This is a genomic window from Acinetobacter sp. Swhac1 (assembly GCF_013390985.1).
In the GTDB taxonomy this organism is placed as follows: Bacteria; Pseudomonadota; Gammaproteobacteria; order Pseudomonadales; family Moraxellaceae; genus Acinetobacter; species Acinetobacter towneri.
This window is the reverse complement of record NZ_JACASN010000007.1, coordinates 1-57,671: the sequence shown is the minus strand read 5'-3', so window position 1 is coordinate 57,671 and position 57,671 is coordinate 1. Positions and strand designations below refer to the sequence as shown.

The window sequence follows — 57,671 nt, the reverse complement described above, 5'->3', positions numbered from 1 at the left end:
GGCAAATCTAATTGCTTCAACACGCTTGGGTTTAAAAATGGAATATCAGGCATTATGGCACCTCGCGACATGCGCTAGAACCAATCAAGACATCCCGAATGGTGGCAAGCATTTCATAATTGGCACGGCGGCTATGATCATAGTTTTGTTCACTTGGACGCCATGCAGTCAGTTGAGTCGGCATGGGAGCCTCGACTGGAATCGTTTCAATTCCATTCAAAGCAAATAAACGGCGGGTGCGTGGCATGTGATAACGGTCTGTAATCAAAATCACTGTCGGCGCCCCCCCTTTTTTTTGTAATAATAAAGAACTAAAACGTGAATTTTCACAAGTATTCATGCTGCGATCTTCTAATAATTTTGCTTCGACATCATATTTTTTTAACCAACGCTGCATATAAGGTGCTTCGACACCACTTAATACGATTGGCAATTGATATTGTTTGACAACAGCCAAAGTGGTTTCCAGACGCAAACGTGTGTAATGATTCACCACAATATCTTTGCCATTTTCATCTAAAGTTAAGCCACCACCTAAAACCACAATCGCATAAGGTTTAGAGTTTGCAGGTATTTTTGGAATATTTTGTTGATGAATCAAGGCAATATCTTTAAAGATTTCTTCATCTACAGGCTCACTTTCGGTTTCGGCAATTTTATGAGTGCTTAAAAATGCCAAGTATTGTTCCATCAGTGCCTGATTTTCATGACTATCCAAATTGAGCAAGGCTTTTACATTTTCGGATGGGTCTTCTACAACTGCTTCAGAAGCTGCATTAGACACCAACAATGGGACTTGCGGCAACTCTTGCTCAGATGCTAATTTTTTTTGCGTTTGTTCTTCTAAAATAAGCGCTTGTAAGGCTTTATAACGAGCCTGAATTAAAGTTAAATTTTTCGAATTTTCAGATTGAATCTCTTGCTCCATCAGCTTCAAATAAGCTTGTCGGGCAATCCATAAATCTGAACCGGGTTCCAAGCTGTCTTGATCACTAAAAGCCGCCATTTGCTGACTTTTTGCTGCCACTTGATTCACTTCTACAGGTACCAAAGTGTTCAGCGTTTTGACCACCAAAGTAGAATAAAAAGGTGAATAGATAAAAATCATGAACGCTGCAAACAATACAAATAGCACGGCAGCAATTTGTACCAATCTGAGCATCCAATGATTCTGTTTCATCTTCACTTAACCTACTGGTTGATGTGCACGAATCAAACCTGTTTCATCAAATAACACAGGTTCAGGTTCTAGTGAAATACCAAAACGACTCAAAACATCTTGCTGCACAGCACGATAGGTGTGTTGCACATCTGCCAAAGTGGCATCGGCATAATTGACTAAAACCAACGCTTGTTTATGAAACATACCCACCACACCCAGTTGTTTTCCCTTCCAGCCAGCTTGATCAATCAACCAGCCTGCTGCAATTTTAACTTGCGCATTCGGCTGTGGGTAATGGGGTAAATTTGGAAATTGTGCTGCAATTTGGTCAAATTGCTGAGTCGAAATCACAGGATTTTTAAAGAAACTACCTACATTTGGATATTCTGCAGGATTAGGCAGCTTACTTTGGCGAATTTGAATGACTTGTTGCTGCAGATTTTCAGCAGTTTGCTCATCGCCTACTGCAGCTTTTAAGTCGCCATAATTTAATTTTAACGCCGCCTGTTTTAACAGTTTAAAAGTCACATGGGTAATGATGTAACGGTTGGGATGATCTTTAAAAATACTGTGTCGATAGGCAAACTGACAATCTGCTGCAACAATTGAGCTGAATTGTTGGCATTCACGATCATAAACCTGCACAGCTTCAATAAACTCACCGACTTCAACGCCATAAGCACCAATATTTTGCACAGGTGAAGCGCCGACCAAACCTGGAATTAAAGCCAGATTTTGCAGACCATATAACTTTTGTTCCGTACTCCACAACACAAACTCATGCCAGACTTGTCCTGCCCCAACTTTTAGGGTGACACTTGCATCATCTTCAGCGCATTTTTCGATGCCCTGAATATCCATGTGCATGACCAAGGCATGAATATGTTCAGGCAATAACATATTGCTACCACCCGATAAAATCAGCACATTTAATTGTTCTTTCTGGGCAAATGCCAAAGCATCCTGTACATCTTGAATATTTTCAATTTTGACATAATGCGATGCAGTTGCATCTAAATTTAACGTATTGAACGGTTTGAGTTGCATGTTGTAGTGAATGTGCATGACTTAAACCTTCAATTCAAATTGTTGTTGTAAAACTTTCACCCATGCGCGACTACTCGACTCGCATTGATCGAGCACCCGCTCAAAACCATCGGCTTCGCCATAATATGGATCGGGTAATTCTTGCTGCGTATAATGCGGATCGTGTTCGCTCATTAAGGCTATTTCAGCGCGCAAACTGCCCAGTTCAGCTTCAGCACGGCGCATTAAAGATTGAATATTGCTTAAGTTTTCAAAATCCATCGCCAAAATCAAATCAAACTCGACAAAGTCTTGTATACGTAACTGACGCGCGCGCAATGTAGATAAGTCATAACCACGTTTGAACGCATGTTTTTGGCTGCGTAAATCTGGGGCTTTGCCTGGATGATAATTACTGGTTCCAGCAGAATCTACCAACACATTGAGTTGTTGTTCATCACAAAAATGTCGAAGTACAATTTCTGCCGTTGGAGAGCGGCAAATATTTCCCAAACAAACACATAACACCTTATATGGCGTTTTGGATGACATAAACAACCTCAAAGCTACTTTATTTTTAAGAGTCTTATGTTAAGTTATTTATGATATGAATCCTATATCGTGACCCTACAATAATGTTGAATTAAGTATAAAAATTAGGAATAAAGACGATGCAGCATTTTCAATTTCAAACAGTTGGCAACATTATTTCTGGATTGGGTTCAATTTCTGAACTAAAAACGGTTTTAACCGAAAAAAATTATAAGCGTTTGTTATTGGTCACCGATGCTGGCATTTTACAACAACAATTACATCAACCTATTTTAGAAATTTTAAAGCAACTGCAACTGGACTATGCCATTTACTCGAATGTGCAAGCCGACCCCGCAGAACAGATTGTGTTAGAAGCAGTTGATTTTGCCAAACAGCAAAATATTGATGTTGTATTAGGTTTTGGTGGGGGTAGTGCGATGGATGTCGCCAAAATTATTGCCGTGCTGAGTCATTCCGAACAAACTCAACAACTGTCGGACTTGTACGGTGTTGGCAATGCGAAAGCACCACGTTTACCACTCATTTTAGTTCCCACAACGGCAGGTACAGGTTCAGAAGTCACACCTATTTCCATTGTCACCACAGGTGCAACCAGTAAAACAGGCATTGTTTCTCCTATTTTATATGCCGATGTTGCCATTTTAGATGCCAATTTTACCCGTCATCTACCTGCACAGATTACCGCAGCCACAGGTATAGATGCGATGGTACATGCCATTGAAGCCTATACTTCTAAAATCAAAAAAAATGCGTATTCAGATTTTCTGGCAAAACATGCGCTGCGTTTACTTGATCAAAACTTAAAATTAGTGCTTGAAGATGGCAGCAATATGCAAGCACGGCAAAACATGCTGTTTGGTTCAATGCTGGCAGGACAAGCCTTTGCCAATGCTCCTGTGGCTGCGGTACATGCGCTTGCCTATCCTTTAGGCGGACATTTCCATATTTCACATGGGCATAGCAATGCATTGGTACTAACCGAAGTTTTAAAATTTAATGCGCCTGCAGCCAAACAGTATTATGCAGAACTGATGTGTTGGTTAGACCCACGCAGTAAAGGCTGCACAGATGGATTATGTGATTTGTTTATTGATCATTTACAAAATCATTTAGATCAAAGTGGCTTGGTGTTAAAACTCAATGCCCTAGGCATAGCAGAAAACATGCTGCCACAACTGGCAGAAGATGCGATGCTGCAAAGCCGTTTATTGCAAAACAACCCGAGAGCAATGCAAATGCAGGATGCGTTACAGATTTACCAAGCCATTTATGCCTAACATTTACGCTTAACGTTCTGTATTTAACTTTCTACATTTATTTGGGATGATTTCCACCCATTAAAGCATGACACCACGTCGATAAAAATATAGGTAAACTTGTGAAACCTGACACCAAAACCCGTGAGCAATACGCTTTTTTCTTTCCCATCCAAACTCGCTGGGCAGACAACGATATGTATGGACATGTCAATAATGTCACTTATTACAGCTATTTTGACAGCGCAGCCAATGCCCTACTGATGCAAAAAGCAGGCTTTGAACCCAAACGATCACCCTGTATTGGTTTAGTGGTCAATTCCACCTGTCATTTTTTGCAGGAATTGTCCTATCCTGAAATGATTGAAGTAGGTGTTGCTATTCAAAAAATTGGAAACTCATCCTTAATTTATGATTTGGCAATTTTTAAAAACAATCAAAATCTTGCCGCTGCACAAGGACAAGTGGTGCATGTATTTGTAGATCGAATTACACGCCAAAACTGCCCGATTCCTGACTCCATCCGCGAAGCATTACAGCCATATAAAAGCACAGATTCAGCTTGCGCTTAGCAAAAAATAAGGCTGGTTTGACCCAGCCTTAAAATTCTGCAAACAAAAGCTAACAACAGGTTATTTCAACTGAATGTTATGTAATTCGCCATCAAAGTTTTGCAAAATATCTTTCACAATCGGTTCTTGATGCAATAAATTTTCAGCCCGTTGATAAGCGCGTTGTTTGCGCTGTTGCTGCAAAATGTACGGTGTCGTGTCATCCACATTTTCATATTGCACTTTAAACAGAGTTTTACTCCACTGTTCTTTTAAAGCACTTTCTAAAGCATGTTGCAGTTGAGTCAATAACTGCTGATATTGCTCAGGAATATGAAAAACCGATTCAGCATTAATCTGCCCCGTCATTACGCCATGCTGCGCCAATTCTTGCACGGCAGGTGACAACTCGCTGTGTCTAAACCAATATTCCCACTTGTCTAAAGTCCACTCACCTTCTAAAACTTGCGGCTGTAAACGCAGAATATCCTGCGGCATTAATTGATCATCGGCATTAGATGCTATGGTTTGCTGCGGTTGTGCTGTCGCACTGGCAACATTCGGTTCGACTTCAGTCGCTGCTAAATCAAATAAAGCGGTTTCTGCATTACTTACATTTTGTGTAATTGACGGTGAAGCATTATTCGATTGTAGTGTAGATGAAACTAGCGATGTTTCGGCTGATGCAGCAAGATCACCTAACGGTGCAACGGCATCAAAACTTTCCAGTAAAAAATCATCATGACTTTGCACATCAGATGTAGTGCTTACCGATGAGGCATCTTCATCTAAACCAAACAATTGTGCATCTGCATTTGGATCAAACACGATAGATTCAGATTGCTTATCCTCAGCCTGTATTGCAGTTTCTTCATTCACTGCAGGTTCTGACATAGATTCTGGTGAAATCGCAGCTGTTGAGTGTAGCGCTTGCGGAGTCGATTGTTGCGCTTGAATCAACTGTTGATCTTGATGTGTTAAAGCTTCAGGCTCATCCTCATCTAAAAAATCATCTGAAGAAGGTTCTGCAACACTGGTTTGTGTCGTGGTGTGATCTGAATAATCGTCATCCTCATAGTCAAATCCATCAAGATCAGGTGTTGCAACCGCATCTAATTCAGTTACATGCTGTTCCGCTTGTGCTGTATTTTGAGTTGCCACAGCTTGTGGAGTTTGCTCCATTTGAGCAACTGGCTGGGAAGCCGCTGTTTGTGCAGTATTTTGTGGCGCAGCAACCAACACTTCATTGGCTTGCAAAGGTCGAAATGCCAGTAAACGCAGTACACACATTTCAAAGCCTTGTTCTTGGGTTACGGCAATTTGTAAATCGGCGCGTCCTTTACAAGCAATTTGATAATACAACTGTAAATCTTGTGCAGAGATCAGACCCGCAAGCTGCTGAATTTTTTGATTAATTTCAGCACTGTATTTTAGGTTTAAATCTGGCAGATATTGCATGATTGCCAATTCATGCAGTGTCGAAATTAACTGATCCAACACCAAAGACACATCTAAAGCTTGCTGTCTAAATTGTAATAACAACTGACTCACACGCTGCTGTTGGTTTTGATGAATCGCTAAAATCAAATCATAGATAATGGTGCGATCAATCAAGCCCAGCATGTCTTTGACATCTTGATGATGAATTTCACCCTGACCATAAGCAATGGCTTGGTCTGTCAAAGACATCGCATCACGCAAAGAACCTTGCGCAGATTCAGCAATCTGCCAAATTGCATCTTGCTCTGCAACAATCTGTTCTTTGGCTAAAATATCCGTTAAATGACTGGTAATTTCATCGACCTGCAATGGACGCAAAGTAAATTGCAAACAGCGCGAAATCACAGTAATAGGGAGTTTTTGTGGGTCTGTGGTCGCAAACAGAAACTTCACATGCTCAGGCGGTTCTTCCAAAGTTTTTAGCAAAGCATTGAACGAATGCGTAGACAGCATGTGCACTTCGTCAATCAGATAAACCTTAAAACGCCCCTGAGTCGGTGCATAAGGTACGTTATCAAGCAACTCACGTGTGTCTTCAACCTTAGTACGTGACGCCGCATCAATTTCGATTAAATCAATAAAACGACCTTCATTGACCGCAGTACAGGTCGGACACACTTCACATGGGGTAGATGTCACGCCTGTTTCACAGTTCAGGCATTTGGCCAAAATACGCGCAATGGTAGTTTTACCTACACCACGTGTTCCCGTAAAAAGATAAGCATGGTGCAAACGCCCACGTTCCAAAGCACTGGTCAATGCCCGTGATACATGGTTTTGTCCCACCAATTCATTAAAATTACGAGGACGATATTTACGCGCAAGTACCTGATACATGAATGCTCCTTTTTACAGGTCTAAGCATACTGTTTTTTTGGCAAAGAGTGAACGTACAATCACGCCTAAAACCAGCCTTTACGCCCTTGCAATTGCCGATCTGCACAGCGAATGGCTTCCTGACTCAGTCCCCAAAGTCGATAATCACCAATTAAAGAACCTGCAGCAAAATTATGGGTATAGGCAAAACTGAGTTGACGGTCAGGATCACACCACGCGCCTGAACCATTAAAACCCATGTGTCCAAAACCGTGAGAGCGCTTACCCAAACTTAATACACGGTGATAGCCTAATCGCCAATGCATCGGGATAGGCATGACCCGATCACGCTGTACATATTGTACTTGGCTCAATTGCTGAAAAACTTCAGGCTGAATCAATTGCTGACCTTGCCATGATCCACCCTGCGCCAACATGGCATAAATACGTGCCAAACTTTGGGCAGTAAATACACCATTGGCAGCAGGAATCACGGCTTGTAAGCCTGTATCACTAAAAAAACTAAAATTTTTCATGCCTTTGGGAATCATGCCATCCTGAAAGTCTTGCGGATTTTGCCCACTCCATGCAATGACTTTATCGAATATTGATACAGGACGTTTGCTCGATTTAGCTTGGTTTTTAACTTTAGCTGTCTGTTTATTTGTAGATGATGCATCTGTTTGCGCTGATGTCACAGCAGTTTTAAATGGTCGTGCGACACGGGAAAGCTCAGACGCAGGCACACCAAAATACGCCCCATCCAAAGCCAAAGATTCAACCAAGTATTGCTGCATCAATTCAGCCAATGTTTGACCTGTAGCTTTTTCTAAAATCCCACCGACCAGCCAGCCAAAAGTTAAAGGTTGATACGCTGCCTCACTTGCTACATCAAAACGTGGCTTGGCTTGAGCCAACACATCCAGCATGTGCGACCAATCTGCCATTTCAGTCGCATCGGCAATGATATTACGGATGTCATATAAACCACTTTGATGACTCAGCACATGCCTTAAGGTCATCAATGCTTTGCCATTTTGGGCGAATTCAGGCCAGTATATATAAATGGGAGTATCGTAATCGACCAGTCCTTGACTGACCAAAATATGTGCCAGTGTCGCTAATACACCTTTGCCTGTGGAATAACATACCGATAACGTATCGGCTTGCCAGTCTTCATCTGGCGACTTTTTACCTGTGTAAATATCGACGACTTTCTGACCTTGAAAGTACACCGCTAAAGCAGCTCCGCCCTGTTGGCTACGTGCATTTTGCAAACGGCTAAATTGCATCGCTAAATCATGAAACTCAGGTGCAACCCATCCACGATAATTTTCAGTTTCAGCAAAAATATAATCCTTTAAATGTTGCATCGTCCTGTCTATCTCGTTTTTATTATTAATAAAAAGCTAGCGCAAATAAAAAGCCTAAATCCAAAGGATTTAGGCTTTCGATCACTGAATTAAAGCGCGGTGACAACACCTGTCACGTGCGGTTTTTGGTTTTTACTGTTTCGAATTAAAAAGTCTGTATTTTTAGCGTCCGTTGCAGTTAAAAACTCAACTTTAGATGGCAAATACATAGGTAACTTAAACCACACATCGACTTCATAAGCATCTGGCAAAGTTAAACTAGATAAGGCTTTGGCTTTGCTCCACATGCCGTGCGCAATCGCTTGTTTAAAGCCAAATGCTTTTGCAGTAATCGCGTGGATATGAATTAAGTTAAAATCGCCAGACGTTAAAGCATAACGGCGACCTGTATTTTCAGAAATATCCCATTCAGCTTGAACGGCATAGTTTAGCGCTTTGCTTTCTGCAGATTTTGCAGCTGCTTTAGTGGTGGTTTTTTGACGTGCTAAATACGTGGTTAAACCTTCAATCACCACCTCATTGCCTACTTTAACAGTGGTAATAAAATCAAACTGTACGCCTTTATCATGTGGTTGCAATTCACCAAATTTACACGACAAGGTCAGTTGTTCATTCAATCCAACTTTACGGCTTTGTTTGACTTGGTTGCGAATATGCACCAAGCCCAAAATTGCAAATGGAAATGCTTCTTGGGTCATCATGTGCATTTGCAGACTTTGTGACAATACAGCCAAATAAATTGCAGGAATATAGCCGTTATTTTTAAAACCTGTCACTGCATTATAGGCTTTTAAGTGCTTTTGATCGACCTTGAATGAATCCACCACATATTCAACTTGCGGCAGAACTTTTTCACCTTTTGGCTTTTTAAAAATTAAGCCCTGAATCACTTTTGGATAGGCTAAATAGGGTTTTGGAAGTTGACTAAAATGGCGAGTATTCATACTGAACCTTTGAGAAGTTTTTCTAATTTATTTAATGGAGTTCTTTCTCCCGCTGGGAGAAAGCTAGAGAGAAGGGTTAATAATCTATCCCCTTATCTCCCTCTCCTAAATCCTCTCCCCAAGGGAGAGAACTTTGAAGGTGTTAAGCCCCTAACAAGCTTTGACCACAAACACGTACCACGTTACCATTAATACCTGTCGATGCCGATGAAGCAAAGTAAGCAATGGTTTCTGCAACGTCTACAGGTAAACCACCTTGGCTCATAGAGTTCATACGACGACCTGCTTCACGAATAGCAAAAGGAATTGCCGCGGTCATTTGCGTTTCAATAAAGCCAGGTGCAACGGCATTAATGGTGATGCCGTTGTTTAAAACAGGTGCGGTGAATTTCACGACACCAATCACACCAGCTTTAGATGCTGCATAGTTGGTTTGACCCAAGTTGCCTGCAATACCTGAAATTGAAGATACGCAAACAATACGACCATTGGCATTTAAACCATCATTTGCCAATAAGTAATCGTTCACACGCTCAATTGCAGACAAGTTGATGTTAATGACTAAATCCCAAAGCTCTGGTTTCATATTTGCCAAAGTTTTGTCACGGGTAATCCCCGCATTATGCACAATAATATCCAAACCACCTTGCGCAGCGGCAGCTGTTTTAATTTGCTCGCCTGCATCTGCAGCAGTAATGTCAATTGCTAGCGTTGAACCACCAATTTCAGCAGCAACACGGTCTAAATCTGCTTGTTGTTGTGGAACGTCTAGGCAAATAACGTGTGCACCATCACGTGCCAACACATGCGCAATCGCTTCACCAATACCACGGCTTGCACCTGTCACTACAGCAGTTTTACCTGCCAATGGTTTTGCCCAATCTACCTCTACAGTTGCAGCATTCGACACACGGATCACCTGACCTGACACATAAGCTGAACGTGGTGAAATGGCAAAACGTAACGTAGATTCTAAGTTTGCTGCAGCACCTTGATCGACATAAATTAAGTTAGCCGCAATGCCTTTTTTAAATTCTTTGCCTACCGATTTTACAAAACCTTCCAAAGCGCGTTGTGCAATGGCTTTTTTCACACTGCCTGCAGTTTCTGGTGTAGTACCAATCACCACCACGCGACCAGAAGCCTGAATTTGACGTGCGATTGGGTTAAAGAACTCATAAAGCGCTTTTAATTGTTCAGAGTTTTCAATACCTGAAGCATCAAACACCACCACTTTAAATTTAGATTCTTTATCGCCTGGATTGAATGCACCTAAATTTAAGCCCACTTTTGCCGCAGCTTGTTGCAATTCTGCATTGTTACCTGCATAACTGTTGGCATGTACATTAGCTAAAACTTGTGCAATTGATGCAGACAAATCACTTGCAGGGGCTGCACCTAAAAGTACTGCACCTTTTACCACTGGTGTTGCAGACTCAAAACGATCTAAAAAAGTTGGGGATGGTAAACCCAAATTTTTAATGACAAATTTACCAATAGGAGATTTTGCAAATGTTTGATATTGATCAGTCATGATTATTATCTCTCATAAATTCATTTTTTGATGGATTACACGATATCTTTTAACATCAATATGATGCCAAATGCCCACATTTCAATAGCGTTACCCGTTTGTGCTAAATCATACTTGAGTTAATTATCAGATGTCTTGACCTGAATGCATTCTGCAATGTCATTGTAGTCAATTCAGCTGTCATACTATTGTGCTAATGTACGCATCAAGTAGACCCTTAACATGCTTGGAAAAGCCTTATGAGCAAAACAACTCAAGAAAATCCAGCAGTGGAAAATTCTGCAACGGATTCTGTGTCAAATACATCAACTGCTAAACGTACAAGCAAAAGTAGCAACACTGCAACCCGTTCCAACACGAGTACGACAAAAACTACACGTACCCGCACGACTAGCCGTGCTAAAACAACTGCTTCAACGCAAACAAAAGCACCATCTAATACCAATACCTCTGTTCAACAGGATAAAATTATGAGCCAAAACACTGTTCGCCGCGTTGCTATTATCGGTGGTAACCGTATTCCATTCGCACGTTCTAATGGCGCTTACTTTACTGCATCTAATACAGATATGTTTACAGCAGCATTAAATGGTCTTGTTGAACGATTCAACTTACAAGGTCAGCGTTTGGGTGAAGTTGTTGCAGGTGCAGTGCTCAAACACAGCCGTGACTTTAACATGACTCGTGAGTGCGTACTCAATACTGCCCTTGCTCCTGAAACACCTGCTTACGATATACAACAAGCATGTGGTACTGGCTTGCAGGCTGCTTTTTTAGTTGCGAATAAAATTGCACTGGGTCAAATCGAGGTTGGTGTTGCAGGCGGTGTAGATACGACTTCTGACGCGCCAATCGCATTTGGCGATGGTTTGCGTAAAGCATTGCTTGAATTGAACATTGCAAAAACAGGTAAAGACCGCTTAAAAGCATTAACCAAAATCAACATTAAAGATTTAATGGATGCGCCACGTAACGGTGAACCACGCACAGGTTTATCAATGGGCGACCACCAAGCCATTACTACGTTGGAATGGGGCATCTCTCGTGAAGCGCAGGATGAGTTAGCAGCTTCATCTCACCAAAAAATGGCAGCTGCCTATGACGAAGGTTTCTTTGATGATCTCATCACGCCATTTTTAGGTTTAGAACGTGACAATAACTTACGTGCAGATTCTACTGTAGAAAAACTAGCGAAGTTAAAACCTGCTTTTGGTAAAGGCGACGCGCGCACTATGACGGCGGGTAACTCGACTCCACTAACCGATGGTGCATCTTGCGTATTACTTGCCTCTGAAGAATGGGCAAAAGCCAATGGTCATGAAGTCTTGGCATATTTGACTTTCCAAGAAACTGCCGCAGTTGATTTTGTAGGTAAAAAAGAAGGTTTGTTGATGGCGCCTGCATACGCTGTCCCACGTATGCTTGAACGTGCTGGTTTAACATTACAAGACTTCGACTATTACGAAATTCACGAAGCATTTGCTTCACAAGTCTTGTCGACCTTAAAAGCATGGGAAGATCCGAACTTCTGTAAAGAGCGTTTAGGTTTAGATGCACCTTTAGGATCAATTGATCGTAGCAAGCTGAACGTCAAAGGTTCATCTTTGGCAGCAGGTCACCCATTTGCAGCAACAGGCGGACGTATTCTTGCCACTGCGGCGAAACTTCTGAATCAAAAAGGTTCAGGTCGCGTATTGGTGTCAATCTGTGCAGCAGGCGGTCAAGGTGTAACAGCCATTATTGAAAAATAATTCTGCCTAGTTCCAATTTAGATAACAATAAAAGCCACTTGATTCGCTCAGGTGGCTTTTTTATAGCGCTTAATTTATAGCAGCTCACTTTTAATTAGCCACTAGCGTTTTATCTGACTGAATGTTGCGGAGCATAACCCAATTTCGCTTCGATATGGTCATAACAATATTGAAAAATAAAGGTATAGAGCAAAATACTGAGCGTCATCAATAAATCAATCAAAATTGCCTGCAGCATGGATATTTCTAGTGCATACGCCACCATGGGAATAGTGGCGAGCATTAAGCCACCTTCAAAACCAATTGCGTGTAAAACGCGTATTTTAAAAGTTCTGTGTAGCTGGTGTTGCGCTTCAAACTTTTCAAAATAGTGATTGAAAAACATATTCCACAGCACCGATGTCACCGCCATCGCAATGCCTAGACCACCTGTCACTTGCATTGGCATTTCAAACACATAACTTAATGCCAAAGCAATGATGACCAATAAAATCACTTCATAACTCAGGGCATGTACCCATCTTCTTTTGGAAATCAACATCTGCTTACTCAAATACTTATCCTTCCCCGCTTATTTTATTTTCATTTAATTGACCAATCGAGTTAGAATCCATCAATAATATTGAAAAGTAAAACGAATGCTCAGCCATGAATATCAATCAAGATCAGCTGATTATTTTTATCACCGTCATGGAAACGGGTTCTTTTTCTGCAGCTGCACGCCAATTGGGCAAGGTGCCTTCGGCAATTAGTATGTCCATTGCTAATTTAGAAATTGATTTAGACCTAAAACTGTTTGAACGGATTGGGCGTGAACCTTTGCCTACCCCACAAGCGCAGAGTCTTTACGAAAAAAGCAAACAACTGCTCATAGAAATGAAGCAATGGAAACAACATGCTTTTGCGCTCAGTTCTGGGCTGGAAGCACACTTAAATATTGTGGTGGTGTCTGAATTACTACACACTCGCTGGACAGATTATATTGTGTTACTAGAACAGCAATTTCCTGAATTGCAGATCAATATTTTCTCTGCGCCACAAGAAGATGCACTGCATTTACTCATGACTCAAGCAGCGGACTTGGCCTTTATGTTTGAACGCGAACAATTACAAAGCAGTGAACAATTTGTGGAATTAAAACGTGAAATTTTAGTGCCTGTCGCTGCCCGACATTCACCGCTGGCTGAATCTGATCAAGTCAGTTTTGAACAGATTTTACAAAATCGGCAAATTGTAGTGGCGAGCCGTGATCGGCAGATTAAACCCGAGTTGTTATTTTCTAAGCACTATTGGCGTACCGATAATCATCATTCTGCCTGCAGTATGATTAAGCAGGGTTTAGGCTGGGGTGTCTTGCCCTTGGAAATGCTGAATGAACATCCTGAACTACAACACGAATTAAAAATTTTACAGCTGCTAGATTTCACCCCAAAATTTGAATATTTTGTCGATTTGGTCTGGAGCCGAGAACATCAATTGGGCGCTGCTGCTCATTTTTTGATTAATCACGTCCGAAATCTGAGAAAAACTGGTAAATAATCCACAAACCCTCTTACTTGGTACTTGGGTTAAAAGCTGTTTGTGATATAACTGAATGTATAAGCAATAACCTAAGAACTAGATCTCGAATGACACAGACAGCCTTAAATCAACTAAAAAACTTAACCACCATTGTTGCAGATAGTAGTGACTTGGCTGCGATTGAAAAGTTTCGTCCTTTGGATGCGACCACCAACCCATCACTCATTACGGCGGCTGCAAATCAACCTGAAAATAAAGCGTTGATTGAAGCTGCATTTGAGCAAGCCAAAGCTGAAGGTTATACAAATGATCTATTGGTTGAGCGCAGCATTGATATTTTAACGGTCAAATTTGGTGTAGAAATTTTAAAGCTGATTGAAGGTCGTGTTTCGACTGAGGTGGATGCTTCTTTGTCTTATGACACTGATGCGACCATTGCCAAAGCCAAAGAACTTTTAGCACTGTACCAAGCTTATGGTGTTCATTCAGACCGCATTTTGATTAAGATTGCATCGACATGGGAAGGCATTCAAGCGGCGAAAGTGTTGGAAGCCGAAGGCATTCACACCAATTTAACCTTATTGTTTGGTTTACATCAGGCACATGCTTGTGCAGATGCCAAAGTGACGTTGATTTCACCATTTGTGGGTCGTATTTTAGATTGGTATAAAAAAGCTGAAAATGTCATGTACTACCCTATTGAAAAAGATCCGGGTGTACTTTCGGTGAAGAAAATTTATCAATTCTATAAACAGCATCAAGTACAAACTGAAATTATGGGCGCGAGTTTCCGTAGTATTGATCAGGTTTTGGCTTTAGCTGGTTGTGATTTATTGACCGTTGCACCAAATTTATTGGCAGAACTTGAAGCTGATGAACGAGAAGTCGCTGCAGCGTTATCGACCAATGGCATTCAAGTTCAAGCTGAACCACTGGCAGCAATTGAAAAGGAACAATTCAAAGCGCAACTTGAGGCAGATTTGATGGCGTTCCAATTGTTACAAGGCGGCATTGATGGCTTTATTAAAGCGCGTGAGCAACTTGCCACCCTATTACGCCAGTCTTTCGGCTTAGATGCAGAGATTAAAGCTTAAGCTTTAACCTATCCCAGTAAAATTCCAAAATTTTTACTAAGCCACAAAACCGATGTTGTTATACTGCAACATCGGTTTTTATTTAGGTGAGTTTGCGTGTTTGGTATTAGTGACCTCAGCACTTTTATAATTGGCACAACCTTAACTGTGCTCTTGCCTGGCCCAAACTCACTCTATGTCATGTCAGTGGCTTCACGCTTTGGGATACGCACAGGCTATGCAGCTGCTTTCGGTGTATTTACGGGTGATCTGATTTTAATTGTGTGCACCATTTTAGGGGCAGCCTCATTATTGCATGCTTTTCCATGGCTATTCACCTTATTAAAAGTAGTTGGTGCGCTCTACTTAGGCTATTTAGGTATTAAACTACTGATTGCAGCCTATAAAACATGGTTTCCACAAACCAGAACTTCGCACGCCAATCTTTCTACAACAGCAACGAGCAATACAACTGAACGGGTTCATCCCTACCGAACTGCTTTAATGATTAGCGTTATTAACCCAAAAGCAATTTTGTTTTATTTGTCTTTTTTTGTGCAATTCGTCAATCCTGATTACACCTACCCGATGCTGAGCTTTGCTGTTTTAGCCATCGTCCTACAAATCATTAGCATGGGTTATTTATCTATCTTGATTTTTTCAGGAGTCAAATTAGCCAGTTATTTCAATCAACGCTATAAAATTGCAGCCATTTGCGTTGCAAGCATTGGTATTTTGTTCTGCGGTTTTGGCTTTAGACTGGCAAGCTCAACGCTATAAAAAAAGTATAAAAAACACTTTTGACTATTTGTTCAAATGTGTATGATCTGTTCATCAATTATAGAAAATATGTCTAAGAAAGCATGCAAAAACTTTTAAATGACTTCTCTGTGCCTGCAGTATTTGCAGGTTTTATTACCTTCTTGGTCGGTATTAGTGTTTCCGCGGTTTTAGTCATTCAGGCAGCACAAATTTTAGGCGCAAGTGCTGAGCAAATCAGCTCTTGGTTTTGGGCGTTGGGTTTAGGTATTGGTCTAAGCGGGCTGATTTTATCTTGGAAATTTAAATATCCTGTGGCGACCTCATGGTCTACCGCAGGCTTGGCACTGATTATCGCCACGGGCAGCGGTTATAGCTTACACGAAGCAATTGGCGCATTTTTGTTTTGTGGCGTACTCACAGCAGTGCTTGGCTTTTTGGGTATTTTTGAAAAGGTACTGACTTATATTCCACAAAGCTTAACCAGCGCCATGTTGGCAGGTGTGCTGCTTAAATTTGGGATTGCCCTATTTACCAGTCTGCAAGAAGCATGGGCATTTATTTTGTCTTTATTGGCAGCCTATGTATTGGCAAAACGATTTAGCCCGCGTTATAGCATTGTTTTAACTGTATTGATTGGGGTCGCACTATGCCCAATCTTCTTGCAATTTCAAATGCCGAGTGTGCAATGGAGTATTGCACAACCAGTTTGGATGCAACCTGAATTAAGTTGGTCTGCTATTTTAGGTTTAGCCCTGCCTTTGTTTGTCATTAATATGGCATCGCAATATTTACCCGGTCTTGCCATGATCAAAAGCTATGGTTTTAACCCAAATGTACGTCACTTAATTGGTTGGACAGGCACAGCACAAGCGATTTTCGCGCCATTTGGATGTTTTAGTGTCAATATCGCATCCATCAGTGCTGCGATTAGCTTAGATGATCAATCGCATCCCGATGCCAGTAAGCGCTATATTGCGGGAATTAGCTGCGGTTTGTTTTATATCTTGATGGGGATCTTTGCTGCAACGCTCACCAGTTTGTTGATGTCATTCCCAGCTGTTTTTATTACTGCTTTGGCAGGAATTGCACTGCTTGGCACTATTGGACACAACATCGCCCTCGCCTTTCAGCACGTTGCAGAGCGTGAAGCCGCTTTATTGACCTTTTTATTTAGTGCTTCTGGGGTGCAGTTTTTTGGTATTGGTTCTGCATTTTGGGGACTGATTTTTGGTTGTGTGGTTTTGGCAGTTTTAAAGTTTAAACAAAGCAAAAGCTAAATAACTTAAGCAGTTAAAAAACACTTTTTCTGAAGCATCGTATTGATTTATTGTATGCGCGATACATTAGGGTCTGCTGTGCTTCGGATAAATTCTACTGTTTTAGCAAAAGTTTGCTGGCTTTCTTTTTGGTGCATAAAAAATTGATATTCGTGAATTAACCATGCTTTTGTATCTGGATAAAATGCTGTCGTCACAGGAATCTGCTGTTGCTGTAAAGCATGCAGCATCGGCATAGATTGAGTTTCTGTTAAAAAGTCTTTGTTACCACCACTGATAAATACCGCAGGATAGTTTGCCGTTAAATGTTGAATAGGCGAAATATTCTTCAGAAATTCACTGTCCTGTTTCCGATCTCCCGTGTAAGCCTGCACCAAATTATAAACACCCCACTCTACGATATTCATTTCATCTGGCGCAGTTTCAACAAACGCTTTTAGATCATAAATCCCGCAGTGCAAAATCAGCCCTTTAAGTTGTTTGTGCTGAATAGTCGGCTGTAAATTAGACTGCTGTGCAAATGCAGGATTACTCAATAATGCGGCATAATGGCTAGCTAAATTCGCCCCTGCAGAATCGCCTGCTAAATATAATTGTTGTGGATTAAGCTGATATTTTTCTGCATGTTGCGTGATGTAATTTAAAGCCTGATCAATTTGTTGCAACTGAGTAGGATAAGTTGCATGCGGGGCAAATTGATATTGTACGGCAATTACATTAAAGCCCTGCGCGGCTAATAATTTAAAATAGCCACGTGCGTGGGCTTTTGAACCTGCAATCCAGCCACCACCATGAATCCAGACAATTGTCGGGCGTGCAGCTAAATCTTGCAATTGACTGTCTTGATACAAGTCAAAACTCAAATTGGGCTGCGTGGCATACACAATATCATGTTGCACTTGTATGTTTTTGGGTGCATAGCGATCCATGATTTTTTGCTGCAAGCCTGTGGTGAGATTAAATGCACCAGCAATGATTCGACTGTTCTGCTGCGTGGTTTGACAAGCACTTAACAATATAAAACACAGCAACATCCAAAATAATTTCAAACCACAATTCCCTCAAGATTCATAGGCACAATTCAAACCCAAGTTATTCAAAATATTAGGATCCAGGGTCTGTTGATACTTCGTCTATGTTTGCGACGATGCATATTTTTTAGCTGATATAAGGCATGAGGCAGGAAATTTAGTCATTCTAAATGACTGACTCATAACGCAATAGCAGCAAAAAACATGCTTGTCCTGAAAGGCTGTGGCTAAAACTTTCTCAGATTGCGTTATGAAACTTGGCAATAGTCTCGCTATTCCCTGCGTTTCATGCCTGATCTGCTCAGTTTTAGCCTACAGCACAAACCATTTATGAAATATCAACAGACCCTATTTATTTTTGCAAATTTAGCAGCTTATTTTATCGTATAGCCTTGCCGTTGAGTTGAGCAATTTCATCATCTTCAGCTTATCTTTTATTTCAGCAAATTTGGCGGGTAATTAAATGAATTATCAATCTTTTTTTAGATTTTAAATTGAACCTGTATAGACTATATGCTATCAATAAAGTGTAAGGCACATAATCATAATTTCTGGAGTTACCCGCATGTCGTACCAAAATATTTTAGTCCCTGTAGATGGTTCACAAATTTCTTTTTCAGCGGTCAAACATGCAGCTGAAATTGCCAAAGTATTTAACAGCAAACTCACCTTAATTAGCCTTGTTGCGGAAGACCCATTTACCGATTCGGACTTTTACTATAACTATTCATCTGCCATTATGAAAGAATACTTTGTGCAAGCGACAGCCAATGCACAAAAAGCATTAAAAGAAGCAGATGAAATTGCGCAAGCGGTGGGTGTAAACGCAGAAACTCGTGTGGTTGAGGGTTTGGTATCTGCTGAAGGTGTAATTAAAACAGCGAAAGACTTAAATGCCGATGTGATTGTGATGGGTTCACATGGTCGTAAAGGTTTCCAAAAATTATTATTGGGTAGCTTTGCCACAGACGTATTACGTCATACAGAATTACCTGTGCTTGTAGTTAAAGCTTAATCACTATTTTAAGCCATATTTTCATCATAAATTTTTAATAAGGATTTGCCATGACAACTTATAAACACTTACTTGTTCCAGTAGATGAGTCACCTATGTCTTATGCTGCAGCCGAACAAGCACTTTCATTGGCAAAAGATCTAAATTGCCCTGTTACTATTATGAGTGTAATTGCAGTTGATCCTTTTGTAGGCGTGGACTTCTACAAAGTTGCACCAGCAATTACCGATTATTTCATGCAGGCTGAACAAAATGCACAAAATCGTTTGGCTGAAATTCAGCAATCCTTTAGCCGTGAAGGTATTTCGGTAGATACTAAAATTATCCGCGGTGTTGCAGCCTCTGAAGGGATTGTACAAATTGCCAATGAAATTGGTGCTGACCTGATTATTATGGGTTCGCATGGCCGTACTGGCGTGAAAAAGATGATGCTCGGTAGCGTTGCCCAAAACGTACTGACTCAGTCTCCTGTTCCTGTTTTGATTGTTAAGGTTTAATTCATTACCAACTGTGCTCTGCCACAGTAAAAGATAAAATAAAAAAATCCCGTTCGCCAATGAACGGGATTTTTCTGGATAAAACTTTTAAAAGCTTTTCTAAATTACATATTATGCAATCCAGTTTAGCTAGGTTGAATATTCATTTCAGACCAAAACTTAATTAACCCGATGCGGTAAACGGAACATTTCATGCGTATCGGTATAAAAACTGCGACCATCTAAATTCAGTTCAATTTCCTGACCACATTCCAACAACACATGTTTTCCGACTTCGACCCATTTAAAACCATCACGGGTATTTTGCTTTTTCTTTGATGCCACCAAAGACACCATAATTTCGCGACCATTCACTGCTTTCGCAAGCATTGTTTGCATTTTTTTCAATATTTACACCAATTCATTTATAACTTACAAATCAAGCTCAAATTAAAATTTTGAGCATAGTTTTTAATACAACAACATTCATCACACTTAATTTGCAGTGCATAGAAAATAAATGCAGCACAGCATGATGATGAATAACTACGAGAGAATAGAGATATTTTTATTGTACAAGTTATATTATAACATAGATTTAAAGTCTTTGCAGCATCGGCTACAAATTTGTAAAGATAAACTTAATAAAACAAAAATTTCTTAATCAAACCTTAATCATTTTCGTGAGATAATCTACCCCAGACACAATGGATGGTGTTTGATCGCACAAGCCCACTTCGGTGGGTTTCTTATTAGGCTAACTAAATAACGATAACAAACTTTATCTTTCTGACGTTTATCTTCTGATTTTTTATCTACAAATTTCAAAAATAAAAAAGAGTATGGATTTTTTTAACCCATACTCTTTGTGTGCGACTACGCTACTCCATTAGCGCATAGTCACAAATTCTTCTGCAGCAGTTGGATGAATTGCGACAGTATTGTCAAAATCTTGCTTGGTCGCGCCCATTTTGACCGCGACTGCAAAACCTTGCAAAATTTCATCCATGCCATAGCCAATACCATGCACGCCCACGACTTTGTGTTCATCACCAACGCAGACCAATTTCATTTTAGACACTTGACGATGCTGAGTTACAGCCGTGTACATTGAGGTAAAAGAAGATTGATAGACTTTGACCTGATCTTGCCCAAACTGTTCAATGGCTTGCGCTTCACTTAAACCCACCGTACCAATAGGCGGATGACTAAAGACCACCGTGGCAACATTTTGATAATCTAAATATTCATTTGGTTTGTGATTGAATAAACGTTCAGACAATTTACGTCCTGCGGCAACAGCAACGGGTGTCAGCTCAATTTTTCCAATAATATCGCCCACCGCATAAATACCTGCTTGGCTGGTATTTTGGAATTGATCTACTGCGATATATCCTTTTTCATCAATCTGCACATTTGCAGCAGCCAAGTTCAATGCTTGTGTATTTGGTTTACGTCCAACTGCCCAAATCAGACAATCGACCTCATGCTGTGAACCATCTTCAAGATGTAATAACAAAGACTGATCCGCTTGGCGAGTGACTTTCTTTGGAATGGCTTGCGTATGCACTTGGATATGTTCATCACGCATACATTCAAGTAATGTTTCACCTAAAAATTGATCTAAACTACGCAGCGGCAATTGTTTACGAATAAACAATCCAACTTCTGAACCCAACCCATTTAAAACACCTGCTAACTCTACGGCAATATAACCCGAACCGACAATTGCCGTGCGTTTTGGTAATTGTTGCAATTCAAAGAAACCGTTTGAATCAATTCCTAGCTCTGCCCCTTCAATATCTGGACGTGTTGGCTCAGTTCCTGTGGCTATTAAAATGTGATCTGCAGTGTATTGCTGCTGATTTACTTCAACTGTTTTTTCATTTACAAAACGAGCAAAGCCCTGAATCACATCAACATTGTTTTTAGCTAAACCTGATTGATACGATGCATGGATACGCTGAATATAAGCTTGACGATTTTGAATTAACGTATTCCAATCATGCGATTTTAATTCAGTATTAAAACCATAATCTGGGCCGTATTTTTGAATAGCATCGGCGATTTGCGCAGAATACCACATCACTTTTTTAGGCACACACCCCACATTGACACAAGTCCCGCCCAAATCTGCAACTTCAATTAATGCACATTTTTTACCATATTGCGCCGCGCGATTGGCCGAAGCAATACCACCACTTCCTGCCCCAATTACCAAATAGTCATAATGTTTAGCCATTTCATGCCTCAATTTTTCGTGATTTTTTAGATACTCATCTGCAGAAATTCAGCGCAGAAAAACATTCATTTTCATCAAAACTAACACATAAAACTGCATTTCCCAAGTCAGCCATATTGTCTAAATACACAAAATCGACACACTGTCATTCAATTGATTTCACTGCCAATAAAACTGACTATTCACTTAAATTTTACGCTTTTAAGGCTATAATATAAATTTGATTTTTTATCATTGGGGTCAATGTGAAGCAGTGGGTTTACGTTCTGATATGTAGCTTTATCACTTTCGGCTGTTCCCCATCCCAACCGTCAGATCAAGCCCCAAGCATGTTTGATGAACTCGATCTCATCAATACCAAAATGAATGAAATCTTGCTTCGCGATTTAGATAACTATTCTGCAGATGAGCGCAAACATATTATTTGTGAAGAATATACGCAGATTTACAAACATGAATATATGCCAATTGTACTTAAAAATTCTAAACCTGAAGATCGGCAATATAACGAGAAAAAATTACTTGCTGAATTAAATGAAACTTATACCAACTATAAAAATGAATATCAAATTCGCTGTGACTAAGCTAGATTATTTTTAATATATTCCAGCCACAAAAAAGCCATTTCAACGAATTGATGAAATGGCTTTTAGTTTTTTAACTTAAACCTCTAACATACTATTTAGGGTTTCAACCACGTTTTTAGATTTCACCACAGACTGCAAATTTAGCAACGCTGCTTGCACTTGGCTACGTTGTGGCTCTGCCAAAGTGTACCAACGCGACAACACCTGCAATAAACGCGAACCTACAATTGGGTTTTTCTCATCTAAATACTTGGCTAAGTCAATAAAATGCTGAACACCAAAACTCCATGTATTCACAGGGTTGCTATTTAAACCACCACTGACTGAACGAATACGGTTAGGTGTACCCAAATCATAATCAGGATGTGCAGTTAAAGCCTGAATGTTTTCAGCTGTCGCTTTTGGATGTGAAGCTTGAACCATAAACCATTGATCAAGTGCTAAAGCTTCATCTTTAAAACGTGTATAAAAATCTTCCAAAGCAGCTTTGGCTTGCGGTGCATCATTCCACACCAAGACACGCAATGCCCCTAAACGCTCAGACATATTTCGAGTTGTTTGGTATTGCTGCTTTGCCAGCTCAAACGCTTCGGCATCGCCCTGACGTGCCATTAACGCCAACATGATATTCTTTAAAGCACGTACACCCATTGCCTGAGAGAAATCTTGCTGCATGTCTGGATCAAGGCTTAAATAGGTTTCTTTGCAGAATGCACCAAGTTCGCGCGCCAATGTATCTAACAGCGCATTGCGTTGTTGCTGAATTTTTTCAGGTTGATAATTTTGATCAATACGGCTGCCCAAATAGCCTTCAGAAGGTACATCAAAAATACGTGATGCCAACAAAGGATCTTTTTCAATTAAAGCAGGTACTGTATTTTTCATGGCTTGCAAATAAGTATCTGCTGCATGTTCTTCCAATAAAATACGTTCCAATAGAGTCTGAGTCGCCTGCCACTGGTTAAAGCCATTGGTTTCGTGCTGCATTAAAAATGCCAATTCATCATTAGAATAGTTAAATTCTAAATTCACAGGTGCAGAAAAATTACGCAATAAAGAAACAACGGGATGCGCAGTTATACCGCTAAATTCAATACTTGCTTGTGCCTGATCAAACAAATACACACCATCTTTTACTGAGTTTTCAACCAAAGCTTCAGACTGCAAAATATATTGCTCGCCTGTTTCTGCATTGAACAATGCCAATGCAACAGGAATAGGCAATGCTTTTAAGTTTGGATATTTGGCATTGCTTTTCAGACTTTGTTTTAAATTTAAACGATAAACCTGCGCAGCCGCATCGTATTCGCCCTGCACTTCAAGCTTTGGTGTGCCTGGTTGATTGTACCAAGTCAGGAAATTAGATAAATCAACACCTGAACCTGCGCTTAAAGCATTGACCCAATCTTCAACCGTGACTGCTTGTCCATCATGACGACGGAAATATTCATCACTACCTTTACGGAATTTTTCTTTACCGAGTAAAGTCGACATCATGCGGTTAATTTCCGCACCTTTTTCATAGACTGTTGCGGTATAGAAGTTATTAATTTCTACAAAATGATCTGGACGTGGCGGGTGCGATAACGGGCCAGAATCTTCGGGGAATTGATGTGCTTTGAGCACCGCCACATCATCAATACGCTGTACTGCGGCAGACTGTAAATCTTCAGAGAAAGATTGGTCACGGAACACCGTTAAACCTTCTTTTAAACACAACTGGAACCAATCGCGGCAAGTAATACGGTTACCTGTCCAGTTATGAAAATATTCATGCGCAATCACGGACTGTACGCGCATAATTGCGGCATCTGTGGTGTATTCTTCATCGGCCAATACACATGACGTATTGAAAATATTCAGACCTTTATTTTCCATTGCGCCCATATTGAAGGCACTGGTCGCCACAATCATATAATTATCTAAATCATACGGCAGACCATAGTGTTCTTCATCCCAACGCATCGAATGTTTTAACGCTTGCATAGCAATTTTGCATTTTGGAATGTCTTTTTCTTCTGCATAAATTTCCAGTGCAACATTACGCCCTTCAGATGTCACATAATGGTCTTTCATGACTGCCAAATCGCCAATCACACAAGCAAATAAATAGCTTGGCTTTTTGGTCGGGTCTTGCCAAATCGCATAATGACGACCTTCGCCTGCTTCACCTGTTTCTAACAAGTTGCCGTTTGCCAATAACACAGGATATTTTTTATCGGCTTCAACACGTGTGGTAAATACCGACAATACGTCTGGGCGGTCAGGATAGAAGGTAATTTTACGGAAACCTTCAGGCTCGTTTTGGGTAACAAATAAATCAGAACTTGCCTGATATAAGCCTTCAAGTTGCGTATTGCTTTCAGGATGAATGATCACGATGGTTTCTAACGTGACTTGATCAGGTGCATTTGCAATGCGAAGCTGCTCACTATCTAATTGATAGTCACTTTCCGATAATTCCGTGCCATTCAAAATAATAGATTTCAATTCTAAATCACGGCCCAATAACACCAAATCGCCTGCAGTCTGACGCTGCATTTTCAAAGTTGCACCCACTTGGGTGTAATCTGCATAGACTTGAATATCTAGCTCTACAGCATCTACCAAGAATGAAGGTTTTTGATAGTCTTTTAAATAGATAGTTTGGCTGGCTTCAACCATAGGATTTGCTGCAATATTCATCTTGTCCTCATTCTTTGTGGCGATGCGCTTGTTTTTGTAAAGTTGCAATGATCATACGACAACTTTCAACATCTGTCTGCGCACAATCTATTTCAGTCTTGTTCAACAATGCTGATTTATATGGGCGCTCAACCCAAGCTTTTCAATCCTATCTGGATTAATCCTGTACAAGTAACATAAAAGCAGACTGTTTAAATCAATACCTGTATTGCTATTACGCGTAAATTTAATATTTTGATATGCAACTTCACTTCAAATACGACCAACACAGGCTAATTTTGATGATGATCAAAAGCACAGAAGCTTCCACCTTTCAGTACACAAGCCATGTATAATGACATATCACGATTTACTTGAGCTTCTATTTCACAATGCTACAAATTCTGCAAAAACAATTAGATGAAAGCACATTATGCCCTTTGTGTCAGGCATCTATGTATTGGGTAGAAGCAGAACAATATGAGCAGGAATTAAATTTTCACCAATGTAGTCATTGTGAACATCGCATCTTTCAAAATAGCCAACAACAAAACTGTCATTGCGCAAGCTGTACCCAACAACGCAAAAAAATCATGGCGGAAACCCGCTTGCAAGAACAACAAAAATTCAAAAAACAGGATGCACCTGAACGCGAATTAAATCAGCTGCGTTTTATAGATAAATTATTTTTATTGAGTATTTTAGATCAGCATGCACAGGAACATATTCCACATGAAGAATTTATAGATTGGGAAAAAATCAAGTATTTAAATATTACCCCCAACTATTTTTTCCAGCACGGCATGATCAAACATTTGCTAAAAGAGCAAATATTAATTGCCAAAGATTTTGCGGAAAATGCGCAGCAATATTATATCAATGTCCGTTTAGATGGTTATTCTGAACCAAGCTTATTCAGCATTGCACAACAATTACGTTATTGGTTTTATGAAAATCTGAGTATGGGCACACCGTTCAAAACAGCAGATGAAGTCAAAGATGCGCTGTATTTATTGCTGTATCAAGAGATTGTGCAGTTTATGCAATTTTATTGTCGGACTTGGGGAATACAAATTGCGGGCAACCATAGTTTTCAGAGCTTTTGCTACCGACTTTTAGATGTCTTGGCGGTTGGGCAAATTTATTACTTGGTGCAAACTGCTTTGGAATTTTTATACCAACAAAAAGCACTCAAACCGCGTAATGAAAACTTTATTAATACCAATTTACTGAAAAAGACTGTGCAGCAATACCGAGAACGGTCAGTGGCTGAAAAATGGGAGACCTCTACCCTGCCACGCCCGCCTAATTTGCCTTTCAGCTATATGAGCGAAATTTTATTCTTCCGCTTTTTGGGTTATGACGAAAGGATTTTCTTTCAACCTGTGTGGCGTTCTTGGCGAAAAATTGAAGCACGACTTAAATTTTATTCACTTAAACGCTGTATGCACTGCGGATCGGATGAACTGACTGTCGATTATGACGCAGAAAATTATGTGTCCTTATTTTGTCGCAACTGCAAACATCAAGATCATTATTTCACTCAATAAAACTTTGGTGAAGATGATGGTTACACCCCATCACTGCCCAAATTCATCATCTACTGCAGTATAGAGTCAACAGGATACGTACAGAGGATTACAGTTTTTCGATGTGATAAGCACCTAATCCACTTTTCTGTTTAGTGCTAAATTGAGTGCCGTTTCAGATAAAGTTTTACCGTCTAATTTACAAATACACATAATGCCCCAACCATCAAAATAATCAGGCGCGTGCTGCAAAAAGAAATTGGAATGTACATCTTGCGGAATTCTCAAATGCATCAGTTGCTCAAAACTTCGTGCTGGAGAATGAGTTTCATGCACATATACGCCTTCACCGCGCTTTTGAATTTCAGGATACCGTGCCGCCATAAGCTGCAAAACTTCATGATATTCCTTAGGCATAGTTTTCCCGACTCTTGGGAAAAAACTTTTAGAACGCGAAGCAAACAAAGAATAAATCTTCGGTTGATTAATGCTAATCACAAACCACAATGGAATAAATGGATTTTTTAAGCGTCGATTCAACATGGCTTTGACTGCACTTGGAATCGTCAAATTTTGTTTTTGATATTCAGACAAAAAACCCGCTCGTGAATTGACCACATGCATAGGCTGTTCATTATAATGAATCAAAATAAAAGGAATAACATTTTGCCCAACCACTTGATCTCGATCATGATATTGAATAACCGTGACTGCGATTGCATCGGGGTCATAAACAAAGGCTTTAAATTCTTCTAAACTAGAATTTGGAAAGATTTTTTGATCGAATTGATAAATTTTTTCAAAAAAATACGATTGCTGCTGCATTGAAAGCGCTTTAAAGTCAAAAACTGTTTCTATTAAATTCATAAAAACAACCCAGTTTCATATTTAAAGAGAGACGCAAAATTTTTTTAATTGGTCAATGCATTAATAATATGACACATTTTAATTACATAATTTTACAATCATTATAGTAAGTTATTAAAAAATATCCAATTTCATTAAAATTAAAACTAAGCAGTTCATTTCAATAAAGTTTTTACCAAAAATTATAATTAAAATTGAATACCAGCATTAATCCATTATATTTTGTGACGCAGTTTACATTATTTTATAACGAACGGTATTGATAGGCAAATTTATATTGTTTTAATAAGTTAAATCCTAATTTATTTCATAGCTTACGCCCCTATTTTTAAAATCAGCTAGGCAAGCTGAAATATCACAATCTATGCTGTTTTAAATGTCATTCATTATTAGATTGAAATTTTACGCATAAAAATAAGGGCTGAATAATCAGCCCTTATTTGATCTTGCTTATCGCTCAACACTCGAACAAATCATAGATTTGCTCTTGCGTTTGCTTTTCCTAACTTAGGTCAACTGAGCAGCAGCAATTTTCTTAGTGTCTACATTCGCAGCAGCGTCTGTGTAGCTTTCCATCTGGTCAAAGTTCAAGTACTTGTAGATGTCAGCAGACATGCTGTCGATTTGAGAAGCGTACTGTTGGTATTCTTCTGGTGTTGGTAACTTACCAAGTACCGCTGCAACAGATGCAAGCTCAGCAGAAGCTAAGTAAACGTTTGCACCTTGACCTAAACGGTTCGGGAAGTTACGTGTAGAAGTAGATACTACAGTTGTGTTCGGTGCTACACGTGCTTGGTTACCCATACATAATGAACAACCTGGCATTTCTGTACGCGCACCCGCTTTACCATAAGTGTTGTAGAAGCCTTCTTCCATAAGTTGACGCTCGTCCATACGAGTTGGAGGCGCTAACCATAGACGAGTAGATAAAGAACCACCAGGAACTTTGTCTAATAACTTACCAGCAGCACGGAAGTGGCCGATGTTTGTCATACAAGAACCGATGAACACTTCATCAATTTTGTCACCTTGAACGTCAGAAAGAAGTTTTGCATCATCTGGGTCGTTCGGGCAGCAAAGGATTGGTTCTTTGATGTCTGCAAGGTCAATTTCATACACTTTAGTGTATTCTGCGTCAGCATCAGCTTTAAGAAGTGATGGGTTCGCTAACCATTTTTCCATGTTCTCAACACGGCGAGCCATAGTACGCGCATCGCCATAACCTTCAGAAATCATCCACTTAAGCATGGTGATGTTTGAACGAAGGTATTCAGCAACTTTCTCTTCAGAAAGTGTGATAGAACAACCTGCAGCTGAACGCTCAGCAGAAGCATCAGACAATTCAAATGCTTGTTCAACTGTTAAGTCAGTTTCCATTTCTGTTAAGTCGATTTCTAAGATACGACCAGAGAAGATGTTTTTCTTACCTTTCTTCTCTACAGTTAAGTCACCTTCTTTAATTGCGTAGTAAGGAATCGCATGTACAAGGTCACGTAAAGTGATACCAGGCTGCATTTTACCTTTGAACTTCACAAGTACAGACTCAGGCATGTCAAGTGGCATAACACCAGTTGCTGCAGCGAACGCTACAAGACCAGAACCCGCTGGGAAAGAAATACCAATTGGGAAACGAGTATGCGAGTCACCACCAGTACCTACTGTATCTGGAAGAAGCATACGGTTTAACCAAGAGTGGATAATACCGTCACCTGGACGTAAAGAAACACCACCACGGTTCATGATGAAGTCAGGAAGCGTGTGTTGCATTTGAACGTCAACTGGTTTTGGATACGCAGCTGTGTGACAGAAAGATTGCATTACTAAGTCTGCAGAGAAACCTAAGCAAGCTAAATCTTTTAATTCGTCACGTGTCATTGGACCTGTTGTATCTTGAGAACCAACAGTAGTCATCTTAGGTTCGCAGTAAGTACCTGGACGAACACCTTGACCTTCTGGAAGACCACAAGCGCGACCTACCATTTTTTGAGCTTGAGTGAAGCCTTTGCCTGTGTTTTCAGGTTGTACTGGAGTACGGAACAAAGTAGATGGTGCAAGACCTAAAGCTTCACGCGCTTTAGCTGTCAAACCACGACCAACGATCAAGTTAATACGACCGCCTGCACGTACTTCGTCTAGAAGCACTGGAGTTTTAAGTTCAGATTCAGCGATTTGTGCGCCGTCTTTGAACGCTGTTACTTTAGCAGCAGCATGGTCGATTTTAAGCGTGATTTCATCACCCATGTTCATATTAGAAACGTCGATTTCTACTGGTAAAGCACCCGCATCTTCCATTGTGTTAAAGAAGATTGGCGCAATTTTACCACCTAAGCAGTAGCCGCCATCTTTTTTGTTTGGAATGTGCGCGATTTCATCACCGAAGAACCAAAGTACAGAGTTAGTTGCAGACTTACGAGAAGAACCTGTACCAACAACGTCACCCACGTAAGCAACTTGGTTGCCTTTCGCGATAAGGTCTTTGATTTGGTTTAATGGACCAACTTCACCAGGAACTTCTGGGTTGATGCCATCACGTACGTTTTTCAACATTGCATTTGCGTGCAATGGAATGTCTGGACGACTCCATGCGTCTTGTGCAGGTGACAAGTCGTCAGTGTTGGTTTCGCCAGTAACTTTAAACACTGTAAGTTTGATTTCTTCAGGTACATCTTTACGGCTAGTGAACCATTCAGCATCAGCCCAAGATTGTAAAACTGCTTTCGCGTTTTCGTTACCTGCTTTTGCTTTGTCTGCTACGTCATGGAACGCATCAAATACAAGCAAAGTGTTTTTCAATGCTTCAGCTGCTAAGCCAGCCAATTCAGCATTGTCTAAAAGCTCTACTAAAGGTGCTACGTTATAACCACCAAGCATTGTGCCTAGTAAGTAAACTGCACGTTCTTTAGAAACGAGTGGAGAGGTTGCTTCACCTTTTGCTACAGCAGCTAAGAAAGCAGCTTTAACGTATGCCGCTTGGTCAACACCTGCAGGTACACGGTTTTCAATCAAATCAACCAAGTAAGCTTCTTCGCCTGCTGGTGGATTTTTTAATAATTCAACTAATGCAGCTGTTTGCACATCATCAAGTGGCTTCGGTGGGACTCCGAGTGCGGCACGTTCTTCAACGTGTTGGCGGTAAGCTTCTAGCACGGTGTTATTCCTCTTTTTTAAAAAATTATTTGTGAATTCCTGCTTTTAAAGCATCACAAACAATATGGACTGCAAAATTTTACTAAACTTCAGGTTAAAAGTTAATGCAACTAGAGTGTTTCTTTGTGATGCCCATTATTTTATAACTAAATGATGCGCATATTGTTCAATTTACAGGCAAAACACGACTTAATTTTAACTTTGTCTGTATGTACACTAGCTTTTCGCCTAAAGTTTAACTCGTAAAAAAGGCAACGCTCATGTTGCCTGTTCTAATGAATGAATGATATTCCACCTTAGTGTACTGTCGTAGCTTGAAGATAGTGCTGTAATTGTTCACGACTACCTTCAAACTTGAGTTGAATTTCATCTTCATGCAGCATGCAATGTTCTGCACTGGTAAACGAAATTTGAACTTGATATATCTTTGCAGGTGCATCAATTTGCTGACGTAAATACACCCGATCACCTAAACTTAAAACATAATGACTGCCGCCAATCACTGCGACACCTTGTTCATCTTCTAAGAGCAAATCTGCATTATGCAGATAAGCAACCACTTCCATTATGCGCTCCTACTGTTTTTGTTATCTTTTTAATTATTCATGAAAAAGATAAGCTTTGCCAGTTTTAAGATTTAGAACTTGTCACAATTTATTTGTTATTTATTTTAGTTTTAGACGTTTGATTCACTTAGGCTATTTTTGATAAAAGATATAGAGGTACAAAACATATTTCAATTTTAATTTATAAAAAAACCGTTCTTTTAGAACGGTTTGTAATCAGGCATTTTATCATGCGGGGTCGCGATACATTTTTCAGTAAATTGCGTACGGACTTTTTCACGTGCCGCATCAACATCACCATTAATTTCTTCAAGTGGCAATGCATATACTTGCTCAATAATCTCTGAGATAAAATTACGGGTAATGTCATCTTCAATTTTATTGGCATGCTCAATGGCACGTTCTTTTTCAATCGCATTTTGACGATCTAGCATGATGGTACGCGCAGCATTGCCAACACTTCGGCAATAGCCTTGCCATTGTTCTTCAGGGGTTAAGGGTTTCTTTTCTGCACAACCCATTAATACAAGCACTGCAGTCACCACCAAAATCTTTTTCATTGAAGCTCTCCTGTTGTGCTTATGATAATCAAAAGTTGACATAAATACGAAACTATCCATGCACAAGCTTAAAAAATGCGCTCTGATAGAACGCATTTTTAAGTGAGGTTGCCGTTAGAAGCGCCAGTTATAGAAAATATCCACTGCGCGTTCTAAAGCTTGACTAGCTTCCAAATACAGTCGTTTATTCATTTGATAACGCAAAGTCAACTTATTGACAGGTGTGAAAACCCCCACGCCATAACGAATAAACAAGTCTGGGGTGATATAACCCGTCAAACTGACTTGGGTATCATCGCCTGTACCTTGGGCATCAAGTGCCAAACCACTTAAACCGAATGTACGTCCAATTTGATTGGTCAAGGCACGTGTACCACCCAATCCCATACTAATACCTGCCGCTGCAATAGTATTGTTGACGTCTGACTTAAAGCTTTCGGTCTGACTCAAACCACTGGTACCTTCATTGATACGACCTGTGATCAAAGCATTTAATGCTTCTTGTTCAGATAAGCCTGCATCGTTATACACTTGAATGTTCGGACTGCTGGCTGTGCCTGTAACTCTAAAGCCGACCATGCTGCCCTGTACATTTTTATTGGCATCCATATCTAAAGTTGGGTTAGAAATTGGGCCATTAAAACGCGCAATGGCACGGTTCAAATCCAGACTTTGTCCATAGGCTTCAATTTTCACACGCTGGCTGACCCCAATCGCACCATTGGCACGCATCGCAGTTTCTAAACCACGTTGAGATAAATACAAACGTCCAATCAGTGGAATACGGCTATTAAAACCTTGGAAAATGACCCGATCACCCAAATTCAATTCAAGATCGGCACGAATATCCCATGGACGAGCTGAACGTAATAATGCCAGTTGATCTTGTCCTTCATGTACCACACGCACATCCGAAGACACGTTAACCACAGGTGCAGACACTTCAGGCATAGAAATTAAAGCCCGAGGTACATCTACACGTCCTTTTAAACTCAGTTTTTTCTGGAAAGGTAAAACATCTAAGGATACATCTGGCGTAATCATTGCAGTAATTAGCGGTGCTTGACGAATTAATAAGTCTTTACCGTTTAAATTTAACTGAATACGCGGATCATTTTTCCAATCCACACTGCCCGTTAAACGCCCTACACCACCACCGCTGTTAAATGCGCCATTAATGCTGGCTTGATCTTGGCGGATAGAGGAATAGACCTGCACATTGGTCAGATTTACAGGTAACGAAATCATGCTGATCGCACCATCTTTCAGGCGCATTTCACCTGTGAGTAATGGTGAAGTTAAAGTCCCATTGATCTTGCCAGCAAAGGACAAAATGCCTGCCATTGAGCGCACATCGGCAATAAACGGTTTAAAAACTTTAAGTTGTACCTGATCAAAGGCAATTTCACCGCGCATTGGCATGTTTTTAGTGTAAGGATCAATCAGTACATTGGCATAACCTGTACCAATTTCAGGTGTTTTCACATCTATGCGTAATTTCAAGCCTTCGGCAATGCTTTTTGCGACCACAGCCACTTGTTCATAGCGCAAGGTTGAGCCTATATCTTGTGGATCGTCCGCAGCAAGTCCAATGACGCCATCACGCGTGACCAAATGTGCATCAATTTTTGGCTTCTGTCCTTTTGCCCACGCCGCTTTGGCATACCCATTAACCTTGCCTGTAATCGCCAAACCTTCAGGCATAAATGCAGAAAAGTCATTTAAGTCTAAGTTTTGAGTCACAAATGATGCATTGGCTTTGGTTTTACTCACACGAATAGGTTGATCAAAACACAATTGGCTTTGCTGACTCATCCAACAATGCGCACCAACATACAACTCACTGGTTCTATGTTGATAAATCACGGCTGCGTTTTGGCGCTGTGCCAAGTGGGTTCTTAAGGAGTCAAAATCTCCTTTCTGAATTTGTCCCATCCAATCATTTTGTGCATTTAAACCACCCGCCAATTGTACATAAAACTTACTCAGCTTATTTTCGGCTTCTAGTTTTAAAATATGTGCCTGACGTGTACCTGCTAAAGAAATCTGCCCTTGCTCGATGCCACGGTTGCCACTGCGTAAATTTTCCATGGATGCCGTCATCAGCGTTGGCGTATTTTCAGAGGTTGGCAATTCACCTTGTAGGCGCAATTTACGCACGCTGAAAATATTATTTACACTGAACTGATCAACAGCGAAATTGGCAGTGGCTTGTAAGCGTGGCTGCGACTGCACATTGATATAGCCATACGCACGTCCACGTAAACCTGAATAGATTTCGTATAAAGCAGGCGCATTGACTTTAATACGCAGATTTTGTGCATTCCCCGTTGCTTGTAACTGATTTTTGGCATAAGACAAAAATAGATTATTGGCTTCAAACTGTTGTGGTAAAAAGCCTTTTTGATTAGCATCAATCAACATGGCTAAATTCCCCGTACCACGTACAGGTTTATTATTCAGCATGCCTGCCAAATTCAGACGTTCAATGTTGATCCGTTTTTGAGTGTCTGACCAAATACCTTGAGTGCGAATATTGCCCGATAATTCACCACGTACACTGGACACAAAATAGTGCGGCTTAAAGCGAATTAAAGAAGCGTTTAAATTCCAGCTCACCCCCTGATTCAAATGCAGCAAACCATCCGCCACAATTTGCCCTGCAACACCATTATGGCGTAAGTCGCTAATTTTAATTAGTTCCTGCGTACCCGATAATTTTAGTTTTAAATGTCCTTCACTGCCTTGAATGGCACTGGCATTTAACCCACCATCATAATTCACGGCAAAACTTTTAAAGCCACCACCAGCTTTCACATCATGGAACAATAAAGCGATGGTGCTTTGCCCAGTTAAATGTACGTTTTCATTTTGATTGACCAAACGCCCTGTCAAATTAATATCTTTCAAATGAATAATTTGCTGATTCGGCAATGCAAAACCATTGGCTTTAAACTGCCCATTTAACACATTAACAGGTGCTGCGGTGCTGATACTTTGCGGATTAAAGTTTTTCGCAGCCAATACCGCATTCCATTTCAACTGACGTTTATCAGTTGGTAAATCAATGACGGCGCTGCCTGCCAAATGACTATCTGCAGTATCAAATTTAAAATTAGGAATATTTAAACGATTATTCTTTAAATTCAATTTGGCTTGGTACATGCCCGCAGGTAACATGGTTTTTTCATGTGTGCTGACTTTACTCGCCACAAAAATATCTTGCTGACCTTCTACCAAGGCCAATTGCACATCACCCGATTCACTTTTCAACCAACCCACATACGGCACAGCACGGTCTATGTTGTTCCAGCGCACATCAAGCAACATCGGATTTGCCGCTTTGCCCTGCGCAGGTTTTTGATCGAGTTTTAAATTCCAAGTTTCATATTGGTCAAAATCGACTTGTGCAGTTAAGTGTGTGCCTTTTTCCAAATGACCTTTAGATGCTAAATTGGCATCTAAACTTGGCGGTAAAAAGTCTTTGACCACTTGAGGAATTAGTGGATCTTTAGGATTAATTTTATCCAGACGTCCTGTTAAATCCCAATTGACTTTTTTATCCCAACTGACAATGCCCGCTACATTGGCAGCACCTTGCATAAGTTGTGCATTTAAATTACTGATATTCAGTTGATGAACTAAATCGGTATACATCAGACCTGTATATTGACCTTTAGGGATGTGTTTACCGCTCAAATCCGTATTGACATCAATATCTAAACGCTTGATATCGCCTTTAAATTTAGCTGCACCTGCTTGGGTAAAAAGTTCCTGCTCGGTCAAAATAGGCCAACGGTAGTCTTTAAATTGTAACTCACCAAACATTGGCACTTGTTTGCGCATAGGGTGCAACACTACCCATCCAGTGAGCAAGTCAGGCGTATTTGTTGCAACACCTGCCTGAACTGTATCGAGCGTGCCTTTGCCAACTACCTTAATATCGTGAATATTTAAACTGTTATGTAAAGATGGAATATTTAAAACACCCACCACATTAAGCGGATATTTACCTTCAAACTTCATATTGCCTGTGGCATTTCGTACATTCAAATACTCCATATCCATCTTGGAGTCTTCAAATTTAAGCTCTGTGCCTGACCATAAGGCATTGTTTAAATGAATATCGTAAAAATCGACCTGAGTTCCAGAAGCGGTTTGAATCAATAAATGATCGACATCGGCAGTATCTAAACGCAAAACAAAGGGTAAACGGATTTCATTGAATTTGAATGGATCATCACTCGGTGGACCTTTTGGATAAATCTGCAGATTACGCACATCGGCACGGTTAAGATGGATTTCCTTATCTAAAATGGCACGCCAACCAAGAATGACATCGGCACGGTCAATTTTGACATCAACAGGTTTTAAGCTGACGATGATATTGCGCAAAATAATCCCGCGCCATAAATTACCGCCTTCATATTCATAATGAATAATTTGTTGGCGCTGCAATACACTATCTAATAAGAACTTTGAGCCACGGTCTGTTGAGAACATCAACACCAAAGCGGACACCAATAACACCAGCATCAACAGCAGTGACAATAAAACACTCCTGAGTATTCGACGCTTTTTAGGTGGCGTTACTGGAGTTTCTGGTTGCTGTTCAACTTCAGCCATAATGTTCTCTAAGTCTTAAATTTATAGTTGAGAGCCAATAAAGAAATGTAAACGGATTGGATGGTTATCATCTGAAATACCAGAAGCCACATCAATCCGAATTGGGCCAATTGGTGATGCCCAACGTACCCCCAAACCTACGCTATATTCGGTGTCGTTGCTAAAGTCTTTATCGTAAGCATTACCAAAATCACTAAATACTGCTGCGCGCCACCCCTCTTTAAATTGATAGTTATATTCTAATGAACCAACCGCCAAAGCCTGACCTCCAATTTTAAAGCCTTCAATTTGTGGTGTTAAAGACTTGTAGTCAAAGCCACGTAAAGACTGGTCACCACCAGTAAAATAACGCAAATTATAAGGCACTTTATTAAAATCTTCGGTGTAGATATAACCTAAGTCACTGCGTCCGACAAACTGATGATCGTCATTTTCACCCAATGAATAAATAAAACGCCAACCTGCATTTAGAATGGCTAAATCTGCATCGCTGAGCAGTGATTCACTCCCCAGTTCTATTTTATAAATTTGGCGGAAACCTTTGCTTGGGTTAACACGACGGTTACTGTCGGTACGTGAAACTTCATAGCCAAGCAATAACGATTGTTGCTCGACATCACCATTGGCAATAAAGGCATCAGGCACTTTTTCCAAAAATACAGTGCCATCTTCAGTTAAGCGATCCAGTCGATAACGCAAGCCAAAAGTATGTTGCCAACTGCCCATTGGGTTTTTAATCACACGGTCTACACCTGCAACCGCAGATTCAATCATCAAGCCGCCACCTTGTGCAACATCGTCACGTTCTTCACGCTCATAACCGCCAACCAACGCGACATAATCATTCAAGGGATGGTTATAAGGAATATTATAGCGTCCATCAATGGCTTGACGAATTTGCGAAAGCTCTAAGTTGGCATCGAAAGAGTGACCACGTTTATTGACAATGGCACGGCGATATTGCCCACGCAAACGCACACCTGTGTCAGTTCCGTAACCTGCACCGACTTCGGCACTATTTAAGCGGTCTGCATTTAAAGACACAATCACAGGAATTTTTTTGTCTATGCGTGCTTGCTGTTTTAAGCGTTCTTCTTCTGATTGTTTGTCTTCTTGCTGTGCTTGTAGCATGCGCAGCTTATCGTTGCTCGCACCTTCTTCTGTGCCTGCAAACTCAGCTTCATTCACCACAGATTGCGTCACTTCCTGAGATGACACCACCCGTTTTTGATCGACGACTGTGGCATCGTAAACAGAGAGTTTTTGTTGATCGACCAAAGCCTGAATATCAGGCGGTAATTCCAAAGGATACTCGACAGGATCAGGACGGATCGTATCAACTAAGGTGTAGTTGAAATAACGCGAGTTGGTGAGGTTATTGGCCAAACCATTTACACGCCAAAAAGTATAGTCAGCATTGTCCTGCCAAGTGACCATACTTTGCAGAATATCCATATCCAAAGGGAATTCTTGATTTGGATCGCTCATACGAAATTCAACATTTCCGAGTTTATAACGCTCGCCTGTTTCATAACGTAAATTGATATCGGCTGTATTTTGAGGTTGAGCGACTTTAACGTCATGCAAACGCCAGTAACTGTCAAAATAACCGTTATCTGAAGCGGCATCGGTAATTCGTTTTTTGGTTTGCTCATACAAACCATGATTAAACACATCATCTACTTCTTGATCAGGCAAGACACCAATAACCTGAAATTGTGCCTCGTATTGTCCTTCACCTGTAAATTCAATATTTTGCTGTTTAATCGCCACAGGTGGATTTGGCACAACCTGCACACGCACACGGCTATCACTGAGTTTTTCAAACTTAAACTCGGCATTATAAAAACCCACCGCCTGCGCAGCCTGATTTGACAACGTACGCAGTTGCGGCAATGCCGATGGAAAATCTGCAAAAGACTCCTGGGTAAAACTGGACAGTTTGGCCTTAATATTGGCACTTAACTGATCTACCGCTGTACGATAAGCATCGGGCGATACCTCTCCAATTGAGTTTTGTGTACCATTGGCGCCTTTTGCGGTAATGACTACATCTGCACTAATACGCGGCACTTTGGCTGTATTTAGCTCACGCGGTGGACGGACTTTATACAGTAAACGTCTGAAAAAACCGAGTTTATCGGCATTTTCGACCTGCGTCATCCAGCCCAATTCAGTCATTAAGGTATCGTTAGGATTGGCTTCCACTACAAAATTACTGTCTGCCTGAATATTGGTTATGAGCTGATCGACATTTACAGGCGCTTGATCAATTTGCAGTAGCTCCTGCTGTGTTGCGTCTTGAACCAACGTTTCTGGCACTTGACCATTGCGGTCTAGCATCGCTTCTTGTTTGGCTTGTTCTGCCACCTGAAAAATTTCATTGGCAAGCCCCTGATCTACAGGTGCAATGGGTAAATCTTCTAAGTCTTCAAATTCGATAGGCTGAAATTCAGCAAAAGATGCCCCTGCCTGTTGTTGCTGTTGCAGCATTTCTAGACTATTAAATTCAGGTGTTTGCGCTTGCTCTAAAGCTTCTTCTATTTTTTGTAGATCTTGGGCACTGTCTTTACCTTGTGCTGCTGCCAGTTGTTTAATTTCTGCAGCTAAATTTTGTGCTTCTTCTGCAGTTGGAGTCTGTAGCGGTGCAGGATTTTCAGCAAGCTGAGCGTTTGAATTGGGTACAGTAAGACTTTCTGCAAAACTTGAAGATGCAACTAAACCTAAAAACAGACTTAGTCCGAGCTTTTTCGGCATATTCCAGCATAAAATTGCATGCATACTGGAACACAGTACTGATTTTTTAAAGTTTGTATTTACAAGCATAAAAAACTCTAAACTGATTTAATTTTTATGGAAAAACCCCAATGAACCCGCGTACAAACACCAATTTATTTGATTTTTTCATCAGTGAAAAGACTTGAAACATCATACATGATTTTCTGTACTATTATATCAAGCGGTCACATTTCTTAATAAAACTAAACGAAGTTAATCACGCATGGAAAAAAATGAACATTTGTTGAGGAGTCGTCGCTTTTTGCCGACGTTTCTCACTCAATTTTTTGGCGCACTCAATGATAACGTGTATAAACAAGCGCTGCTTTTAGTCTTTACCTATGGTCTGATTAGCCAGCAATCTGCAAATGTCAGCACCTTGAATAATTTAGCAGCCTTGTTGTTTATTTTGCCGTATTTTATTTTTTCTGCCACCGCAGGACAATTAGCAGACAAGTATGAACGTGCCCAATTGGTGCGTGCCATCAAACTGCTTGAAATTGTCATCATGCTGATTGGTACCGTTGGTTTTATTTTAGGAAATTTGTGGCTATTGCTGATTGCCTTATTTTTAATGGGCGCACAATCGACCTTTTTTGGCCCAATCAAATATGCCATTTTGCCTGAAGTACTCAAACCGCATGAACTGATGTCGGGCAATGCAATTTTCCAGTCAGGTACATCCATTGCAATTTTATTGGGGATGATTTTAGGCGGTGCAGTGATTTCGGTATCTGCAGGCAATTTAGTCTGGATTAGCTTAACTGTGGTGATTATTGCACTAATTGGTTATGCCTCAAGTCGTTTTGTGCTGACGCAGCGCGTCACGGCACCCGACATTCAAATTGACTGGAATTTTTTCCGCACCAGTTTCCAGACTTTAAAATATGCCAAAAGCCTGCCGATGATTTTTCTAATATTATTGGGCAATTCTTGGTATTGGTTTTATGGGGCAACGTATTTAACCCAAATTCCACAGCTCACTCAACAAAACTTGCATGCTTCTGAAAATGTGGTGAGTTTATTACTGACACTCTTTTCTGTCGGTATTGGCGTAGGTTCTTTGCTCTGCCGTAAAATAGGCGGTACCGAGGTCAATATTAAAATGGTGCCTATTGGCGCAGTCGGTTTAACCGTCTTTGCTTTTTATTTGGCAGGCGCATTGGCTTTTGTACCAGAAAAAACAGGTGCGCTATTGGGCTTAGCCGAAGTCTTTCAGCAAGACTGGAGTTATTATCATGTCATGTGCGCAATCACTTTACTCGGCATTAGTGGCGGTTTTTACATTGTACCCTTATATGCCATGATGCAAGCCTATTCCCCTCGCTCGCACCGCGCACGTGTGGTCGCAGCCAACAATATTTTAAATGCGGTATTTATGGTGTCATCTGCCATTTTTTCGATTTTAATTTTAAGCATTTTAAAAATTGATTTAAAAATTTTATTTAGTATTACGGCTGTTTTAAGTGCTGTTTTCACCTTTTGGCTCTTGTTAAAGCTCAAGCCAATGTTAGATACTGCACAGGACTCTTTGGAGGATTAATTTCATGCGTCATTACACAGGCATCGACAAGTTTATTCATTCATTTGACCAAGCCTTACGTAGTTTAGTACCTGGCACAACTTCGGCTCAACGTGAAAACCCGGGCAATACGGTTGAAACCAAATTGGCTGTGAGTGAAGCACGTCATGTTGCAGGCTTAATGCGAGTAAACCATAGTGGTGAAGTCTGTGCACAAGCCTTATATCACGGTCAGGCTTTAACTGCGAAATTGCCCAATGTACGTCGTGAAATGGAACAGGCTGCAATTGAAGAACAAGACCATTTGGCGTGGTGCGAAGACCGCTTAAAAGAGTTAGACAGTCACACCAGTTTGCTTAATCCTGTATGGTATGGCTTGTCTTTTGGGATGGGTGCAATTGCAGGTATTGCGGGCGATAAATACAGTTTGGGTTTTGTGGCAGAAACTGAACGTCAAGTCAGCTTGCATTTAGAACATCATATTAGCCAATTGCCTGAACAAGATGATCGTTCACGTAAAATTCTAGTCCAAATGAATGAAGATGAATTGCATCATCGCGATACGGCGCTCAAAGCAGGTGGTGTAGATTTGCCTGTACCTGTACGTTTGACCATGACTGCGATTTCCAAGCTCATGACCAAGACCAGTTATTATATTTAATGAATTGATAACACTTAAACGCTCACAATTGTGGGCGTTTTTTTATGTCATTGGAATAGAAAACATCTCGATTAAAACGATCAAAAAATAACAGAGAAAGAGCCGATTTTGAGTTATCCCAAGATTTATCCGCAGATTTTGTGGATATTTTTTAAGTGCAAAGCCGTATAAATACAGAAAAATATTGTTTTTGATGGTTTTTCATACAAATATATCAGAAAGATATGACACGGTGATGTTAACCGAAACGAGATCACAGATCACAGATCACAGCCAAAATTTAAAGATGTGTAGTACGAATCTACCCCTTTTATTGGCTGATTTATTCTTCACAACTCACAATTGGGTAGTCATGCTCTGGATGCACAAAAGCCTCATCTTGCCAAATATCCCACATTGGAATTTTAACATCTAAAGCCAGTGGCAGTTTTTTCGGATTGAATTGCATTTGAGCTAAATTTTCACCCCACGCAATAATATCAATATCCAGCGGAATGTCATGCGATGGGCGCACACGCCCTGCTGCAACTTCCAATTCCTTAAGGATGACGTTTAGATGCTCAAAGCTTAAACGGCTTTTTAGCAAACAAGCAGAATTCCAATAGTCTGCACCAATTCCATCACGGCATGGAATCAGATAAATGTGCGAAAAATGCACTTCACCCAATGCAGCAATTTGCTGATAGGCATTTTTAAACTGACGCGGTGCTTCGCAGTTACTCGCCAGAGCGAGGGCAAAAATCGTTTCGGTGGCGTTCAAGACGAATTCCTACAGAATTGGCTTCTGGAATAATGGCAGGTTTGCGAATGGTGATGGTAATGGATTCAATGGCGGCAAAAGTCGTAAAAAGTGCATCCAATACCAATTGTGCGGCATGCTCAATCAATTTGGGCGCAGCCTGCTGAATCACTTGCGCTGAAATGCTGCAAATTTCTGCATAATTGAGCGTGTCTTGCAACTCATCTGAAGCTGCAGCTTGGCTTAAATTGGTGGCAATAATCAAATCCAACATAAGCGGTTGTTGAATCTGACGCTCCCATGCAAAACAGCCGACGACTGTTTCTACCTTTAAGCCTTCAATGATAATTGCATCCATGACCACACTCTATATTTCATTTTAAATCCTTCTATCTCTGTCTATTGAAAGGGATATTTGCCGTATTTTAAAGCCACACTGAACTCATAAAACAAAAGATCAGTGGCTTTAAAATATGCAACCAGAAGGCTTGATTCGCCCAATATGGATAATTAATGCTTTAACAACAAATTCGGATCAATACTTTGTACCATCTGCAGTCGTTGATCGGCATAAATATCGGTATAAGGTGCTAAAACGCGCATGAAACGGTCAAAGTACAACATTTGCTTGAACAGTAAAGCAAAGTCACGTGGGAAACGAATCCCATGACGCTCACCCACAGCAACCATATCAAGCATGATGTCATTTAAATCTGCAGGGTTAGAAGTCAGCAATTCTTGAGGATCAGCCAGCAATACGCCACTAAATAAACGCTCTAAATCTGCTGCCAAAACCTGAGTATCAATTTGCGTGTCAGTCATGCCCATTTTGAGCATATTTTCCGCCATAAGCGTGTAGTTGGTATTTTGCAAGGCATCCATAAAGGCCATACAAGCAGTCCACACTTCAGGATTTAGCTGTCCGACAATACCAAAATCAATAAAGCCGACACGCCCATCTTCAAGCAACATCAGGTTGCCTGCGTGTAAATCGGCATGGAAACTGTTACACATCATCAAACTACCGAACCATGTATTCATGGCAGTAATCAATACTTGCGATGGGTCGTTAGATACTTGTTTCACCACGTCAAAATCGGTCAAAGGTACGCCATACAAACGCTGCATGGTCAATACGCGACGGGTGGAATATTGATGATAGACCTTAGGTGCAGTGGCTTTTTTGTTTTGGGTCAAATTCAGATAATTAATAAAATCATCTAGGTTACGCGCTTCTTCAATAAAGTCGACTTCACGCACCATACGAGTTTTGATTTCTTCGACAATATCGGCCAATGACGCAAATTTGACTTTAGGTACTGCTTTTTCGAGCAGTTTAGTCGCCCAGTGCAAGACGTTTAAATCGGTATAGAGAATAGTTTCTACACCCGGTTTTTGCACTTTAATCACCACATCTTCGCCACTCACCAATTTTGCAGCGTGTACTTGTGCAATAGATGCTGAAGCTAGAGGCTTTTCATCTATTGAGGCAAATATTTCATCTAAATTGCGCCCTGCAAATTCAGATGCCAATACTTGCTGCACATAGCTAAACGGTAAAGTTGGGGTTTGGTCTAAACAACCTTGAAATTCTTCTACATATTCACGTGGGAACAATGACGGCGTACTGGCAATAAACTGCCCAAGTTTAATGTAGGTTGAACCTAAAGATTCAAATGTTTCGCGCATGAGTTTGGCATTACTTGGCTTTTCAGTGGCATATTTAATGCCTGCTTTGGCTGCCACTACGGCAGTTTCACCCATGCGAGCAACTGAACGTAAACCATCTAACCAGATATTATTTTTCATCATGTCTGAGTCATATTAAAGTAGTGTGAGTTTATCAAAAAATTGCCAAGTAAAAAGGCTATCTTGCCTGACAAACTAGACAGTTGTGGTCTTGATCAAACGACAATAAGCGTTGTTTCATGCTTAAACCATCCCAAAGTAATAGCTTTTGTTTCAGCGCGGTGTTGCCTAAACCCAAGTACAATAAGGCATGATGCGCTTGTAAACTGGCCATGACGTTGGGAGTGGTTGCCAATACGCCACTGTCAGCGCAGCGCAAACTTTCATTGGCATGTTGTTCTTTCGGGAACAGACATTCATAGCAAGCAGAGTCACCTTCAACCATAAACATTTGCCCTTGAAAACCAATGGCAGAGGCACTGAGTAAAGGTACATTCAATTGTCGGCAATATTGATTGACCAAATATCGGGTACTGAAATTATCACAACCATCTAAAACTAGGTCTTGTTGGGCAACTAAAGTGCCTGCATTTTGCGCATCTAACAGCGTGGTTAAACAAACAATCTCGATATAAGGATTAATTTGCATTAATCTTTTTGCGAGAATTTCGGCCTTATAAAAGCCTAAATCTGCGGGGGTATAGGCGATTTGTCGTTGCAAATTACTGGTTTCAATCACATCAGCATCAATCAGAGTGATTTTTCCCACGCCTGCACGTGCAAGTAATTCTGCGCTTAAACAGCCAATCCCGCCACACCCCACAACAAGTACGTTGGCCAGTTTTAATTTTTCTTGGGCTTCAATATCCCAGCCATCCAATAAAATTTGTCGGCTATATAGATGCATTTCTGCATCGCTCAATTCCAACTGAGTATCGAATATGCTTTCCAAGAAAATGCCCTATTCTGCAAAACCAAAACGCCAAGTATAACGGGTATTCAAAGCAAACCGCCATGACGGCGGTTGAATTGTTGCGTATTTGAACAGATGGAGATGTGCAACGACTTGCTTAAAAGTGCATCCGCATGCCTACGTTATAAGTAACGCCATCGGCATCGCCTATATATTCATTATAATAGGCAATTCCACCATTCCAGTAACATGCCGTATTCCCGACTTTGTCTGAGGTTGTCCCATCTTTACAGGTGGTATTCGAGGTGCTGTCATATAACCATTTATAACCGGCAGTGGCGTAAATCGAGAAATCAGGAACAAAGTTCAAACCGACTTCTACGCCCACAGGTAAAGTGACAAAATTGACATCATTGGCAAGCAGCTTTGAACTTGCGCCGCTATAACCTAGACCTGCGTATGTATTGAAATAAAAACCATGATAGCTGATCAGGTTTAAATTCCCGCCCATATTGAATTCATAATAATCCAAATCGTATTCATTGTTTTTTAAGAATTCCAATCTGCCATAAAAACCTGAGCGATGTGGCGTGGTGGAAACACCCAAAGCAAAACCATCTAGTTCTACTGTATCGCCACTGTCAAAATCTGCTTCAAAATTGGCGTATTCGGCAAAGACTGCATAATTTTTTTGTGGCGTTTTTGCTGCTGGATAGCTGGAATAGGCTGTACTTTCAGCAGTTGGCGCTGGGTTCCAGTTTTGTGCATAACTGCCAGAGGCACACAACAGTAAAGCTGCGCCCATCCATATCGACTTCGTAAATATCCGCTTTGACGGCTGCGTGAAATTTAAATGAGCTGTTACCATGATGTTCTCCCCCAATATGTATTGCGCTGCCTACATGCTTTTATCGTAATCGAAGTACATGCAGCCTTGTTCATTGTGTCAGCATAAAGTTGAAAATATCACATCACCAATATGATGCACACATTTTCTATCGATTGAGTTCGTGCTTGCATAATCGGGTGGTTTAAATAAAGAATACAGATTTAAAAAAACGCCAATCTGTATGAATGGCGTTTTTCTTATGGCGCAATAATTAACAGGGCCTATTGGCTGAATTTAGCTCACTTTTTTAAAAGCATTTTGTTTTGCAATTTCTTGTTGCTTCAATAAATTACGCTGAATTTTTCCACTGGATGTTTTAGGCAAACTGCTGACAAATTCAATTTCTTTAGGATAGGCATGTTTCGATAAGCGTGAACGCACATACTGTTGCAGCTTTTCCTGCAATGCAGTGCTTGGTTGATATTGATTTTTTAACACCACAAAGGCTTTTACCACTTCTGTACGCTCTGGGTCTGGCTTACCAATTACTGCGGATTCAAGCACTTCCTCACATTCAAGCAAAGTACTTTCTACATCAAAAGGCCCGACACGATAACCCGAAGTTGTAATGACATCGTCTGCACGACCAATAAAATCAATCCCACCAAATTCATTTAAACGTACCGTATCACCCGTTAAATAATACTGTCCCACAAATGATTTACGGTCATCCCCATCGTAACCTTTGAACCACATTAAAGGCGATTGTGATTCATCCAGTGCAAGTGTGCCAATTTCGCCGTGAGCGACTTCCTGATGCTGTGCATTTAAAACCGCGAAACGATGTCCGGGAATAGCATAACCCGCAGAACCTACTTTTTTCTGATGTTCCAGTGCATGATGATTGGCAATCACCATCCCCAATTCGGTTTGTCCATATTGATCATAAATATTGACTTGTAAATCATGCTTAAACCAATGAATCACTTCTGGTGTGAGCGGCTCGCCTGCACTGCTAACCACACGCAGATGTCGTTGAATATCACCATCAAACTTTTCTTTAAAACCAAAGAACATTCTAAATGCGGTTGGTGAACCTGTTAAATTACTCACCTGATATTTACGGATAATTTCCAGTGCATGATCAACACTAAATGGACGTTCATCCATAATAATGCTATGCCCCAAACTCAGTGGCCCTGTAATACCGTAATACAAGCCATAAGCCCAACCAGGGTCGGCTAAATTCCAAAATGAATCTTCTGCTCTTAAATCGACTGCATGCTGCATATAACCTTTAAATGCCACAATGGCTTTTAAAGGCACAGGTACAGATTTAGCTAAACCCGTAGTGCCTGATGTAAACATCATCAGAAAATCATCTTCAAAACTGCGATACACGGTTTCAAAGTAAGTGTCTTGAGTGCTTAGAACTTGCCAAAAATCTGTATCATGGTTTTGAGCTTGATTTGCTGCGTCCACAGTTAAAATTTTCACATTAGACAAGGCATTTAGTTTTGGACGCTGCTCAGTATTGGTCACAATGAGCTGCGCCTTTGCAGTTTGAATACGGTGCTCAATCGCTTTAGATTCAAAGGCTGTAAATAAAGGCTGATACACTGCCCCAATGCGCCATGTGGCAAAAACCGTAATTAACAATTCAGGCGTACGCGGCAATAATCCTGCAATACAATCACCTGCTTTTAAGCCCAGTTGAGTAAAATAATTTGCCAATTTTCCAGATGCTTCTGCCAGTTGATCAAATGTCCACGATGCAGTTTGACCGTGTTTGCCTTCCCAAATTAAGGCAGTTTGTTGAGTACCCGTATAGCGTCCGCAACATTCTTCATAGGCATTAAGTGCCGTTGGCGTTCCTGCCAATTGGGTTTGAATGAGCCGCTCTAGGTCAAAAGCCTGATATGCATCTTGCAAAGTTTTCATTCTTTTAAGCTCCGTCTTAAACTGATGACACTGCAATTCATTTGCAGCAATATGCGTTATTGTTTTAACCGTTTTTACAAGTTAGGATTGAATCGCTCTTTAAAATTTAAATTAGGTTTGCTGTGTTGAAGTCGATCATGCAACGCAATCACGACATGATCTTCGCGTATTTTTCAATCAAGTTAGCTAAACATGATTTGAACATTTTCTCAATTTCCATATCCTGCAATAACCTTGCAAGCTTTGGACACCGACTAAAGTTTTAGATACTCAGCTTTAACGCTTAGTCACTTCACGTGCAATCACCAAACGCTGAATATCGGATGCACCTTCATAAATTTGGCTAACGCGCACATCGCGGTAAATACGTTCAACTGGGAAATCAGATACATAGCCATAGCCCCCATGTATTTGAATCGCATCTGAACACACACGCTCTGCCATGGTTGAAGCAAAAAGCTTGGCCATAGATGCTTCTTTTAAACACGGTAAGCCTGCATCTTTGAGGCTTGCGGCATGTAGAATAAGCTGTCGTGCAGCTTCAATCTGTGTTGCCATATCTGCCAAGCGAAACGCGACTGCCTGATGTTGCACAATTTCAACTCCAAAAGCTTTACGCTCATTGGCATAGTCCACGGCTGCATCTAAAGCTGCTCGCGCCATACCCACCGATTGCGCGGCAATACCAATACGCCCCGACTCTAAATTAGAGAGTGCAATTTTGTAGCCTTCACCTTCTTGCCCCAATAGGTTTTCTGCAGGAATACGGCAGTTTTCCAACACGATGGTGGCGGTATCGGAACAGTGCTGTCCCATTTTGTCTTCTAAACGTGCCACGATATAACCTGGTGTGTTCGTCGGGACTAAAAAGCAGGAAATGCCTTTTTTACCCGCAGTTTTGTCCGTTACAGCAAAAACTAAAGCAACATCTGCATATTTGCCTGTGGTGATAAACTGCTTGGTGCCATTTAAAACCCAATCCTCGCCATCTTTTTCAGCTTTACATTCAATCGCGCTGGCATCAGAGCCGACTTGTGGTTCAGTTAAACAAAAGCAGCCTAACCATTCGCCTGTTGCCAGTTTAGTTAAATATTTTTGTTTTTGCGCCTCTGTGCCGTAGCGTTGTGTAATTCCGCATGGCAATGAGTTTTGCACACTCACAATCGTTGAAACTGCACCATCACCCGCAGCAATTTCTTCTAAGGCTAAAACGAGAGATACATAATCTAAACCTGCACCGCCCCATTCTTCTGCAACGGTCATGCCCAAAGCACCTAGCTCACCTAGTTCCTTTAACTCCTTTGCAGGGAATTCAGCAGTTTTATCACGTGCTGCTGCAGTTGGCTTAAGCTTTTCCTGTGCATAACTGCGCAGCATATCCTGAATCATTTTTTGTTCATGGCTTAAAATCATGGTGACCCTCTGTGTATATGGTAGATGTTGTTTTTGTCAGAAATGCGCGCAACATCCTTGTGCTGTATTGCAACGATTTTTTAGTATCCAGTTTTTCAATACTTGAATTTTTGCTTAGGCTATTTTATGGAGATAGCATCGTCATAACTTATTTCGGTTGCATACGAATTGCGCCATCCAAACGAATCACTTCACCGTTTAAATAACCATTTTCAAAAATATGACCCACCAATTGCGCAAATTCTTCAGGCTTTGCCAAACGTGGTGGAAATGGCACCATTTGCCCTAAAGCATCTTGCACATGCTGTGGAAATGCTTTCAGCATCGGGGTTTCCATAATACCAGGGGCAATCGTCATCACCCGAATGGCTTCACGTGCCAATTCACGTGCCAAAGGCAGCGTCATCCCCACAATTGCACCTTTCGATGCAGAATACGCACTTTGTCCAATCTGCCCATCAAATGCTGCAACCGAAGCAGTATTCACAATCACGCCACGTTCTTCTTCATTGGCGGCTAAGTCATATTTCACCATCAGTTGTGCCGCAAAACGAATCATATTAAAACTGCCCGTGACATTAATATTCAGCACTTTTTGGAACATCGCCAAATCATGCAAACCATCACGTCCCAAGACTTTGGCAGACGGTGCGATGCCTGCACAATTCACCAAACCATTTAACTGTCCGTATTTTTGCTCAATATGGTTAAAAAGCTGCTGTACTTGGTTTTCATCGGTCACGTCTACAGCTACGAAGTCTGCATTTTCGCCCAATTGCTGTTGAAGCTGCTGCCCAAGTTCTTGATTCATATCAACCAAAATAACTTTTGCACCTTGCGCAACTAAATGTTGTGCAGTCGCAGCGCCTAAACCCGATGCACCACCCGTGACCACACAGACTTTTCCTTGAATTTTCATTTTATTTTCCTTATAAATTTTCAGGTTGATACAACTTAAGAAACAGATTAATCACACTCAAGCTAGAGTACAATTACCAAACCCTGCATCGACTATGATGTATTTGAACACTCAACTTGTAAATGGAATACCACGCCATCCCATGAATGCAACTCAGCTCACTTACAGCAAAGGTACAATTTCAATTGCTTTAGTCCATGAAGCTTTGCATACTGCACAGCAACGCGGTATGGATACGCATGCGATTTTGCAGACGGCGGGTATTCCTGCAGAGCTGTTACATTCCAACAAAGCGAGGGTGTCAATTCTGCAATATGGTCAATTGTGGATTGCACTGGCAGATGCCATGAACGATGAATTTTTTGGCATGGACAGCCATGCTATGCGTCGTGGCAGTTATCAACTCTTGTCTAAATGGGTGTACCAAGCAGAGCATTTAAAGGCCGCATTACAGGACATTTTAAATTTCTTTAATTTAATACTGGATGATTTTTCAGGTGAATTAAACGTAGATGGTGAATATGCAATCTTAACCATTCACGATAAAGATCAAGTGAAACCGATGTTTAGTTATGCCACTTATTTAATGCTGATTCATGGCTTGATGTGCTGGCTGACAGGACAACGTATCGCTATTTTAAACATGCAACTCAAATGTGCTGCTCCGCAGGATGATGCTGATTATCGTGTCCGTTTCTGTGACCAAATTGAATATGCGTGTACAACGCATAAGATTTATTTTGAGGCAAAACATCTTGATTTAAACATCAAGCAGGATAAAAAAAGCTGGAAACGCTTTTTAAAACAAACGCCTTTTAATCTTTTAGTGCGTTATAAAAACCCACATGCGCTGAGTCATAAAATTCGTAAACAATTAATGCGATTGCCGCCGAGTGAATGGTTAGAGCTGAACGAATTAACCCAGCATTTCAATATGTCTGAAGCGACGTTCCAACGGCGTTTAAAGCAGGAAGGCACTAGCTATCAGCAATTAAAAAATGAAATCCGTCGAGATACGGCAATCGAATTGTTGAGCAAAACCCAACAATCACTTCAAGAGATTAGCGATCAATTAAATTTCCATGATCCTAGTGCTTTTCATCGTGCCTTTAAAAAATGGACAGGGGTCAATCCTGGGGCATATCGACAATATACTGAAAGCACATAACTGAACGCTCATAATTGCGTGACTTATCACCTACTACTCAGCCACTATCTTGTATATTTTACAAACAACTTAATTATAAAAGAAAACTCAAAGCTGTGATTTCAAGGTTTAGCAGTGAACTGGTCGTTCATCGGCACAGCATTGTCAAAGTATTAAATTTAGTTTACTTTTCAATCAATTTAAAGCATAAATTTTATGCAATTCGGCTGTCATACTCCCCCTGTAATATTAAATGTACGAGCATCTTTGGAGGTTTCCCCATGCTTAAGATGATGGATGTACTTGAACACAATCTAGTTCAAAATTTCTCTCACTCCCTCAACCAAGCTTCTGACCAATTAGATGAATTACTCAATCAAAGTATTCTAAATACCTCAGAAGAGCAGTTACGTAATGTCATGTCTGCGTTTTTCAAACGTGAAGATGCACTTGAAGCAGCGCAAGCCCTAGATATTTGCCAAGAAGATTTACAATCTTTGCAAGCGGGTTTGGCTCTCAAAGATGAACACCTGTGCGATACCGCTAAAATTGTTGCGCTATGTTTGGCTTTAGAAACAGACAGTTTGGCACAAGTTGAAATTCCTGACTGTTTGCAAGATTACCCGATGTAAACTAAAACTTCGGGTATTCATTTGCTGAAAGTATTTAAAAAGTGATGTCTTCATGGCATCACTTTTTTATTGGCTGTTGCAATAATAAATAAGAAAAATTGACTTTAAGCCGCTTGCTGCTTTTTGAATCAAAAGCTAGCTATCATCTTGCCAAGCGTTGTTTGTCTATGAAACACTAAGGACAGCTTCAAGGATGCATCAAGATGATTATTCGCAATAAAAACAACAGTTTTACCCTACTGTTTGCATGGTATGGGACAATTTTACCCACGGTCTTACCTGCACTTGCAATTGTGGTCTTCCTTTCTACGGTCTTAGTGTATTTGTCTTCTCACCACTTTTTTCAAGTGCCGAGCGTACCAGCCATTGGCTTTACCATTTTCGGTATTATTTTGTCTATTTTCCTCAGTTTTAGAAATAACGCCAGTTATGAACGTTGGTGGGAAGGTCGAAAATTGTGGGGGACGTTAATTGCAACATCACGGCATATTTCACGTGACTCATACGTACTGCCAGATCAACAGCGTCGGGTCTTGATGTATCGGGTCATGTTGTTTAGTAATTTATTGCGTAACCGTTTACGCAATCAAAACCAACCTATCGATTTTTATCAAAACAAAGTCAACCTCACATCTGCAGATTATGAAGCATTATTTCCGCATATTAATGCCGCACAGTTTATTTTAGAAAGCATTCAAAAAGAGTTAGTCAGCGCACTGAAAACAGGTGAAATTTCCGATATTATTTATCAAGGCTTGAATCAACATATTGTTGAATTGGGTAATGTGCAAGCAGGTTGCGATCGAATTCTCAGCACACCCTTGCCTTTTTCTTATTCAGTCTTGTTGCACCGCACTGTGTATTGCTTCTGCTTTATTCTGCCTTTTAGTTTAGAAGCAAGTTTAGGAATCTGGACACCAATTTTGGTGGGTTTAATTGCCTATTTATTCTTAGGTTTAGATGCTCTCAGCGAACAACTTGAAGAACCTTTTGGCCTGCAAGACAATGATTTACCGCTCAACTCCATGGTGCGATTAATTGAACGGGAAATGCTGAGTTCACTTGGCGAAGAACTGCCACCTGCAATTTTGGCAGTGAAAGGCAACCTAAGCTGACATCAGTTGAGTTGAGGCTCATAAATTGGTCTTGCACTTAAACTTTGCTAATCATTCGTCTATGTTTGCAAGCTGATAAATAGATCTCACAAGATTTTTAACTGATATAACACATCAGCCAGCAAGCCATTGTGCTAAAGTCACCCGATCATTGCCTGCATAATCTTTGACTGTACGAATGTCAGAAAAACCGTGTTCTGCAAAAATCGCTTGCACTGCTAAAGCTTGGTCATAGCCATGCTCTAGTGCAATCCATCCATTTGCTTTCAGCCAGTGCTTACCCTGCGAAATAATCTGCAGAATATCTGCCAAACCCTGATCTGCTGCCACCAATGCACGTTCAGGCTCTGCTGCCAAAGCAGACATGTGTGCATCATTAGCATCTATATACGGCGGATTAGATACAATTAAATCAAAACGTGGCTCGGCTGCTGAACCCAATGCCTCAAACCATGCACCACAGGCAAATTGCACCTGATTTAAAGCATGCTTGCTTGCATTTTCTTGAGCAACTGCAAGTGTTGGCAGGTAAATATCGGTTGCGGTTACCTGCCAATCTGGACGTTCAGATGCTAAAGCCAAAGCAATCGCCCCTGTACCTGTGCCTAAATCGACAATTACAGCATCACGTTGTAATGACAAAGCCAACACAGTTTCGACCAAAACCTCGGTATCAGGACGTGGCACCAAAGTATCGTGCGTGACTTTTAAATCCAGTGTCCAAAATGGCTGTGAACCTGTGATATACGCCAAAGGCTCGCCTGCTGCTATACGTGCCAAAGCCTGCACATACATCTGCTCTTGCGCGGCACTCAATTCCTGATCTGCACGATATTTTAATTCAAGCGCACTGAGTCCTAAAAAATGCTCTAACAACCAAATATTTTCTTGACGCTCATAGCTATCGACTTCACCACGTAGCGCCAAGGCTTGTGCAATATTCATTAACCACCGTTTTGCTGAGCAAGCATCGCCAACTGATCTGCCTGATATTCACGATGCAGACTATCTAGTAGTTCAGTTAAATCACCTTCCATCACCGCATCCAACTTATATAAAGTCAGGTTAATACGATGATCTGTCATACGTCCTTGCGGATAGTTATAGGTACGAATACGCTCAGAACGGTCACCCGAACCCACCAAATCACGACGCATTTCTGAAGTTGCTGCATCTGCTGCAGCACGTTTGGCATTTTCCAAACGTGATGCCAACAACGCCATCGCTTTCGCTTTGTTTTTATGCTGTGAACGCTCTTCCTGACATTCCACCACAGTACCCGTCGGAATGTGGGTTATACGCACGGCAGAGTCGGTTTTGTTAACGTGCTGACCACCCGCACCCGAAGCACGATAGGTATCGATACGCAAATCGGCAGGGTTAATATCTACCGTGGTGTCTACATCTACTTCAGGTAAAATTGCCACAGTACACGCTGATGTATGCACACGACCTTGCGATTCAGTCGCAGGAACACGTTGCACACGATGCGCACCACTTTCAAACTTCAAACGGCCATACACGCCTTCGCCATTCACCAAGCAAATGACTTCTTTATATCCGCCGTGTTCACCTTCATTTTCAGATAAAATTTCGATTCTCCAGCCCTGACTTTCGGCATATTTGCTATACATGCGGAATAAGTCACCCGAGAAAATCGCGGCTTCATCGCCACCTGTCCCTGCGCGAATCTCCAAATAAGCCGAGTTGGCATCATTCGGGTCTTTTGGAATCATTAAAATATTTAAGTCAGCTTCAAGTTGCTGAATCAGCGCTTTATTGTCTTTAATTTCTTCTTGCGCCATTTCCTTAAAGTCAGGATCAGACAACATTGCTTCGGCTGTTTCAATATCGGCTTCGGCTTGTGTGTATTGTGACCACACTGCCGTAATTTCGTCTAAATCACTGTGTTCACGTGATAATTGACGAAAACGCTTGTTATCTGAAATCACTTCAACATCTGCCAACAAAGCAGTCAATTCTTCATGGCGGTCAGAAAGCTGATCTAATCGTAAACGTAACGATTCTTTCATTGTTTAAAAAATCTCAATGCAAAGGCTGTTACATGCAACACGCAGCACAGCGAAATAAAAAATTGCGCATAGTTTACCGATTCTACCACCCAAATAACATCATTATTAAGTCTGTACGATGTTTGAAATGCCTATCTGCAGATGTTCTAGCAGTATTTCTGCTTAATGATGCTGTGCATTGCGGTGAATGTACAACTCACCAAGTACCGCAATTAGCATCCGCATTTGGACATTTTTTTAGCAGTTTTAATCAAACTCATACAAAGCCCACACCAAAGAACACCAATCTCGTCTGCACTCTCCACATTTTAAAAGCGGCGCTTTGTTAAATTGAGCCCATCAAAATTGATCATAAATAAGTCCTGTAAATGGACATGGAGTTCAACATGAAACTTAATGCAATGTTAATGACAGCAGCTTTAGCCACAGCTTCAATGCTCAGTGCCAACGTTTATGCAGACAATACTACGCGCGTTGCCGCAGCCAGTGCTTTAGGCAGTGTTGCAGGTACAGCTATTGGTAAAAATATGGGTGGTACTACGGGTGCAACACTAGGCGCTGCCTTAGGCGGTGCTGGTGGTGCAGCCTGGCGAGTGATAAGCGTCATCGTACTGAATCTGCAATTGGTGGTGCTTTGGGTGGTGGTGCGGGTTATACCGTAGGTAAAAATATGGGCGGTACCAATGGTGGTTATATTGGTTCAGCTTTAGGTGCAGCAGGTGGTGCAGCACTCGGCAATAAAATCTCGAAAGATAAAGAATATGACCGCTATCAAGAACGTAAATGGAAGAAAAAACGCAACCGTCGTTAATCTTGAACGATAGGCATAGAGCAGTAAAAAAGCATCAACACAGGTTTGATGCTTTTTTATAGGATTAATTTTTCTTCATATATCAGTTCAAAAAAACGACCATAATCAATATGAAGAAATTTAGCAGTGCAATTACAAAGTCTTTACCAAACTTTGCAGATTTACCTCATTGCCCTTCACGATCTTTGCCATCTGTTTCTATATCTTCATTACAAAACATATTAATCAATATTTGGAGCATCCGCATGAAACTTAATCGTATTTTATTGGGTAGCGTTATCGCAAGTTCTGCCTTGCTTATGAGTACTGCGCATGCAAACGATACACGTGTTGCCGTAAGTTCTGCCTTGGGTGGTGCTGTCGGAGCAGCAATTGGTCAACAAATGGGTGGACAAACAGGCGCGATGATTGGTTCAGCCATTGGTGGTGCGGGCGGTGCTGCAGCTTCTGCCAATAAACGTGACCGTAACGGTGCCATGATTGGTGCTGCCTTGGGCGGTGCAGGTGGATATAGCGTTGGTCGCAATATGGCAGGCAACAATGGTGGCTATGTCGGTGCAGGACTCGGTTCTGCAGGTGGTGCAGTATTAGGTCAAAAAGTTAGCGAAGACCGTCGAGATGACCGCTATGACAACAAACGCTACGATGATCGTTATGACCGCCGCTATGATAGCCGTGGCTATCGCTACAATGACTACCGTTATAATGACCGTTACCGCAAAGACAATGGCTTACATTTAGGTCACTATAAAAATGGTAAACGTCGTTAATTTCTCACGATACTTCTAACTTCTTCAGCACCTTCGGGTGCTTTTTGTTTGCTGACTACTTGCTTGGATAAATGTTTTTTTATAAAGCGTGCTTTTTGGATGAATGTCGCGCGTTGTTAAATGGCAATATCTCATGACTCGCCCATATATCGAAAATTTTCGATATACAAAATCAGTGCAGCATCGTATGATAAAACTCTCTTTAATCAAGCTGGAATAAATGATGCGTTCCCTGCAAGATACAAAATTTGCCATTCTTGAACTCGCACCTGTACGTGATGATCAATCAGTACAGTTTTCACTGCATCATGCACTTGAATTAGCACGACACGCAGAACAACTCGGCTATGACCGTTTGTGGTTGGCGGAACATCATAATATGGATGGCATTGCCAGCTCAGCAACCGCAGTTCTTTTGGGTTATTTATTAGCAAATACGCAAAAAATTAAACTCGGTTCTGGCGGTATTATGCTCCCCAACCACGCACCGTTAGTGGTCGCTGAACAGTTTGGAACTTTAGCGACTTTATATCCTAACCGTATTGAACTCGGTTTAGGTCGCGCACCAGGCACAGATCAAGTGACCATGCGTGCGCTGCGTCGTGGGCGACAGGAAACTGAAGATCAATTTCCGCAAGATGTTTTAGAAATTTTGCATTACTTTAAAGATGCTGAACCACAACAACGTATTGTTGCTACGCCAGGACAAGGGACACACGTTCCTGTATGGTTGCTTGGTTCAAGTTTATTTAGCGCACAACTTGCTGCAAAATTAGGACTACCCTACTCATTTGCCTCACACTTCGCCCCGCGTATGCTTGCTCAAGCCATTCAGTTATATCGTGACAATTTTGAGCCTTCAGAATATTTAGAGCGGCCTTATGTGTCTATGGGTGTGCCAACAGTGGTTGCAGATACCGACCAAGAAGCAGAATTTTTGGCGACTAGTGCCTATCAGCGTGTTTTAGGTTTAATGCGTGGACAAAGCCTAAAACTCAAAGCTCCAGTCGAAAGTATGGATGGCTTATGGTCACCTGCAGAAAAAATGTCAGTTGATAGTTTTTATGCCATGGCGCAAATTGGCTCAAAGGCGACTGTCAAAGCAGGATTGGAAAACTTATTGGCGAAGTATGATGTCGATGAGTTTATTTTTACCTGTGACATCTATGACACAGAAAAACGCTTACATAACTTTGATTTGCTCATGCAAATGAAGTTAGATAACCTGAGTTCGATATAAAAAAAGAGTAGAAAAAAAGCCCTGTATTTGTAACATATTGGTTCTCAAGACAAAATGTTATAAAACAAGGCTTTTCAATGGATCATATTACCGAATTATTTTGTATTT

At 40.9% G+C, this 57,671-nt stretch carries 47 protein-coding genes and 1 pseudogene (1 of these 48 running past the window's edge); 19 read left to right on the top strand and 29 right to left on the bottom strand.

Annotation, left to right across the window (positions count from 1 at the left end):
• The 4 genes in view from HX743_RS05160 to HX743_RS05145 are tightly spaced (at most 6 nt apart) and all read right to left on the bottom strand, a layout consistent with a single transcriptional unit that may run on beyond the window.
• On the bottom strand, nt 1-53 hold the start of the coding sequence (locus HX743_RS05160; RefSeq protein WP_096900878.1) for an alpha/beta hydrolase. Its footprint begins 991 nt before the window's first position; only the first 53 of its 1,044 coding nucleotides appear in the window; the start codon lies at nt 51-53; its stop codon lies beyond the left edge, outside the window.
• Nucleotides 53-1,180 carry a YdcF family protein gene (locus tag HX743_RS05155; RefSeq protein ID WP_178318677.1) on the bottom strand — a complete coding sequence of 376 codons (1,128 nt, stop codon included), beginning with the start codon at nt 1,178-1,180 and terminating at the stop codon, nt 53-55. Before HX743_RS05155 ends, HX743_RS05160 begins: the two co-directional genes overlap by 1 nt.
• 6 nt (nt 1,181-1,186) lie before the next feature.
• Nucleotides 1,187-2,227: a UDP-N-acetylmuramate dehydrogenase gene (gene murB, locus HX743_RS05150; protein WP_178318676.1), complete on the bottom strand. Its 1,041-nt coding sequence runs from the start codon at nt 2,225-2,227 to the stop codon at nt 1,187-1,189.
• Nucleotides 2,228-2,230: 3 nt separating this feature from the next.
• Nucleotides 2,231-2,740, bottom strand: coding sequence for a low molecular weight protein-tyrosine-phosphatase (locus HX743_RS05145; RefSeq protein ID WP_004973278.1), 510 nt, complete (start codon nt 2,738-2,740; stop codon nt 2,231-2,233).
• A 119-nt stretch (nt 2,741-2,859) separates the two neighbouring features.
• On the opposite strand from HX743_RS05145, the gene HX743_RS05140 reads away from it, so the two are divergent.
• Nucleotides 2,860-4,020 carry an iron-containing alcohol dehydrogenase gene (locus HX743_RS05140; RefSeq protein WP_178318675.1) on the top strand — a complete coding sequence of 387 codons (1,161 nt, stop codon included), beginning with the start codon at nt 2,860-2,862 and terminating at the stop codon, nt 4,018-4,020.
• 101 nt (nt 4,021-4,121) lie between these two features.
• Entirely contained in the window at nt 4,122-4,571 is a 450-nt protein-coding gene (locus HX743_RS05135; RefSeq protein ID WP_004973275.1) for a thioesterase family protein, read from the top strand.
• Nucleotides 4,572-4,631: 60 nt separating this feature from the next.
• On the opposite strand, the gene dnaX is transcribed toward HX743_RS05135, so the two are convergent.
• The 4 genes from dnaX to HX743_RS05115 form a co-directional block, all read right to left on the bottom strand.
• Entirely contained in the window at nt 4,632-6,887 is a 2,256-nt protein-coding gene (gene dnaX, locus HX743_RS05130; RefSeq protein WP_178318674.1) for a DNA polymerase III subunit gamma/tau, read from the bottom strand.
• 65 nt (nt 6,888-6,952) lie between these two features.
• Nucleotides 6,953-8,158, bottom strand: coding sequence for a serine hydrolase domain-containing protein (locus tag HX743_RS05125; RefSeq protein WP_372238841.1), 1,206 nt, complete (start codon nt 8,156-8,158; stop codon nt 6,953-6,955).
• Nucleotides 8,159-8,328: 170 nt separating this feature from the next.
• A complete protein-coding gene (locus HX743_RS05120) occupies nt 8,329-9,183 on the bottom strand; it encodes a MaoC/PaaZ C-terminal domain-containing protein (protein ID WP_178318672.1) in 855 nt (284 codons plus the stop codon).
• A gap of 142 nt (nt 9,184-9,325) precedes the next feature.
• The gene (locus HX743_RS05115; RefSeq protein WP_178318671.1) at nt 9,326-10,717 is read right to left on the bottom strand and encodes a 3-oxoacyl-ACP reductase; all 1,392 of its coding nucleotides are present in this window, start codon (nt 10,715-10,717) and stop codon (nt 9,326-9,328) included.
• Between the two features lie 239 nt (nt 10,718-10,956).
• Here HX743_RS05115 and HX743_RS05110 point away from each other — a divergent pair, with 239 nt between their 5' ends.
• Nucleotides 10,957-12,468: an acetyl-CoA C-acetyltransferase gene (locus tag HX743_RS05110; RefSeq protein ID WP_096900885.1), complete on the top strand. Its 1,512-nt coding sequence runs from the start codon at nt 10,957-10,959 to the stop codon at nt 12,466-12,468.
• A 109-nt stretch (nt 12,469-12,577) separates the two neighbouring features.
• On the opposite strand, the gene aceI is transcribed toward HX743_RS05110, so the two are convergent.
• Complete coding sequence (aceI, locus tag HX743_RS05105; protein WP_136144604.1) at nt 12,578-13,009, bottom strand: chlorhexidine efflux PACE transporter AceI; 432 nt, start codon at nt 13,007-13,009, stop codon at nt 12,578-12,580.
• Nucleotides 13,010-13,116: 107 nt separating this feature from the next.
• Between aceI and HX743_RS05100 the strand changes: the two genes are divergently transcribed.
• From HX743_RS05100 to HX743_RS05085, 4 genes are all read left to right on the top strand, one after another.
• A complete protein-coding gene (locus tag HX743_RS05100) occupies nt 13,117-14,007 on the top strand; it encodes a LysR family transcriptional regulator (protein WP_004973259.1) in 891 nt (296 codons plus the stop codon).
• Nucleotides 14,008-14,096: 89 nt separating this feature from the next.
• Entirely contained in the window at nt 14,097-15,083 is a 987-nt protein-coding gene (gene tal / locus HX743_RS05095; protein WP_136144603.1) for a transaldolase, read from the top strand.
• A 96-nt stretch (nt 15,084-15,179) separates the two neighbouring features.
• On the top strand, nt 15,180-15,842 hold the full coding sequence (gene leuE, locus HX743_RS05090) for a leucine efflux protein LeuE (protein ID WP_178318670.1): 663 nt from the start codon (nt 15,180-15,182) through the stop codon (nt 15,840-15,842).
• 83 nt (nt 15,843-15,925) lie between these two features.
• Entirely contained in the window at nt 15,926-17,101 is a 1,176-nt protein-coding gene (locus tag HX743_RS05085; protein WP_178318669.1) for a benzoate/H(+) symporter BenE family transporter, read from the top strand.
• A 47-nt stretch (nt 17,102-17,148) separates the two neighbouring features.
• Here HX743_RS05085 and HX743_RS05080 read toward each other — a convergent pair whose 3' ends face one another.
• Entirely contained in the window at nt 17,149-18,135 is a 987-nt protein-coding gene (locus HX743_RS05080) for an alpha/beta hydrolase (protein ID WP_178318703.1), read from the bottom strand.
• Nucleotides 18,136-18,697: 562 nt separating this feature from the next.
• Between HX743_RS05080 and HX743_RS05075 the strand changes: the two genes are divergently transcribed.
• Together HX743_RS05075 and HX743_RS05070 are read left to right on the top strand one after the other, a co-directional pair.
• On the top strand, nt 18,698-19,147 hold the full coding sequence (locus tag HX743_RS05075; RefSeq protein ID WP_178318668.1) for a universal stress protein: 450 nt from the start codon (nt 18,698-18,700) through the stop codon (nt 19,145-19,147).
• A 50-nt stretch (nt 19,148-19,197) separates the two neighbouring features.
• A complete protein-coding gene (locus tag HX743_RS05070) occupies nt 19,198-19,644 on the top strand; it encodes a universal stress protein (protein ID WP_004973247.1) in 447 nt (148 codons plus the stop codon).
• Nucleotides 19,645-19,803: 159 nt separating this feature from the next.
• Here HX743_RS05070 and HX743_RS05065 read toward each other — a convergent pair whose 3' ends face one another.
• Both HX743_RS05065 and gorA read right to left on the bottom strand, forming a co-directional pair.
• Nucleotides 19,804-20,022, bottom strand: a complete 219-nt coding sequence (locus HX743_RS05065) for a hypothetical protein (protein ID WP_004973244.1) — start codon at nt 20,020-20,022, stop codon at nt 19,804-19,806.
• 490 nt (nt 20,023-20,512) lie between these two features.
• The gene (gene gorA, locus HX743_RS05060; RefSeq protein WP_178318667.1) at nt 20,513-21,865 is read right to left on the bottom strand and encodes a glutathione-disulfide reductase; all 1,353 of its coding nucleotides are present in this window, start codon (nt 21,863-21,865) and stop codon (nt 20,513-20,515) included.
• A 245-nt stretch (nt 21,866-22,110) separates the two neighbouring features.
• Between gorA and HX743_RS05055 the strand changes: the two genes are divergently transcribed.
• Nucleotides 22,111-22,449, top strand: coding sequence for a hypothetical protein (locus HX743_RS05055; protein ID WP_143228668.1), 339 nt, complete (start codon nt 22,111-22,113; stop codon nt 22,447-22,449).
• A 78-nt stretch (nt 22,450-22,527) separates the two neighbouring features.
• On the opposite strand, the gene pepN is transcribed toward HX743_RS05055, so the two are convergent.
• Nucleotides 22,528-25,137 (bottom strand): aminopeptidase N, encoded by a 2,610-nt coding sequence (pepN, locus tag HX743_RS05050; RefSeq protein WP_178318666.1) that lies wholly within the window; start codon nt 25,135-25,137, stop codon nt 22,528-22,530.
• Nucleotides 25,138-25,508: 371 nt separating this feature from the next.
• On the opposite strand from pepN, the gene HX743_RS05045 reads away from it, so the two are divergent.
• Nucleotides 25,509-26,666 (top strand): hypothetical protein, encoded by a 1,158-nt coding sequence (locus tag HX743_RS05045; RefSeq protein WP_004973232.1) that lies wholly within the window; start codon nt 25,509-25,511, stop codon nt 26,664-26,666.
• Between the two features lie 114 nt (nt 26,667-26,780).
• Here HX743_RS05045 and HX743_RS05040 read toward each other — a convergent pair whose 3' ends face one another.
• The 6 genes from HX743_RS05040 to HX743_RS05015 all read right to left on the bottom strand — a co-directional run bounded on the left by HX743_RS05040 (nt 26,781) and on the right by HX743_RS05015 (nt 39,237).
• Nucleotides 26,781-27,512: a hypothetical protein gene (locus HX743_RS05040; RefSeq protein WP_004973230.1), complete on the bottom strand. Its 732-nt coding sequence runs from the start codon at nt 27,510-27,512 to the stop codon at nt 26,781-26,783.
• Nucleotides 27,513-28,019: 507 nt separating this feature from the next.
• Nucleotides 28,020-30,659: a bifunctional aconitate hydratase 2/2-methylisocitrate dehydratase gene (locus HX743_RS05035; protein WP_096900892.1), complete on the bottom strand. Its 2,640-nt coding sequence runs from the start codon at nt 30,657-30,659 to the stop codon at nt 28,020-28,022.
• A 296-nt stretch (nt 30,660-30,955) separates the two neighbouring features.
• Nucleotides 30,956-31,225 (bottom strand): hypothetical protein, encoded by a 270-nt coding sequence (locus tag HX743_RS05030; protein WP_004973220.1) that lies wholly within the window; start codon nt 31,223-31,225, stop codon nt 30,956-30,958.
• Nucleotides 31,226-31,425: 200 nt separating this feature from the next.
• On the bottom strand, nt 31,426-31,785 hold the full coding sequence (locus HX743_RS05025; RefSeq protein WP_178318665.1) for a hypothetical protein: 360 nt from the start codon (nt 31,783-31,785) through the stop codon (nt 31,426-31,428).
• A gap of 114 nt (nt 31,786-31,899) precedes the next feature.
• A complete protein-coding gene (locus HX743_RS05020) occupies nt 31,900-36,411 on the bottom strand; it encodes a translocation/assembly module TamB domain-containing protein (RefSeq protein WP_178318664.1) in 4,512 nt (1,503 codons plus the stop codon).
• Between the two features lie 21 nt (nt 36,412-36,432).
• On the bottom strand, nt 36,433-39,237 hold the full coding sequence (locus tag HX743_RS05015) for an autotransporter assembly complex family protein (RefSeq protein WP_178318663.1): 2,805 nt from the start codon (nt 39,235-39,237) through the stop codon (nt 36,433-36,435).
• A 175-nt stretch (nt 39,238-39,412) separates the two neighbouring features.
• Between HX743_RS05015 and HX743_RS05010 the strand changes: the two genes are divergently transcribed.
• Together HX743_RS05010 and coq7 are read left to right on the top strand one after the other, a co-directional pair.
• Nucleotides 39,413-40,732, top strand: a complete 1,320-nt coding sequence (locus HX743_RS05010; protein ID WP_178318662.1) for an MFS transporter — start codon at nt 39,413-39,415, stop codon at nt 40,730-40,732.
• Nucleotides 40,733-40,736: 4 nt separating this feature from the next.
• The gene (gene coq7, locus HX743_RS05005) at nt 40,737-41,372 is read left to right on the top strand and encodes a 2-polyprenyl-3-methyl-6-methoxy-1,4-benzoquinone monooxygenase (RefSeq protein WP_004973212.1); all 636 of its coding nucleotides are present in this window, start codon (nt 40,737-40,739) and stop codon (nt 41,370-41,372) included.
• 322 nt (nt 41,373-41,694) lie between these two features.
• Here coq7 and HX743_RS05000 read toward each other — a convergent pair whose 3' ends face one another.
• The 8 genes from HX743_RS05000 to HX743_RS04965 all read right to left on the bottom strand — a co-directional run bounded on the left by HX743_RS05000 (nt 41,695) and on the right by HX743_RS04965 (nt 49,815).
• Complete coding sequence (locus HX743_RS05000) at nt 41,695-42,132, bottom strand: 2-amino-4-hydroxy-6-hydroxymethyldihydropteridine diphosphokinase (RefSeq protein WP_178318661.1); 438 nt, start codon at nt 42,130-42,132, stop codon at nt 41,695-41,697.
• Entirely contained in the window at nt 42,089-42,469 is a 381-nt protein-coding gene (gene folB, locus HX743_RS04995; protein WP_004973210.1) for a dihydroneopterin aldolase, read from the bottom strand. Before folB ends, HX743_RS05000 begins: the two co-directional genes overlap by 44 nt.
• 152 nt (nt 42,470-42,621) lie before the next feature.
• Nucleotides 42,622-43,920: an AarF/ABC1/UbiB kinase family protein gene (locus tag HX743_RS04990; protein WP_096900942.1), complete on the bottom strand. Its 1,299-nt coding sequence runs from the start codon at nt 43,918-43,920 to the stop codon at nt 42,622-42,624.
• Nucleotides 43,921-43,978: 58 nt separating this feature from the next.
• Complete coding sequence (locus tag HX743_RS04985; protein WP_136144394.1) at nt 43,979-44,707, bottom strand: HesA/MoeB/ThiF family protein; 729 nt, start codon at nt 44,705-44,707, stop codon at nt 43,979-43,981.
• Between the two features lie 163 nt (nt 44,708-44,870).
• Entirely contained in the window at nt 44,871-45,581 is a 711-nt protein-coding gene (locus tag HX743_RS04980; RefSeq protein ID WP_004973205.1) for a hypothetical protein, read from the bottom strand.
• Nucleotides 45,582-45,836: 255 nt separating this feature from the next.
• Entirely contained in the window at nt 45,837-47,483 is a 1,647-nt protein-coding gene (locus HX743_RS04975) for an AMP-binding protein (protein ID WP_178318660.1), read from the bottom strand.
• 276 nt (nt 47,484-47,759) lie between these two features.
• Nucleotides 47,760-48,896, bottom strand: a complete 1,137-nt coding sequence (locus HX743_RS04970) for an acyl-CoA dehydrogenase family protein (RefSeq protein WP_178318659.1) — start codon at nt 48,894-48,896, stop codon at nt 47,760-47,762.
• Nucleotides 48,897-49,044: 148 nt separating this feature from the next.
• Nucleotides 49,045-49,815, bottom strand: coding sequence for a 3-hydroxyacyl-CoA dehydrogenase (locus tag HX743_RS04965; protein ID WP_178318658.1), 771 nt, complete (start codon nt 49,813-49,815; stop codon nt 49,045-49,047).
• 142 nt (nt 49,816-49,957) lie between these two features.
• On the opposite strand from HX743_RS04965, the gene HX743_RS04960 reads away from it, so the two are divergent.
• The 3 genes from HX743_RS04960 (at nt 49,958) to HX743_RS04950 (ending at nt 52,709) form a co-directional block, all read left to right on the top strand.
• Nucleotides 49,958-50,983 (top strand): AraC family transcriptional regulator, encoded by a 1,026-nt coding sequence (locus HX743_RS04960; RefSeq protein WP_178318657.1) that lies wholly within the window; start codon nt 49,958-49,960, stop codon nt 50,981-50,983.
• Nucleotides 50,984-51,243: 260 nt separating this feature from the next.
• Nucleotides 51,244-51,594 carry a hypothetical protein gene (locus tag HX743_RS04955; protein WP_104852119.1) on the top strand — a complete coding sequence of 117 codons (351 nt, stop codon included), beginning with the start codon at nt 51,244-51,246 and terminating at the stop codon, nt 51,592-51,594.
• A 203-nt stretch (nt 51,595-51,797) separates the two neighbouring features.
• Nucleotides 51,798-52,709, top strand: a complete 912-nt coding sequence (locus HX743_RS04950) for a bestrophin family protein (RefSeq protein WP_004973196.1) — start codon at nt 51,798-51,800, stop codon at nt 52,707-52,709.
• Between the two features lie 114 nt (nt 52,710-52,823).
• On the opposite strand, the gene prmC is transcribed toward HX743_RS04950, so the two are convergent.
• Complete coding sequence (gene prmC / locus HX743_RS04945; RefSeq protein ID WP_131260809.1) at nt 52,824-53,654, bottom strand: peptide chain release factor N(5)-glutamine methyltransferase; 831 nt, start codon at nt 53,652-53,654, stop codon at nt 52,824-52,826.
• Entirely contained in the window at nt 53,654-54,742 is a 1,089-nt protein-coding gene (gene prfA, locus HX743_RS04940) for a peptide chain release factor 1 (RefSeq protein WP_004973192.1), read from the bottom strand. Before prfA ends, prmC begins: the two co-directional genes overlap by 1 nt.
• Before the next feature lie 386 nt (nt 54,743-55,128).
• Between prfA and HX743_RS04935 the strand changes: the two are divergent.
• From HX743_RS04935 to HX743_RS04925, 3 genes and pseudogenes are all read left to right on the top strand, one after another.
• A pseudogene (locus tag HX743_RS04935) lies at nt 55,129-55,553 on the top strand (glycine zipper 2TM domain-containing protein).
• A gap of 245 nt (nt 55,554-55,798) precedes the next feature.
• Nucleotides 55,799-56,323, top strand: coding sequence for a hypothetical protein (locus HX743_RS04930; protein ID WP_104852121.1), 525 nt, complete (start codon nt 55,799-55,801; stop codon nt 56,321-56,323).
• Nucleotides 56,324-56,546: 223 nt separating this feature from the next.
• Entirely contained in the window at nt 56,547-57,563 is a 1,017-nt protein-coding gene (locus tag HX743_RS04925) for an LLM class flavin-dependent oxidoreductase (protein ID WP_178318702.1), read from the top strand.
• The last annotated feature ends 108 nt before the right edge of the window (nt 57,564-57,671 follow it).

Coding starts and splice junctions, on each gene's coding strand:
- HX743_RS05010 (WP_178318662.1), top strand. CDS start 39,413: ATGGAAAAAAATGAACATTTGTTGAGGAGTCGTCGCTTTTTGCCGACG.
- HX743_RS04965 (WP_178318658.1), bottom strand. CDS start 49,815: ATGAAAATTCAAGGAAAAGTCTGTGTGGTCACGGGTGGTGCATCGGGT.
- HX743_RS04930 (WP_104852121.1), top strand. CDS start 55,799: ATGAAACTTAATCGTATTTTATTGGGTAGCGTTATCGCAAGTTCTGCC.
- HX743_RS05110 (WP_096900885.1), top strand. CDS start 10,957: ATGAGCAAAACAACTCAAGAAAATCCAGCAGTGGAAAATTCTGCAACG.
- HX743_RS05085 (WP_178318669.1), top strand. CDS start 15,926: ATGCAAAAACTTTTAAATGACTTCTCTGTGCCTGCAGTATTTGCAGGT.
- tal (WP_136144603.1), top strand. CDS start 14,097: ATGACACAGACAGCCTTAAATCAACTAAAAAACTTAACCACCATTGTT.
- aceI (WP_136144604.1), bottom strand. CDS start 13,009: ATGTTGATTTCCAAAAGAAGATGGGTACATGCCCTGAGTTATGAAGTG.
- HX743_RS04985 (WP_136144394.1), bottom strand. CDS start 44,707: ATGCATCTATATAGCCGACAAATTTTATTGGATGGCTGGGATATTGAA.
- murB (WP_178318676.1), bottom strand. CDS start 2,227: ATGCACATTCACTACAACATGCAACTCAAACCGTTCAATACGTTAAAT.
- HX743_RS05125 (WP_372238841.1), bottom strand. CDS start 8,158: ATGCAATTTAGCCGTTTGCAAAATGCACGTAGCCAACAGGGCGGAGCT.
- HX743_RS05020 (WP_178318664.1), bottom strand. CDS start 36,411: ATGGCTGAAGTTGAACAGCAACCAGAAACTCCAGTAACGCCACCTAAA.
- coq7 (WP_004973212.1), top strand. CDS start 40,737: ATGCGTCATTACACAGGCATCGACAAGTTTATTCATTCATTTGACCAA.
- HX743_RS05120 (WP_178318672.1), bottom strand. CDS start 9,183: ATGAATACTCGCCATTTTAGTCAACTTCCAAAACCCTATTTAGCCTAT.
- HX743_RS04955 (WP_104852119.1), top strand. CDS start 51,244: ATGCTTAAGATGATGGATGTACTTGAACACAATCTAGTTCAAAATTTC.
- prmC (WP_131260809.1), bottom strand. CDS start 53,654: ATGAATATTGCACAAGCCTTGGCGCTACGTGGTGAAGTCGATAGCTAT.
- HX743_RS04990 (WP_096900942.1), bottom strand. CDS start 43,920: ATGAAAAATAATATCTGGTTAGATGGTTTACGTTCAGTTGCTCGCATG.
- HX743_RS05080 (WP_178318703.1), bottom strand. CDS start 18,135: ATGTTGCTGTGTTTTATATTGTTAAGTGCTTGTCAAACCACGCAGCAG.
- gorA (WP_178318667.1), bottom strand. CDS start 21,865: ATGGCTAAACATTATGACTATTTGGTAATTGGGGCAGGAAGTGGTGGT.
- HX743_RS04960 (WP_178318657.1), top strand. CDS start 49,958: ATGAATGCAACTCAGCTCACTTACAGCAAAGGTACAATTTCAATTGCT.
- HX743_RS05040 (WP_004973230.1), bottom strand. CDS start 27,512: ATGAATTTAATAGAAACAGTTTTTGACTTTAAAGCGCTTTCAATGCAG.
- HX743_RS04980 (WP_004973205.1), bottom strand. CDS start 45,581: ATGGTAACAGCTCATTTAAATTTCACGCAGCCGTCAAAGCGGATATTT.
- HX743_RS05145 (WP_004973278.1), bottom strand. CDS start 2,740: ATGTCATCCAAAACGCCATATAAGGTGTTATGTGTTTGTTTGGGAAAT.
- HX743_RS04970 (WP_178318659.1), bottom strand. CDS start 48,896: ATGATTTTAAGCCATGAACAAAAAATGATTCAGGATATGCTGCGCAGT.
- dnaX (WP_178318674.1), bottom strand. CDS start 6,887: ATGTATCAGGTACTTGCGCGTAAATATCGTCCTCGTAATTTTAATGAA.
- HX743_RS05045 (WP_004973232.1), top strand. CDS start 25,509: ATGCTACAAATTCTGCAAAAACAATTAGATGAAAGCACATTATGCCCT.
- folB (WP_004973210.1), bottom strand. CDS start 42,469: ATGGATGCAATTATCATTGAAGGCTTAAAGGTAGAAACAGTCGTCGGC.
- HX743_RS04925 (WP_178318702.1), top strand. CDS start 56,547: ATGCGTTCCCTGCAAGATACAAAATTTGCCATTCTTGAACTCGCACCT.
- HX743_RS05100 (WP_004973259.1), top strand. CDS start 13,117: ATGAATATCAATCAAGATCAGCTGATTATTTTTATCACCGTCATGGAA.
- HX743_RS05140 (WP_178318675.1), top strand. CDS start 2,860: ATGCAGCATTTTCAATTTCAAACAGTTGGCAACATTATTTCTGGATTG.
- HX743_RS05070 (WP_004973247.1), top strand. CDS start 19,198: ATGACAACTTATAAACACTTACTTGTTCCAGTAGATGAGTCACCTATG.
- HX743_RS05155 (WP_178318677.1), bottom strand. CDS start 1,180: ATGAAACAGAATCATTGGATGCTCAGATTGGTACAAATTGCTGCCGTG.
- HX743_RS05075 (WP_178318668.1), top strand. CDS start 18,698: ATGTCGTACCAAAATATTTTAGTCCCTGTAGATGGTTCACAAATTTCT.
- HX743_RS05015 (WP_178318663.1), bottom strand. CDS start 39,237: ATGCTTGTAAATACAAACTTTAAAAAATCAGTACTGTGTTCCAGTATG.
- prfA (WP_004973192.1), bottom strand. CDS start 54,742: ATGAAAGAATCGTTACGTTTACGATTAGATCAGCTTTCTGACCGCCAT.
- HX743_RS05030 (WP_004973220.1), bottom strand. CDS start 31,225: ATGGAAGTGGTTGCTTATCTGCATAATGCAGATTTGCTCTTAGAAGAT.
- HX743_RS05025 (WP_178318665.1), bottom strand. CDS start 31,785: ATGAAAAAGATTTTGGTGGTGACTGCAGTGCTTGTATTAATGGGTTGT.
- pepN (WP_178318666.1), bottom strand. CDS start 25,137: ATGAATATTGCAGCAAATCCTATGGTTGAAGCCAGCCAAACTATCTAT.
- HX743_RS04950 (WP_004973196.1), top strand. CDS start 51,798: ATGATTATTCGCAATAAAAACAACAGTTTTACCCTACTGTTTGCATGG.
- HX743_RS05065 (WP_004973244.1), bottom strand. CDS start 20,022: ATGCAAACAATGCTTGCGAAAGCAGTGAATGGTCGCGAAATTATGGTG.
- HX743_RS04975 (WP_178318660.1), bottom strand. CDS start 47,483: ATGAAAACTTTGCAAGATGCATATCAGGCTTTTGACCTAGAGCGGCTC.
- HX743_RS05115 (WP_178318671.1), bottom strand. CDS start 10,717: ATGACTGATCAATATCAAACATTTGCAAAATCTCCTATTGGTAAATTT.